Below are 55,427 nucleotides of genomic sequence, written 5' to 3' on the forward strand. Positions count from 1 at the left end.
GATGTGAATGCAGAAGGACCGGCACAATGAACGTCCTATCATTCGTGAGAACCGATTTCTCCTCGCCCGTCTTCGCCGCCTGGCGCGAGGCGGCGGGCGACGACTGGACGGCCTATATCGACCATGAATTCGTAAGAAGGCTCGGCGACGGCTCATTGCCGCGCGCCTCATTCATTCATTACCTCATCCAGGACTATGTGTTCCTGCGCCATTTCGCCCGTGCCTGGGCGCTCGCCGTGGTCAAGGCCAACAGCCGCGAGGAAATGCGCATCGCGGCCTTGACGGTGGACGCGCTGGTCAATCATGAGCTGCCGCTGCATGTCGGCATCTGCGCAGAGGAAGGCATAACGGAAGACGCGCTTTTCGCGGCGGAAGAAGCGCCGGAGAACCTCGCTTACACCCGTTTCGTGCTCGATGCCGGCCATTCCGGCGATTTCCTTGACCTGATGGCGGTGCTCGCGCCCTGCGTGATGGGCTATGGCGAGATCGGCACGCGGCTTGCCGCCTCCGCGGCGGCCGACACGCCCTATCGCCAGTGGATCGACACCTATGGCGGGCCTGACTATCAGGAAGTCTGCCACAGGGTCGGCCGGCTGATCGAGCAGGCGGCGCAGGACCGGCTCGGCGCAATCCCGCAGAAGAACCAGCGCTGGCGGCATCTCAGCCAGCAGTTCCGCACGGCCACGAAGCTTGAAGCCGCCTTCTGGCAGATGGGACTGCGCGGACATGCATGAAGCGCCGCCCGGGCTTCTGTTGCAGGGCGATTTCCATCATGCCGGGCAGCCGCTTTTCCGGGACATCCATCTCGGGATCGAGGCAGGCCGATGGACCTGCCTCGTCGGCCCGTCCGGCGTCGGCAAATCGACGCTGCTGCGGCTGATCGCCGGTCTCGATACCGGGGGCGAATTTTCGGGGAGCGTGGCCGCAGGCGACGAAAAGCCGATTGCCGCGCGCGTCGCCTATATGGCGCAGACCGATCTCCTGGCACCGTGGCTCGATGTCTATGAGAATGTCGTCCTCGGTGCGCGGCTGCGCGGCGAGACGCCGGACCGGGCACGGGCCGAACGGCTTATCGCCCGTGTCGGCCTCGTGCCGCATCGCCACAAGCGCCCGGCGAGCCTTTCCGGCGGCATGCGGCAGCGCGCAGCCCTTGCCCGCATGCTGATGGAGGACCGGCCGATCGCACTGCTCGACGAGCCTTTCGCGGCGCTCGATGCCCGCACCCGCAGCGAGATGCAGGAACTCGCCCATGAAACGCTGGAGGGTCGCACGGTCGTGCTGGTGACGCATGATCCGGCGGAGGCCGTGCGGCTCGCCGATCGCATCATCATCGTCAGCGCCGCCGGACTCAGCCACTATGACGGGCTTGAAGGCCACCCGCTGCGCGCTGCCGATGCGCCTGAAACGCTCGCCATGCAGTCCGATCTGCTTCGCCGGCTGCGGGGGCTGCCGCAATGAAGGGCCGCTTCATCGACGGATTGCTTTCGGCCTGTGCGGCGCTGGCGCTATGGCAGGCGGTCGTCTGGCTGACCGGCGTTCCCTCCTTCATCCTGCCCGGCCCGGCCGACGTGCTCACCGCGCTGATCAACAATCGCGCACTGATCGCGGAAAATGCCGGCACCACCATCATCGAAGTGCTGATCGGGCTGGTGCTCGGCGCGGCAATCGGCGGCGCCACAGCGCTGCATCTGATGATCTCGCCCATGGCGCGGCGGCTGCTCCTGCCGCTGATGGTGTTCAGCCAGGCGATCCCGATCTTCGCGCTGGCGCCGATCCTGACGCTGTGGCTCGGCTACGGTATCGCGTCGAAGATCGCGGTGACGGTGCTGATGATCTTCTTCCCCGTGGTTTCCACTTTCTATGATGGGCTGCGGCGCACCGATCCGGGGCTGCTCGATCTCGCCCGGACCATGGGCGCGACGCCGACGAGCACGCTTCTGCGGCTGCGGCTTCCGGCGGCGCTGCCCGCCTTCGGCTCGGGCCTCCGGCTCGCCGCCGTCTACGCGCCGATCGGCGCCGTGGTCGGCGAATGGGTCGGCGCGTCGAAAGGTCTCGGCTATCTCATGCTTCTCGCCAATGGCCGGGCGAAGGTCGATCTGATGTTCGCCGCCCTCTTCGTGCTGGCGGCATTCACCGTCCTCCTGCATGCCGTCACGTCCGTGGCAGCGCGGCGCATGGCCAGTTGGTCGAAGGAGACTGACGAGAGTGGGAGTGCTTGAGCGAATTCAGGCAGTGCTATCTACCCCCTCTGGCCTGCCGGCCATCTCCCCCACAAGGGGGAGATTAGCTGTCTTTGACGGCGGCACATCACCTGCAACGTTGGTTATTAGCGAAAGCGGATATCTCAGCCAATCTCCCCCCTTGTGGGGGAGATGCCCGGCAGGGCAGAGGGGAGTGTTCGACCCAGCACACCCCTAAAAAGTATTCCTCCAAATCCCCTTCCATCCCCATGACAAGCTGACGCATCGGCAAAGCCAGCGGACGGCCTTGACAAGCCATGCCTGCAGGCATTCTATAGGCAATCCATTATTAAAGACGTATGTCTGATATACTGGACAACAACGATGGGAACATTCGCTACGCGAAAGGGATGATGTCATGACCAGCAATTCAATCATTGCGGCGGCGATCGCCGCGTTTGCCGTGCTGCCGATCACGGCGCAGGCTCAGGAGACGAAAAGCAAGCTCGACGAAGTGCTCGCCCGCGGGCATCTCGTCATGGGAACCGGCAGCACCAATGCGCCGTGGCATTTCAAGAGCGTCGACGACAAGCTGCAGGGCTTCGACATCGATATGGGCCGCATCGTCGCCAAGGCGCTGTTCGGCGATCCGGACAAGATCGAGTTCGTCAACCAGTCCTCGGATGCGCGCATCCCCAACATCACCACCAACAAGGTGGATATCACCTGCCAGTTCATGACCGTCACCGGCGAGCGGGCGCAACAGATCGCCTTCACCATCCCCTATTACCGGGAGGGCGTCGGGCTGATGCTGAAGGCGGATAGCCAATATGCCGATTACAACGCGCTGAAGGAGGCCGGCTCGTCCGTGACTATCTCGGTGCTGCAGAACGTCTATGCCGAGGACATGGTGCATGCCGCCCTGCCGGAGGCCAAGGTCGACCAATATGATTCGGTGGATCTCATCTATCAGGCGCTGGAATCGGGCCGCTCCGATGCGGCGGCCACCGACCAGTCGTCACTCGCCTGGTATATGACGCAGAACCCGGGGCGCTACAAGGACGGCGGCTATGGCTGGAATCCGCAGACCTATGCGTGTGGCGTCAAGCGTGGCGACCAGGACTGGCTGAACTTTGTCAACACCGCCCTGCACGAGGCGATGACGGGCGTCGAATTCGACTTCTACGCCAAGTCGTTCAAAACCTGGTTCGGCAAGGATCTGACGCCGCCGCAAATCGGCTTTCCCGTGGAATATAAGTAAGCCGGCTCGAGAGGCGGTTCCGGCAAAGCCCTAAGCCGCCTTTCAGCGCCTTCTGCACATGGCGGACAGACCATGAACTATACGTTGAATTTCTCTGCGGTCTGGCGCAGCTTCGACCTGCTCCTGGAAGGGCTGGCGCTGAGCCTGGCGCTTGCCTTCGCCGCGATCGCGATCGGCTGCGTGGTCGGCCTTATCACCGCCTTCGGGCTGATCTCAAAGAACGGCTTCCTGCGCCGACCGGCCGGCATCTACGTCACCATCATCCGCAACACGCCGATCCTCGTCCTCATCCTCTTCACCTATTTCGCGCTGCCGCAAATGGGCGTGCGGCTCGGCAAGATCGAGAGCTTCATCTTCACGCTCGCCATCTATTCCGGCGCGTATCTCGCCGAAGTATTCCGCGGCGGGCTCCTGGCCATTCCGCCGGGCTTGCGCGAGGCGGGCCTCGCCATCGGCCTGACGAATATGCAGATCCGCACCTCGATCATCACACCGCTGATGCTGCGCAACGTGCTGCCGTCGCTCGGCAGCACCATCATCTCGCTCTTCAAGGATACGTCGCTCGCCGCGGCGATCGCCGTGCCCGAACTCACCTTCGAGGCGCGCAAGATCAATGTGGAGACGTTCCGCGTCATCGAGACATGGATCGTCGCCAGCTGTCTTTATGTCGCCACCTGCTCGATCCTCGCCGCGCTGATGCGCGCGGTCGAGCGCCGGCTGGCCATTGTGAGGTGACCCCCCATGGATATCATGCACTTCCTCGACATCATATGGCTGGCGCGGATGCCGATCCTGAAAGGCCTCGGCGTCACCATCTCGATTTCCCTTCTGGCGATCTGCGCCGGCACGGTGCTCGGCGTATTCGTCGGCCTGGCGCTGACCTACGGCATCCGGCCGCTGCGCTGGATCGTGCGCGGCTATACGGATTTCATCCGCGGCACGCCGGTCCTCGTGCTGGTACTGGCGAGCTATTACGTGCTGAGCACCGTCGGGCTCCAACTCGGGCCGTTCCAGGCGGGCGTGCTGGCGCTTGCGGTCTTCTGCTCGTCGCATGTCGGCGAGATCGTGCGCGGCGCGCTGCAGTCGATCCCGACGGGTCAGACGGAAGCCGCCAAGGCGATCGGCCTCACCTTCCCGCAGACATTCGCCTATGTGCTCGGGCCGCAGGCCCTGCGCCATGCGCTGCCGGCCTGGGTGAACACCGCGGCGGAGATGGTGAAAGCATCGACGCTTCTCTCCATCATCGGCGTCGCGGAACTCCTGCTGCGCACGCAGGAGCTGATCTCGCGCACCTTCATGAGCCTCGAATTCTATTTCTTCGCGGGCCTTCTCTATTTCATCATCAACTACGCCATCGAGCGTTTCGGCCGCTATGTCGAACGCAAGACCGCGGTTCCAACATGAGAGTTGACCAGGGATGACGAACAATCTTCTCGAAATCCGCGACCTGCACAAAAGCTATGGCGCGGTGGAGGTGCTGAAGGGCGTCGACTGCACCATGCAGCAGGGCGATGTCGTCAGCATCATCGGCTCCAGCGGCTCGGGCAAGACCACTATGCTTCGCTGCATCAACATGCTGGAGGAGTTCCAGGGCGGCACCATCCGCATCGACGGCCAGGCGATCGGCTATGACGTCGTCAACGGCCAGCGCCGCCGCAAGAGCGAAAGGGAAATCGCCCGGCAGCGGGCGCTGACCGGCATGGCGTTCCAGCAGTTCAATCTGTTTCCGCATATGACGGCGGTCGCCAATGTCATGCTCGGACTCGTCAAGGTGAAGAAGATGAGCCGCGACGAGGCGCGCACGCTTGCCGAGACCTGGCTCGACCGGGTGGGCCTGCGCGAGCGGGCGGAGCATTATCCGGGCCAGCTCTCGGGCGGGCAGCAGCAGCGCGTCGCCATCGCCCGCGCGATCGCCATGAACCCGAAGCTGATGCTCTTCGACGAGGTGACGTCGGCGCTCGATCCCGAGCTCGTCAACGAAGTGCTGCAGGTCATCAAGTCGCTGGCGCAGGACGGCATGAGCATGCTGCTCGTCACCCATGAGATGCGGTTCGCCTATGAGGTGTCGAACCGCGTGATTTTCATGAACCAGGGGCGCATCGGCGAGGAAGGCAATCCGCGCGAAATGTTCCACAAGCCGCAGACGGAACGCCTCGCGGAATTCCTGAAATCATCCACTTTCAACTGAAAACACGGAGAATGATATCGTGACCATCAAGCGTTATGGCGCCGGCGAGACCGGAGCAGGCAAGCAGGCCCTCCCCTTTGCCCGCGCGGTCGAGGCCAATGGCTGGCTCTATGTTTCGGGCCAGGTGGCCATGGAGAATGGCGAGATCATCGGCGGCGGCATCATCGCCGAGACGCGCAAGGCGATCGAAAACATGATCGCCATCCTGCACGAAGCCGGTTATGGCGTTGAAGATGTGGTAAGGATCGGCGTCTGGCTCGACGATCCGCGCGATTTCTGGACATTCAACGGCGTCTATGCGGAATATTTCGGCGAGAACCCACCGGCCCGCGCTTGTGTCCAGTCGCGGATGATGGTCGACTGCAAGGTGGAAGTGGATTGCGTGGCCTACAAGGCCAGATAGAAGATATCGGAACGGCTGACATGGACGATATGACGGTGGATACGATCAATCGCAGGGCAAGAGGGCTCGACCGCGCGTTCGAGATCCTCGATTTCCTGCGGCACCGCCGTCAGCCGATGCGGCCAAACGAGATCGCGCAGCATATCGGCGCGCCGCGCTCCTCCGTCTATGAGCTGGTCAATCTCCTGATGCGACAGGGCGTGCTCGAATATCAGGGCGAGGACGGGCGGGTGTTTCTCGGCCGAAAGCTCTATTTCCTCGGCACCGCCTATGCCGAGCAGTTCGACCTGATGCGTGAATGCGACCGGCTCCTCACCAAGATCACCGAGGAGACCCGCGAGACGGCGCAGATGTGCCTGCTCGAGGGCAACAAATATACCGTCGCGCTGATGCGCGAGGGCATCCGGCCGTTTCGCATCTCGTCGAATATCGGCGAACCAGTGCCGATCCCGTGGACGGCTTCGGGCCGCCTCCTCGTTTCGCATATGAGCGATGCCGAAATCCTCGATTTCATCCCCAAGGAGGATTTCCGCCTGCCCGACGGCAGCCGGATCGACCCCGCGCAATTCATCGCACAGGTGAGAGAGGCGGCGGAGGTCGGCCATTTCACCTTCAACAGCACCATCGAGACCTTCACCCACTGCTTCGCCGTGCCCGTCTACCAGAGCGACAGGACCTGCGTCGCCACGCTCTGCCTGGTGACGCCGAAAGAGGATGGGCTGAAGAACCACGCGGAATATCTGAAGAGCTTGAAGGCGGCGGCCGAAGATCTCTCCGCCACGCTCGGCTTTGCCGGCGCCGAGCGCATGGAGCGGCCGCGCAAGCGGCTTTAGGGGATTATTTTTAAATTGAACGCTGGCGGGACAAATACCCCCCTCTGTCCGGCCGGACATCTCCCCCTCAAGGGGGGGAGATTGGCTGGCATTGGTGACGGCACTTAGTGTTTGTCAGAACTAGCTTGAAGCGGCGTCCGTCTGGTCGTCATTCTCGGCCTTGTCCCGAGAATGACGGCGGGATAATCGGCCGTTCAGGCTCACGTATGGTGTGCCTGCTTCAGGCTCGCCGGCGCGCCGCCATTCTGACGATGCCGGAGAATTGCTTTATTTCGTCTGCAGCGATACGGCCGGCGCACCATCCGGCGCCTGCGCCGCCAGCCACTCGTTGACGATTTGCACATCCTCGTCTCCGAGGAGATGCCCCGTCGCGACGGTGCGGGCATCGACGCGCGCACCGTTGGAACGCAGAAGCGCCGACAAGGCCGGGGCATAGGGCGCGTAGATCTCGTCCTGCGCGCCGGCGATGGTCAGCACATTGGCCTTCGACAGGCTGGCGGCGGGCGTGTCGTCGAGCACGGGCATCGGACGCATCAGCACCGCGCGCTTGACCAGATCGGGGTGCAGCAGCATCGTCGCGGCGAGAAGATTGGCGCCATTGGAATAACCGACGAAGGTGGCGCGCCTCAAATCGATGTCGTGGCTGTCGGCGAGCTTCGTCAGGAAAACGACAAAGGCGTCCGCTTCGGCGCGCACATCCTTCTGGTCGAACTTCACCGGCGTGATGCTGCGATACCACCGCGTGCGGCCTTCCTGAAGCACGCGTCCGCGCACGCCGAGGAGCACGGCATTCGGCCATATCCTGGTGGCAAGCGGCACGAGGCTCGTCTCGTCGCCGCCCGAGCCATGCAGGAGAACCACCGTCTTGCCCGTCGGGTTTTCAGGACGGTAGAAACGATAGAGAAACTGCTGATTGCGGATGATCTTCTGGCCCTCGACCGGCTCGGCCGTTTCGTTCTTCTTCATCGTCACACCTTCGCCGAGCCTGACACCGGCAGAGCCTTTCTTCCCGCCCGAAGCTTCATTGGCGGCCATTTGGGTCGATGCAGGCTGCACCGTTTCAGACGCGACCGAAGGCGAGGAGAAAGCCAGAAAAACAAGGGCAGATAACGCGCCGGTAATATAATTCTTCACCATAAGCCAATCCTGCCAGCAAGAAGTTAACCAAGCTTTAGAACTCAACCCCACATTCGAGCTTTCGGGCAGATGATTGCGACCTTGCAGGTGGCCCGCCCAGACTCGATCACGCAATATGATCTGACGTAATATAGCGTAACGTAACACTGCGTGTATTTCGAGCGTGCGTGTGTTTGCGACGGCTTTTTTAGAAAGGGCTGATGCATGTTTGCCACAAGGGGGCTATGCTCTCTGCGGCGTTTGACCCAACCCTGGATCCAAGCATTTGGCCTCATGGATGGCTTCACAGTTTCGTGAAGCTGAAACTTCCGGATGCGGGCGTTCCGTTTCTAAGCAGGAAGCGTTAACCGTTCTGACACGGTCGAATTTGGAGAAAACACCCATGGCCTACCGCAGCCCATCCGTTCCATCCTCAGAGATCACCCCGAAAAGCGTGTATCTGCGTCGCCGGGAATTTCTCGCCGGCGCGGTAGCGGCCGGGCTGATCGGTGTTTCAGGGGCGCCAGTGGGGGCGGAGGCGCTCAAGGCGTCGCGCGGGCCTTATGCGACGGACGAAAAACTGACGTCCCTCGAGGACGTGACGACCTATAATAATTTCTACGAATTCGGCACCGGCAAGACCGATCCGGCTTCCAATTCCGGCAATTTCAAGCCGAAGCCCTGGCGGGTGAAAGTGGATGGTCTCGTCTCCAAGCCCACCGAATTCGACATCGACGAACTGATCGCCCAGATGCCGCTGGAGGAGCGCATCTACCGGATGCGCTGCGTCGAAGCCTGGTCGATGGTGATCCCATGGACCGGCTTTCAGCTTTCCGAACTGCTGAACAAGGTGGAGCCGCTCTCATCGGCCAAATATGTGGCCTTCGAGACCGTGGTCAGGCCAGACGAGATGCCGGGCCAGCAAGGGCTGTTCCAGCCGCTGGACTGGCCCTATGTCGAGGGGCTGCGGCTGGATGAAGCCATGCACCCGCTGACCATCCTGGCGGTCGGGCTCTATGGCGAGACGCTGCCCAACCAGAACGGCGCGCCGATCCGGCTGGTCGTGCCCTGGAAATACGGTTTCAAGGGGATCAAGTCGATCGTGCGCATCAGCCTCGTCGACAAGCAGCCGCCGACCTCATGGAACATGCAGAACGCGCGAGAATACGGCTTCTACGCCAACGTCAATCCGGAGGTCGATCATCCGCGCTGGAGCCAGGCGACGGAGCGCCGGATCGGCGAGGACGGCTTTTTCGGCTCCGGACGACGCAAGACCCTGCCCTTCAACGGCTATGGCGAGCAGGTGGCGTCGCTCTATTCCGGCATGGATCTGAAGGTTTATTACTGAAATGGCTCTCACGGACGTTGCCCGGCTCGCGAAACGGCGTGGCGATGCGCTGATATGGGCGCTCTACGGCGCGGGGCTGCTGCCGGCGCTGTGGTATTTCTATCTCGGCAGCACAGGCGGGCTCGGCGCGGACCCGGTCAAGACATTCGAGCGTCATCTGGGGCTCTGGACCCTGCGGTTCCTGATCCTGACGCTCACGGTTTCGCCGCTGCGCGAGATCTTCTCGATCAACCTCATACGCTACCGTCGGGCACTCGGGCTGCTCGCGTTCTATTACGGCGTCATGCATTTCAGCGCCTATATGATCCTCGACCAGGCGCTCGACCTCAACACCGTCATCGCCGACATCGTCAAACGTCCGTTCATCACCATCGGGATGGCGAGCCTCGCTCTCCTGATCCCGCTTGCGGTCACGTCCAATGCCTGGTCGATCAGGCGGCTCGGGCGCAACTGGATGAAGCTGCACCGCCTGATCTATGTGGCGGCCGCCGGCGGAGCGATCCATTTCATCCTGTCGGTGAAGAGTTGGCCGGCCGAACCGGTCATTTATGCCGCGATCGTGACGATCCTGCTGGCATGGAGGATCGTGCGCCCATCCTTCTTGAGATGGCGCCGATCGACGCAAACAAAAGCCCCACGCCCGGCACGCAGCGCTTCATAAAGCCTTAATTATCGAAGTGAATGCTGAAGCCCTGCTCGACCGCTTCGCGGCCGATCACTTCGGCCAGCCCCGAATCCGACAGGCCGCAACGCGGGAATTTCTTCCGCAGGCGCATCCTGATCTCCGACGTCGAGACGACGTCCTGCTCGGGACTTATCTCCTTGAGATAATCCTTGACCTCGTTGACTATCGCTTTCGAGGCATGCGTATGAACCGTAGCGCTCATGGTCGTCATCCTCCTGATAGTAAAATATTCGCACCTTTCGAGATAAGAGTCCAATAATGGATTTGCAAAAGGGGCAGGCCAGCGCAACTTCGATAGCAATCATTGCCGGAGCAACATGACGACCATATTCGCCTCGATACTGCGTTTCATCGGCCGCGTGCTATTCTTTCTTGTACTTGCCTGCTGTTTCATCTGGGGCGGCTTCGCGCTATGGTATCACTTGCCGCTCGGCGAAGGCGGGCGCATCGCCGTGCTCACCGTCTGGGGCGCATTCTCGCTTACCATGCTGATGGCCGAGTTCACGCAGAAACGACGGCAGTCACGGTTTGCCGCAGGCATTGCGATGCTCGCCCTGTTCGGCTGGTGGTCGATGATCAGACCATCGCTGACGCGTGACTGGGCACCCGATGTCGAACACACGGTGACGGCCAGGATCGACGGCAATCAGGCCACACTTTACAATGTGCGTGATTTCGACTGGCGCACGACCACCGATTTCACGCCGCACTGGAAAACCGAGACCTACGATCTCGACGGGATCGAAACCGTCGATCTCTTCCTGTCCTATTGGGCGGGCCCGGCAATTGCCCACACGCTCGTCAGCTTCGGCTTCGCCGACGGGCGGCATATCGTCTTCTCGGCGGAAATCCGCAAGACGCGCGACGAAGCGTTTTCGGAGATCGGCGGCTTCTTCAAGGAATTCGAGCTGGCGATGATCGCCGCCAAGGAAAGCGATATCATCCGCCTGCGCACCAATATCCGCGGGGAGCGCGTCTACCGCTATCCAATCAGGATCGATGCGGCGGCGGCCAAGGCGCTTTTCCTGCTCTATCTCGACACCGCCAACAGGCTGGCCAAGAAGGCCGAATTCTACAACACGGTCACTACCAATTGCACAACGGTGGTGTTCGATATGGCGCGCACACTCAATCCGGGCTTTCCCCTGGATTACCGGGTCCTGCTGTCAGGCTATCTGCCGGGATATCTCTATGATGAAGGGCTGATCGCCAATGGCGCACCACTTGCCGAGGTGGAACGGCAGGCTGCGATCGGATCGCGGGCGGACGGAGGACCGATCGGCTATTCCGTCCGCATCCGCGACGAGTGGGTGCCCACCTCCCAAACCCCTCCTTCGACAAGCTCACCATGAGGGGTTTGGGTTATCTGGCATCAGGCGCCGGTGCGAGGACCGGCAAACCGCTACGGATCAGTCGAGCGCGGCGGTGACGATGATCTCGACCTTGTATTCCGGGCCGGCGAGCTTGGCTTCGCCGGTGGCGCGGGCCGGCGTGTTGCCTGGATCGACCCATGCGTCCCAGACGGCGTTCATCTCGGCGAAATTGGCCATGTCGTCGAGCCAGATGATCGTCTGAAGCAGCTTCGACTTGCTGCTGCCGACTTCCGCCAGAAGCTCGTCGATGGTGGCGAGGATGGCCTTGGTCTGCGCGGTGACGCTCTCGCCCGGCGCGCCGACCTGTCCGGCGAGATAGACGGTGTTGCCATGAATGACGGCCTGGCTCATGCGCGGGCCGGGTTCGATGCGGCGGATGGTCATTGCAAACTCCTCTTCCTGATTTGGCCCGATCGGATCGAGCGGCGGCTCCTTAATAGCCGGACGCCGGCCGATGACAATGGCCCGATCAGGATGGAGGAGGTGTATCCACGGAAGTTGCGCAGCGCCCGCCCTGCGGAAAGGCCGGAAACCGGCCTTACAACCACCAGAAAACCGTCAGAATGAGAAGCCCCGCCTCGATGAGCACGAGAGCCGGAAGCTCCCTGCCGTGTAACAATTTTCTGCGGCGAACGCCGGCGACGGCATCGGAGGCAATGCCGTAATTGCCCGGCCGGCGGGTCCACATGATGGATTGAAGGGGTGCTCCGTCCTTCATTCGATTTCTCCCGAAATCATTCTGGGTAGAAACTGCCTAAGACGCTTGACTGAAACCAGGAGACACAAGGGACGCTATACGGAACCTTCGGGGGCAAGGGCCCCCACGGCCTGGCTCCGCCGAGCCAGGCCGTGGCAAGCGTTGCAGGAATGCACGCCGCATGGAGGGATGGGGAACCACACGGGGACCAGCGCCCTGCAAGCTTATCCGTCTGTTCGTGCCGCTCCTCGGGCGATGGAACGCCCTCGGAACTGCCGAACATTCAAAGATCGTTCCAGTGACTGGCTGCGAATCAACCTTTGATTGGTCGATTAACTCATTCTTAATTACGGTTGTAAAGCCTCATTTAGCAACTAAAAGAAGAAAAATACAACCTTTAGTTTGCAAAATTGAGCAGTTTCTTATAAACAGAATAAGTGCAGCCGGTGGTTTTCGGTGCATCCGAATTGACTTATCGCGGGGTTGCATCTATAAGCCGGCCCACGTTCGGACTTCATTGGCCAGACGGTAATGTTTGTTGCCTGAAAGCCAGCCGAGCCAGCTCCTGTCAAAAGCAGAATCAAGAAGGGCCGCACACCGCGGTATTAAATAAATGAAGCGCACCTATCAGCCGTCCAAGCTTGTCCGCAAGCGCCGTCATGGTTTCCGCTCCCGCATGGCTACGCCGGGCGGACGCAAAGTCATCGCAGCACGCCGCGCCCGCGGCCGCAAGCGGCTTTCCGCTTGAAGTCGCTCCGCGCGAACGGCGCGGTGACAAGATACCATGAATGAACAAAAGCCACTCCGCCTTCGCAAGAGAGCGGAGTTTTTGGCCGTAAGGAGCGGAGAAAAACGACGTGGGCCGTTCTTCCTGCTTGAAGTCAAAGGGCGCAGTGAAGCGGAATCCGCCGCTGCCAAGGCAGGCGACAGGCCGCGCGTCGGCATCACCGTCACCAAGAAGAACGGCAACGCGGTCATCCGCAACCGCATCCGCAGGCGCTTGAACGAAGCGGTGCGCACCCACGTCGCAGGTGACATGACGGATGCGACCGACTATGTGATCGTTGCACGCCGTGACGCGCTCGACGCGCCGTTCACCGAACTTGTCAGGGAACTCGCCAGGCGGGTTGCCAAGAAAGTTGAAAAGAAACGCTGATCCGGCCCGACCGGACCTGGGACCGTCAATGGAAAACAACCGCAATTTCTTCATCACCATTGCCCTGTCCATTCTGATCCTGACGCTGTGGCAGGTGTTCTACATGAACCCCAAGGTCGAGGCGCAGAAGGAGCAGGCTCGGATCGAGGCTCAACGCCAGGAACAGGCGCAGCAGCAGGCGCAAAGCCAGCCCGGAGCCGCGCCAAGTGGCGAAGGCCAGGCAAACATCCCATCGCCGGGCACGACCGGCCAGCAGGGCATCCCCGGCCAGACGGCGGACAGCGCAGCAGGCGGCGCGCTCAGCCGGGAGGCTGCGATCGCGCAGTCCGGCCGCGTCAAGATCGACACGCCGAGCCTCCGCGGCTCGATCAACCTGACCGGCGCGCGCCTCGACGACCTCTACCTCAAGGATTACCGCGAGACGATCAACGACAATTCGCCCAATATCGAGCTTCTGGCCCCGGCGCCGCTCAAGCAGGGCTATTTCGTCGAGCTCGGCTATGCCGGCAATGCCGAAACGGGCGCGGTGCCCAACGACAAAACGGTTTGGAAGGTCGAGGGCAACGACACGCTGACGCCTTCGACGCCGGTGACGCTGACCTACACCAATGACAAGGGCCTCACCTTCAAGCGCGTGATCTCGGTCGACAACGACTATATGTTCACGGTCAGCGACACGATCACCAACCCCTTAGGCGCGCCGGTTTCGCTTTCCTCCTATGGTCGCGTGACGCGCTTTTCGCCGCCGGAACATCCGAGTGCGACCTATGTCCTGCATGAGGGTCTGATCGGCGTCATCGGCGACGACGGCCTGCAGGAGATCACATATTCCAAGATCGAGGATGAAAAGGGCGTCTCGCCGCCGAAATCCGCCGGCGGCTGGCTCGGCATCACCGACAAATATTGGGCGGCGACGCTGATCCCGCCGCAGAACGAAACCTATCAGGCACGCTTCTCCTATTTCACCGATGGTCGGTCGCGCTTCCAGGCCGATTTCCTCGGCGATCCCGTCACCATCGCGCCGGGCCAGTCGACCACGATCGAGAACCACGTCTTCGCCGGCGCCAAGGAAGTGGCGCAGATCAACGCCTATGAGAAGAGCCTCGGCATCCGCCAGTTCGAACTCCTGATTGACTGGGGCTGGTTCTATTTCATCACCAAGCCGATGTTCTACCTCATCGACTGGCTCTATAAATTCTCCGGCAATTTCGGCGTGGCGATCCTGCTTGTCACCGTTCTCCTGAAGGCGCTGTTCTTCCCGCTCGCCAACAAATCCTACGCCTCGATGGCGCGGATGAAGATGGTGCAGCCGAAGATGCTGGAAATCCGCGAGAAATATGCGGATGACAAGGTCAAGCAGCAGCAGGCGATGATGGAGCTCTACAAGACCGAGAAGATCAACCCGCTGGCGGGCTGCTGGCCGGTGCTGGTGCAGATCCCGGTGTTCTTCGCGCTCTACAAGGTGCTCTACGTCACCATCGAAATGCGCCATGCGCCGTTCTTCGGCTGGATCCACGATCTCGCAGCACCGGATCCGACGTCGATCTTCAACCTGTTCGGCCTCCTGCCCTATGCGGTGCCGGCCTTCCTGATGATCGGCGTTTGGCCGATCATCATGGGCATCACCATGTTCCTGCAGATGCGCATGAACCCGACGCCGCCCGATCCAACGCAGGCCGCGATCTTCACCTGGATGCCCATCATCTTCACCTTCATGCTGGCGACATTCCCGGCGGGGCTGGTCATCTACTGGGCGTGGAACAACACGCTGTCGATCATCCAGCAGGGTGTCATCATGAAGCGGCAAGGCGCCAAGATCGAGCTTTGGGACAATCTGAAGGACCTCTTCAAATCAAAGCCAAAACCGGCGAAATAGCGCTGGAAAATTTGAGAAAAGCCCCCGCCAGGGGGCTTTTCTTGTTTCTGCGGCAAAATGCTTTATAAACCGCATCACCACAGAGGATGCTCCCCGATGCGCAACTAAATTCAGGTCTGCAATTCCACGTCTATGTGGCGGGTAGGCCGCTTTCCGTTCCCCCGAAAGCTTTTCCTTTGCCGGAGCCCACCATGCGAGCACCAGATCCTGATACCATCCATCCCATGCCCGGCCACACGCGCTGCGGCTTCCTGAAGAACCTCGTCACGCGGCCGACGATCATCGTCGGCGATTACAGCTACTACGACGATCCGGAGGGGCCGGAGCGCTTCGAGGAACATTGCGTCCTCTATCATTTCGATTTCATCGGCGACCGGCTGATCATCGGCAAATTCTGCGCGATCGCGGCGGGGGCGACCTTCATCATGAACGGCGCCAACCATCCACTCGACGGTTTCTCCACCTATCCGTTCGGCATTTTCGGCGGAGACTGGGCGGCGGCTTTCGACATGGAAAAGCTCGGCAGGACTGTTCGAGGCGATACCGTCGTCGGCAACGACGTCTGGATCGGCATGAATGCCACGATCATGCCGGGGGTGACGATCGGCGATGGCGCGATCATTGCGACCCGCTCGGTCGTCTCGCGCGACGTGCCGCCCTATGCCATCGTCGCCGGCAATCCGGCTCGCGTGGTAAGGATGCGCTTCGACGAAGCCGTCATTTCACGCCTCCTCGATATCGCCTGGTGGAACTGGCCGGTTGACAAGATCACCCGGAACATCGATGCCATCGGCGGACTGGACTTAACAAAACTGGAACAGGCGACGTGAGCGAAGCGGACAGGAAACGGGCGGAACTGATCGAGGCGGGGCGGATGCTGTTCGCCAAGGGGTGGATATTCATCCGCGGCGTGCCGGAGATGCGATTCCTGCCACCGGAGGGTCCGCCCGAGATCGCCTTTGCGGGGCGCTCAAATGTCGGCAAATCATCGCTGATCAATGCCATCGTCGGCCAGAAGGCCCTGGCGCGCACCTCGAACACGCCCGGCCGCACGCAGGAGCTCAACTATTTCGTGCCTGATGGATATTCGGGCGAGAAGGGCGACCTGCCGCCGCTGGCGCTGGTGGACATGCCGGGCTACGGCTTCGCGGAAGCGCCGAAGGCGCAAGTCGACGCGTGGACACGGCTCGTCTTCGATTATTTGCGCGGGCGCACGACGCTGAAGCGCGTCTATGTACTGATCGACGCGCGCCACGGCATCAAGAAAAACGACGCCGAGGTGCTGGACCTTCTCGACAAGGCAGCCGTCTCCTACCAGATCGTCTTGACCAAGATCGATAAGATCAAGGCCGCCGGCGTGCCACGCCTGATGGAGGAAACGGCAAAGGCGATCTCCAGGCGCGCGGCCGCCTTCCCGCAGATCATCGCGACCTCGTCCGAGAAGGGCGTGGGCCTCGATGAATTACGCGCCGCGATCGTGCTTTTGACGCGGGAGTGAGGGGCGGCTTTGGGGCGTTGATGCGGTAATCACCCCCTCTGCCCTGCCGGGCAGAGGGGGTATGAAGACGCTCCACTCCATCAATAAAATCCGCTAAATCGTCCGCACGACACCCGAGGCCATCACCGGGCCTGTGGCCTTGCCGGTCGGTGAGCCGCCCATCGGCTCGGCGGTGATGGAGAGCCGGACGCCGTCGCGCATCCTTGCGGCCATGGCGGGCTTTACCGGCATCTCGGTCGGGCCGTCGCGCTTCATCAGCCCCAGCGAAACCGGCTCGCCATTATCGGCGATCAGCCAGATCTCCAGCGAATGGTCGGCGGGCATCTCGCCCTCCATCATCTTCAGCCGCAGCATGTCCGTCCTGGGGTCGAAGACGGCCATCGTCTTATAGGGGCTGCCCGCAGCCTCCAGCGAGGCGACCATCGGACCGGATGATTGCCGCGGGAAAGGAATGAACTCGCGACCGGCGGCAACGGCCGCGAGAAGCAGCGAGGCCGCGGCGATCCCGCGCCAGAAGCCGAGGCTGGACCATAGCGACGGTGTCTGCAGCTGGCGCGCCTCGCCGAACAGACGGCGGTCGATATCCGATTTCAGCGCGGCCGGCGGCTCCACCGGCTGATAATCGTCCGAAAAGCAGTCGAAATGCTTCTGCCAGCGGGTGACGTGAACCGCGAACGCCTTCTCCGTCTCGATACGGCGGCCTGCCGCCAGACGTTCCTGATGCGCCAGAACGCCGAGCACATATTCGGCGGCGACGAGATCGTCGCCTTCCGGCATGTTTTCCTGTTCTTCGGGTTCGCTCGTCATCTCTGCAGGCATTCTCTCAGCTTGATGAGGCTGCGGCGCAGCCAGGTGCGCATTGTGTTCAGGGGCACGCCGTGCCGCTTCGCCAGTTCCTCGTAACTCTCTCCATTCATATAGGCGCCGCGCACCGCATCCGCCCGTGGGGGATCGAGTTCCTCCAGGCAACGGTCGATCCGGCGCGCCTCGCTCGCCGCCAATGCGTTGCGCTCGGGTCCGGGCGAGGGCTCGGCGATCTCGCCGGCTTCCTCGATATCATCCACGGGGCGGCGGGCGCGCAACAGGTCGATCGCGTGGTTCCTGGCAATCGCCACCAGCCATGAAATCGGGCTCGAATCCGTGACTGCGAAACGGTCCGCCCTGTTCCAGATCTTCACGTAGACATCCTGAAGCGCATCTTCCGCCTCGCCGCGATCCTTTAAGACACGCAGGCAGACGCCAAAAAGTTTCGCGCTGGTAGCACGATAAAGCGCGTCGAAAGCCGCCCGGTCGCGCATGGCCACGCGGGAAATCAGCTTGGACAGATCGTCAGGCGCCGTCTCCAGGATTTGCCTCCCTTGATGCATAACGATACCGCGCGCGGGGCGAAGCACAACAACAATCGCGCAAACTCCGCCGATGATGGCGGTGGAAATCCAAAATATTGCGATTGCCCGGCCCGCCCTTCAATCAGATGTTTCCCCCGGCGGCAACATGCGCTATGAGACCGCGCAACTTTCCTCAATCGCCCACTCTTCCTGCGGAGCCCGCGATCCCCATGCCCAACAACTCAGAAAATCCGGCAATCCAGGCTCAGCTTCTCTCCGCCGCCCTGCCCTTCATGCAGCGCTACGAGAACAAGACGGTGGTGGTCAAATATGGCGGCCACGCCATGGGCAATCCGGAGCTGGGGAAGGCCTTTGCACGCGACATCGCGCTCCTGAAGCAATCGGGCATCAACCCGATCGTCGTGCATGGCGGCGGGCCGCAGATCGCGGCGATGCTCGCCAAGCTCGGCATCGAATCCCGCTTCGAGGGCGGCCTGCGCGTCACCGACGAGAAGACGGTCGAGGTAGTCGAGATGGTGCTTGCCGGCTCGATCAACAAGGAGATCGTCGCTCTGATCAACGCCGAGGGCGAATGGGCGATCGGCCTGTGCGGCAAGGACGGCAACATGGTCTTCGCCGAGAAGGCCAAGAAGACGGTGATCGATCCCGATTCCAATATCGAGAAGGTGCTCGATCTCGGCTTCGTCGGCGAGCCGGTCGAGGTGGACCGCACGCTGCTCGACCTTTTGGCGCGCTCGGAGATGATCCCGGTCATCGCGCCGGTGGCGCCGGGGCGCGACGGCCACACCTATAACATCAACGCCGATACCTTCGCCGGCGCGATCGCCGGGGCGCTCGCCGCCTCGCGCCTCCTGTTCCTGACCGACGTGCCAGGCGTGCTCGACAAGAACAAGGAGCTGATCAAGGAGCTCTCCGTTGCCGATGCGCAGGCGCTCATCAAGGACGGCACGATCTCCGGCGGCATGATCCCCAAGGTCGAAACTTGCATCGACGCCATCAAGCGCGGCGTCGAGGGCGTGGTGATCCTCAACGGCAAGACCCCGCATTCGGTGCTGCTCGAACTCTTCACCGAGCATGGCGCCGGCACGCTGATCGTTCCGTAAGGCGAGCGGGACGTCTGGTTTTCGCCGCGATTCATGGCATAACATTATCCATGATCAACACGCCCCCTCCCCAAGCATTCACCCATATCACCGACTGGGTTTTCGATCTCGACAATACGCTCTACCCGCACGCGTCGAACCTGTTCTCGCAGATCGACGTGAAGATGACGAGCTATGTCGCGCAGCTCCTGCAATTGCCGCGCGAGGAAGCGCGCAAGGTGCAGAAGCAGTTCTACAAGGAATACGGCACCACGCTGAAAGGGCTGATGGAGCGCTACCAGATCGATACCGACGATTTCCTGGAGAAGGTGCACGACATCGACTATTCCTGGCTCGCGCCCGATCCGGCGCTGGGGGCGGCGATCCGGCAGCTTCCGGGGCGCAAATTCATCTTCACCAACGGCAATCGGGGACATGCCGAACGCTCGGCGCGGCAATTGGGCATCCTCGACCATTTCGACGACATCTTCGATATCGTCGCGGCGGATCTGACGCCGAAGCCGGCGCGCGAGACCTATGACAAGTTCCTCGGCCTGCACCGCGTCGACAGCCAGCACGCAGTCATGTTCGAGGACCTGGCGCGCAACCTCGTCGTGCCAAAGGCGCTCGGCATGAAGACGGTGCTGATCGTGCCCAAAAATTTCGAACCAACCTTCTCGGAAATCTGGGAAAGCGACCCCGAATATACGGACCAGGTGGATTACGTCACCGACAATCTAGCGGAATTCCTGGAAAGCATCCTGCAGGGAAGGGCCGCATAGTTGCAGGCCGAAAAGCGGTTCACATCGGTCGAAGCGCGCATCGACGCGGCCGCCCATGCGCTTCTCGACCGCATGCCGCGTCACGGGTTTTCGAGCGCACTGGTCGAGTTTCTGGTGTTCGGGCTCAAACAGGCCTGGGCATGCCTTTTCGGCGGGGCGATGCTCGGCCTCATCATCGCGACGAAGTTCATCTGGAGCGATGCCGGCGGCATGCCGCTAGCGCGCTACGATTTCCTGTTCATCGCGGCGCTGGTCATCCAGCTCGGCATGCTGATCTTCAAGCTCGAAACCATTGCGGAAGCCAAGGTCATCCTGATCTTCCATGTCGTCGGCACCGTGATGGAGATCTTCAAGACCCATGCCGGCTCATGGATATACCCTGAATACAATCTGTTGCGCATCGGCGGCGTGCCGCTCTTCTCGGGCTTCATGTATGCGGCGGTCGGCTCCTATATGGCGCGCATCAACCGCATCTTCGACATCCGCCTCAACCGCTACCCGCCCTTCGCCGCCACCGCGCTGCTGGCAGCGGCGATCTACGCCAATTTCTTCGCCCATCATTATCTGCCGGATGTGCGGCTGGCGCTCTTCGCCTTCACCGCCCTCCTTTACTGGCCGACGATGATGCACTATCGCGTCTTCCGCTTTCGCCACCGCATGCCGCTGCTCCTGGCCTTCCTGCTGGTGGCGCTGTTCATCTGGCTCGCCGAGAATATCGGCACCTGGTCGCGGGCGTGGCTCTATCCCGGCCAGGCGGCGCACTGGGCGCCGGTTTCGCTGTCGAAGCTCGGCTCCTGGTATCTCCTGATGATTATTTCCGTCGTGCTGGTGACATGGGTGCATCCGCCACGACCGCTCGAAGACGGGACCGAAGCGGGTAGGCGCGATCAGAGCTCATAGAACGTCCTGATCTTGTCCCATGCCTCCTCGGCGGTATCGACGAAGGTGAGAAGCTCGACATCGGCGGGCGAGATCGTGCCCTGCTCGGCCAGATATTCGATATTGATCGCCTTCGTCCAGAAATCCTTGCCGAACATCAGCAGCGGCACGCGCTCCATGCGGCCGGTCTGGATCAGCGTCATCGTCTCGAAGAGCTCATCCATGGTGCCGAAGCCGCCGGGAAAGACCGCGAAAGCCTTGGCGCGCATCAGGAAATGCATCTTGCGGATGGCGAAATAGTGGAAGTTGAAGCAGAGATCCGGCGTCACATACTGGTTGGGCGCCTGCTCGTGCGGCAGGACGATGTTGAGGCCGATGGTCGGCGCACCGACATCGGTGGCGCCGCGATTGCCCGCCTCCATGACGCCCGGGCCGCCGCCGGTGACGATGACGAATTCGCGGTAATAGGTGGAGGCGGAATATTGCGAGCACAGGCGGGCGAATTTGCGCGCCTCCTCGTAATAGCGCGAATTCGCTTCGAGGTTCTTCTTCTGCGTCTCGTTCTTGGCGGCCCACGCCGCACCGCCCGGCTCCGGAATACGGGCGCCGCCGAAGAGAACGACGGTCGATTTTATGCCCCGGTCCTCGAAGATCATCTCCGGTTTCAGAAGCTCGAGCTGCAGCCGCACCGGGCGCAGTTCGCGGCGGGTGAGAAAGTCCTGGTCGGTGAAGGCAAGCTTGTAGGCGGGCGCGCGGGTCTGCGGCGTATCGGGCACCGTCTCCGCGTGCCTGATGTCCTCGCCTGAATGGGGGAATGGCGTCCAGCCGTTCTTTTCCATCGGATCCATGCTTTTTCCTACTCCATTGCCATTCCATCGGCCGGCCTGCCGTTGGCCGCGCCGCTTTCGAGACACACAGGACCGCTCCCGCGATTGACCCTTCTGCCGCCTTCGCTTATCAGCCTTAGGCCGTTTCTACATAAGCGCGGCCGCCGGTCCGGAACAGGGAGTTTAGCCGGCGGATCGTCAACAGCCCGTTAGGAGCCATTTCCCGATGTCCAAGCCAGATCTCGCCAGCCTCGAAAAGATCATCGACAAGGCCTTCGACGAACGCGACGGTATCAACACGCATACCCGCGGCGAAGTCCGCGACGCCGTCGAACATGCGTTGACCGCGCTCGATCGCGGCGAAGCCCGTGTCGCAGAAAAAGGCGCTGACGGCAACTGGCATGTCCACCAGTGGCTGAAGAAAGCCGTGCTCCTGTCGTTTCGCCTCAACCCGATGGAGATCATCAAGGGCGGTCCGGGTCAATCCGTGTGGTGGGACAAGGTTCCTTCGAAATTCGATGGCTGGAGCGCCCATGAATTCGAGAAGGCCGGCTTCCGCGCCGTGCCGAGTTGCGTGGTGCGCCGCTCGGCCTATATCGCCCCCAACGCCATCCTGATGCCCTCCTTCGTCAATCTCGGCGCCTATGTCGACGAGGGCACGATGGTCGACACCTGGGCGACGGTGGGCTCCTGCGCGCAGATCGGCAAGAACGTTCACCTTTCCGGCGGCGTCGGCATCGGCGGCGTGCTTGAGCCGATGCAGGCCGGACCGACGATCATCGAGGACAATTGCTTCATCGGCGCGCGCTCGGAAGTGGTGGAAGGCTGCATCGTGCGCGAAGGCGCCGTCCTCGGCATGGGCGTCTTCATCGGCAAATCAACGAAGATTGTCGACCGCGCCACGGGCGAAGTCTTCTACGGCGAGGTGCCGCCCTATTCCGTCGTTGTCGCCGGCACCATGCCGGGCAAGAACCTGCCCGATGGCGAACCCGGCCCGAGCCTCTATTGCGCCGTGATCGTCAAGCGCGTCGACGAGAAGACGCGTTCGAAGACCTCGATCAACGAATTGCTGCGGGATTGATTTCAACGTTTCATCTTTGAGGGGATGTCGGAGCTATTCCACCCCCCTCTGGCCTGCCGGCCATCTCCCCCGCGACAACAAGAAAGCGGCGAAGCCGAGCTTCGCCGCTTTTCGGTACCAGTCCCGAGACGGTCAGGGGACAGCCGGACTGGAGAACGGCCTGCCTGCCCGCCTCAGATCTTACTCGCCGTTTGCCGGAGAGGCATCGCCGAAGCGGTGCGCGGCCGGATTGGTGGCGTTGACTGTCGTCTCCGGCGCTTTCCGCTGCTGGATGCTCGCGGTCGGCGTATAGTCGACGCGGCTATGTGCGGAAGGCGTATGGTCGTTGGCATAGAGGTCGGCGGGGATGCCGAAATTCGGGTTTTCGGCAAAGGCGGCGCCAGCGCTCAGAGCGAGGGCGGCGGCAGCAAGAACGATCTTTTTCATTTTCTTCTTCCTTTCGTATCACCCCATTGGATGGCGGGTCGCTTTCAAGCGTTGCCCGCCATCCGCCGGGGAGATAGGCATTATCGGTATGGATTACTGCTGGTTGGCAGGCGACGCATCACCGAAACGGTTTGCGGCCGGATTGGTCTGATCGACGACGGACTTGCCGATCGAAGCCGGAGCGGCATAGTCGACCTTCTGCGCGGCGACAGGCGTGCTGTCATTCGCATAGAGATCAGCGGGCGTACCGACATTCGGGTTTTCGGCGAAGGCAGCGCCGGCGCTCAGAGCGAGGGCAGCAGCGGCAAGAGCGATCTTCTTCATGTTCTATCTCCTTGAACTTTCCCGGAACGGCTGGTGTTGTGGGAGGGATCGCCGTCCCGATGCGGCTCAGATGGGAGACGACGGCCGGGAATGCCAATAACGAAAATGTTCAAAAGCTCACGGATTTGTGTTCTTGAAATTCCGCTACCGGCTTACTATTCGGGAAAATAATTATTTAAAATCAGTATTTTACTGCTTTTTTACATTCTCACGGGATCGTTACCCGGCTACCATTGTTCGGATGATATGAACAGTGTGTTCTAATGGAGCGTTCAATAATCGAGAACGATGGGCTTGATGCCCCATTTTCATGACAGCCGGATGACAGCCATCCCCGGATTCCCCCGGGAATGGCCCATTTGGGATAAAGCCTTTAGAACTTTACCTGAAGCTTGGCGTTAAAGCCGTTCTGCTTGACCTCACCGCCGAACTGCCCCTCATAGGAAACACCCAGCGTGGCGGCATTGGTCAGATCAATGTCGAAACCGGCCTCGATAATCGCCGCATCCTCGGCAATCGGTGCGCCGGCAACCGTGAAGGCATCGGATCCGGCGAAGGCCTGGGTGGCGAGCGGCGTCGTGTCACCGAACCCATGCCGCCAGCCGGCCATTCCGCGAGCCGTGGCCTGCATTCCGCCAAGCATGAAACCGGTCGAGGCGCGCAGGCCCAGCGTGGTGAAGGTGACATCGGTCGTGTTGCTGTCGCCCGACAGGGCCGCTGCCCCGCCTTCTTCGTCAAATCCGTCCGCGTGCAGGCTCACATGGGCCAGATTGGCGAAGGGCTCGAAGGAAACCCCTGATGTATCGATGCGGTAGCCGAACTCACCGAACGCCTGGAACGTGCCGGCATCATATTCGCCTTTCAGGCTGTCGGCCAGGCCGGGAATGGCGACGGAACGGCTGGTCTCGATATTGTGCCAGCTATAGGCTAGGCCGGAGCGGAAGCCGAGCTGGCCCCATTGCGTGCCGCCATAAAGGCCCAGATGATAATTGTCGCTGGAGCCGGAAGCATTACGGCCATCCGCATCGAACGACAGCCGTCCATAGCCCGCCATGACGCCGAGCCGCCAGGTGTCGGCGACCACCGTATCGACGCCCATCAGGAAACCGCCCGTGGAGGTGTCGAGACCGGCAGCATTGCTGTCACCATCGAAACTGCCCCAGGAGCCGAAGGCATGGCCCCACGCGGCGAGGCCCTGCGTCTGATCGCCCGCGATGGGCTTGATCCCGTCCGGCCCATAGGCGAGCACCGGCATCGCCGCCGCGCCGACCCCGTCGAAGGCCGCGCGGAGGCGGTTCGCCGCGGCATCGCGGACGAAGCGGCTGTCCTCGATCAACGCCGATTTGACCGAGGCATGGATTTCGCCCGAGAGCTGATCGAAGCTGTCGCGGATGAGATCGCCATCGTCCGGGAGTTGAGCAACGGCGCTATAGACCGGGCTTTTCCCATCAAACCCGATGCTCTCGATGCCGTTCGCCGCGGCGATCTGGTTGCGCGTGCGCGCGGCGGAGGCGAAGCTGCGATCGTTACGGCTGAGTTGGAGAGCGACCGTGCCCTGCCCGTAGTCGTAACGGAGTTCCGGCGTCAAGAAGGCGAAATCGGAGGTCACGCCTTCGAACGCGCCGTTGAGCGTGCCCGCCGACAGGATCGTGTAGGTCGAGGCGAGATGATAATTGCCATTGGCGCCGATATGCGCGACCGAGCCGCCCTTGAGGTCGGCCGTGCCGGTGACCTGGACGAGGTCGCTTTCGATGCCTTCGGGATTGACCTCGACCTGATAGATCGAGCCTTTCTCGAAGGTAAGCCCGCCATCGACTTTCAGCGTACCTATGCTTGCGCCCGGCGCCAGCGTGCCGCCCGCGGCGACCGTCGTCGTGCCGACGGTACCGTTGCCCCCGAGCGTGCCGCCCGTGACGTCAATGAAGCCGCCAAGACGGCCATCGACCCGAAGCGTGCCGGCGGCGATATTGGTGGTGCCGGCAAATGCCGAGCCGTCACCGGTGAAGCGAACCACACCCTCACCGCGCTTCTCGAATAGGCCGGTGCCGGAAATGCTGTTGGCAAGGCTGCTTTCAACGAGCGTGTTCAGCACCAGCTGACCAGCCGCATCGATCTGGATCGCGCCGGTGCCGAAGGCATTGCCATTGGTGCCAACCAGCATGCCATTGCTCACGACCGTGCCGCCGGAATAGGTGTTGAGCCCGGTCAGCATCAGCGTACCGGTTCCCTGCTTGGTCAGCTTGCCGGTTCCGCCGATATCGTTGCGCCAGGCGTCGAAGGCGTTAAAGCCGTCGAGGCTCTTGTCCATATTGACGGTGACATCCTGCCAGAATGCGCCATAGCCATCGGCTGCCGCGAAGAGGTTGAGGCGGCCATAGCCTTCCGGATCGTCCATGGCCGGCAAACCGGACGGCAGGGCAGTGGTGGCCAGCACCGCGCGGCGCTGGTCAGCCGTCAGATAGGGCATACGGGTTTCCAGCAGGACTTCCGCACCCTTCGGCACATAAGCCGGCTTATCCGTTGCCCCAATGGGCGCAAAACCATAGGTCATGCGCGCGGCGACATAGGCCGCATTGGCTTCGCGGCTTGCGAAACGGTCCACCGACAGATCAGCCGCATGGGCTGCGACATAGAGATCAGTGGCCGTCGTTGAATTCGTTTCCTTTTTCAGCCAGGCCTGGGTCTGCTCATAGGCTTGGGCCTTGAGGACCTGAGCACTCGCCTGATTGAGGTTGTACACCACCGCCGCAGTGCCCAGCATACGACCGCCGATCACATCGAGCGGCGAGTGCATGCCGGCGAGGATGCGGCTATCGCCCATCACCACGGCGCGTGTGATGAGTTCCTGGAACCGTTGCGGCACGAGATAGGCCATCGTCAATGCATTGCGCCAGGCTTCGGCGGTATGGCCGCTCGGGAAGCCGCCATCGGTGACCGGCGTACTGCTCTTGGCTGGCTCCAGCGTGGGCACAACCTGTACATCGCTCGACCAGCGCCACGGACGGGCATATTTGAAATAACGTTTTGCCGGCTCGGTCGAGGCATCCGCGCCGACGAGGCCCAGAAGATCGACAGCAAGTCCAAGATCGGGATTGCCGTCGCTGCCGATGCCCCTGTTGTTACCCCCGTCATCATATTTGACGGTCGTGGCATCGGCCGGAACATCAAGGATGGTGGTGAATTGTTTGGTGCCCTTCACCCAGGCATCCTGAAGCGGCCCGAAACCATCCAGCATGCTGATCGCCTTGCTGCGCCGATCGTCGAGATAGGCTTCGGTCGCCTGCTGGGCGGTGCGATTGCGCGTGGCGTCGATCACATATTGGATGTTGTGATCGTGTACGGCCTGGTTGAGGATCCTGCCATCCGTGGCGCTGCCGGGAATGCCGTCCCAATCCGTCGTCGGAACCGCGGGAAACTCACCATTTGCGGGCGCCGAAGTGCCTGCGTCCACGAAAGGCGTGCGCGGCTCCCAGATATCCAGGAAGCCGCTGAGCAGCCTGACGGCGGCATTGGTTTCCTTGGTGGCATAACGCGCATCCCCCCGCTGGTTGGTTGCTCCGGTGTCCACATAGGCCGGAACATCCTTGTTGAGGTAAGCTTCCTGCGCCATGGCGATTGCCGGACAGGCGCTAAACAGCAGGCAAAGTGCTGTCGATACGCGAAATTTTTTAACCAGTGACAATGCAGCCCCCTTTGTGAACCAATTCACAGTCGAATGAGGCTGCCCGTTTAGTGATTGGATTTATATCTTATGTGACAATCATCTGAATTTTTGGATTCTTTCCGGGTATTTCTCGGCTTTATGATCCGCCGAATCCAGCTTTCGAAAATCGCAATCCGCCCTCTCCCCGTCGGGGAAAGGAAGGCGGAACGGAGCGGTGGTCCACCGACCGGCGGACCGGTCCGCGAGGCGCTCTATGCGATCAATTCGACGCAATCTCGGCGGCGCGGCCGGCAATGCTGACCCAGCGGCCGGAATGGTTGGGCGCCTGCATCTTCACATAATGATAGCCGGTGCTTTCGACCGGCAGGACATCATTGCGCAGATTGTCGAGAACAAAATCGCCCTTGTTCGTCCTCACCGTGAGGATGATATGGGCCTCACCGCTGTTGCGGACCATGGTGATCAGCAATTGCGAAGCGCTGAAGCCGGAGGCGAGCAGCTTCGCCCGCTTCAGCAACACATAGTCCTCGCAATCGCCCATGCCCTTGGCCGGCATCGTCCAGTAATCGCGCTTGCCGTAGACTTCGAGATCCGATTTCGGCTTGACGGCTGCATTGACCGAGCGATTGACCCGCTCGATCGTCTTCCAGCGCGCACTGGTCAAAGCGATCGGCGGCAGAACGCGATGCGCCCCGCACTGGCCGCGGTTGCGCTGACAGAATTCCATGTGGCCGTAAGGAATGCTGGTCAAACCACCGGCGGAAAGCCGCTGCGCCGCTTCCGCAATACCCACTGAACCGGCGAGCACAGTCGCCACTGACGCCACGATCGCAAATCTGCGCATCGTTCGTTCCCCTTTACCGTTATCAGACGTGGCCCGTTTGCCGGGCTTCTTCGGCAATGTGCCGTTAACTAACGATGTCAGTCACAGCGAGGTCAAGTTAAATTTATATGTCGGTTCATATCTCGGTGATACGAACTAAGCGGTAAGCAGCCTTTTCCACGATCCGATTAAAATAGCTGGTGCAGCCCTCTTGCAACTCCTGTAATGACAATCAAGCCATGACATTGCCCATCGATCCCGTCGAAAATCTCGCCCTCCTCATCCGCTGCCCCTCGGTGACGCCGGCCGAAGGCGGGGCGCTGACCGCGCTCGCCAACATGCTGAAACCGCTTGGCTTTTCCATCGAGCGGCCGGTCTTCTCGGACAGCGGCACGCCCGATATCGAGAACCTCTATGCCAGGCTTTCGGGCAACGGGCCGCATCTGATGTTCGCGGGCCACACCGATGTCGTGCCGCCGGGCGACGAAAGCGCCTGGAAGCATCCGCCCTTCTCGGCCACCATCGACAATGGCGAAATCTACGGGCGCGGCGCCGTCGACATGAAAGGCGGCATCGCCTGCTTCGCCGCGGCGGTCGCGCGCCATGTGGCGGAGCACGGTCCGGTCAAAGGCAACATTTCCTTCCTCATCACCGGCGACGAGGAGGGGCCGGCGATCAACGGGACGGTGAAGCTGCTCGAATGGGCAAAAGCCAAGGGCGAGCACTGGGATGCGGCTGTGGTCGGCGAGCCGACCAATCCGGAACGGCTCGGCGACATGATCAAGATCGGCCGGCGCGGCTCGGTGTCCGGCACCCTTGTCGTGCATGGCGTGCAGGGGCACGCCGCCTATCCGCATCTTGCCGAAAATCCGGTGCGCGGGCTTGTCACGCTGGTCGAGGCGCTGCTCGATCCGGCTCTCGACCAGGGCACCAAGGATTTCCAGCCGAGCAATCTAGAGGTGACGACCATCGACGTCGGCAATCCGGCGACCAACGTCATCCCGGCGAAGGCGACGGCGGCCTTCAACATCCGATTCAACGACAGCTGGACGGAGGAGACGATCATGGCGGAAATCCATAATCGTCTCGACCGGGCGGCGGCTATCACCAAGCTGCGGCCGGGCCGCGAGACGGCGATCAATTACGAGCTTCTCTGGCGCGACCGGCCAAGCCCGGTTTTTCTCACCCGCGACGAGAAGCTGATCGGCACGCTCAGCGCCTCGATCGAGGCCGTGACGGGGCGAAAGCCGCAGCTTTCCACCTCCGGCGGCACGTCGGATGCCCGTTTCATCAAGGATTACTGCCCGGTGGTGGAGTTCGGGCTGGTGGGGCAGACCATGCACATGGTCGACGAACGTGCCGCATTGCCCGATCTGGAAATGCTGACCAGAATCTATCAACGTTTCCTGGCGGATTTTTTTGGGTAGCGCTTCCATGCCAACGCTCGACGACATCCATCGCTATCTCTACGGAAGCTGGCGCATGATGCGCGGGCGGCCGGATGGTCTCATCCATCTCGACATATCGGCCGAGGGGTTCTGGCAGTCGTTTTACGCGATGGTGGTGGCCATCCCGCCGCTCTTCGCCGGGTGGGTCGCCTATGCGGCGGATCTCGCCCGGGGCGACGACGAGGCGGCGCTGCGGCTCAGCATCGTCATCCGCACCGCGATGGTGGACATGATCTCCTGGGTGCTGCCGATCGTCGCCATCGGCCTTCTCGCCAGGCGCATCGGCATCTCCCGTCGCTTCGCGCCCTATGTGATCGCATCCAACTGGGGGACGGCGCTGATCGCCTGGCTGTTCGTTCCCGCAACGCTGCTGCGGCTGTTCTTTCCCGCGCCGCAGGAGATCATGGCGCTGGTCTCGATCATCCTGTTCGGCCTGTCGATCGTCTTTTCCTACCGGCTGACGCAGGTGGCGCTGCAAAGGCCGCACACATTCGCGCTGCCCTTCTACGTCGTGCTCTTCATCGGATCGATCTTCATCACGCTGATGCTGCAGCACCTGCTCGGCATCGATTATCCCGGCCCGTCCGACAGCACGTTGCTGCGTCGGTGAATACCACACCGTCATCCTCCGGCTTGTCCCGAGGATGACGGAGGGGGCGTTAAAACGGCTCGTAATCGACCCCGATCAGGTACAGCCCGTAGGGCGGCGCGACCTGCCCGCAGGCCGCGCGGTCGCGTGCTTCGAGCGCGGCAACGAGATCATCCGCCTTCCAGCGGCCGACGCCGACTTCCATCAGGCTGCCGGCGAGCGAGCGCACCTGATTGTGCAGGAAGGAACGGGCCGAGGCGCGGATCTCGACGAGCTCGCCCCTGCGCGTGACATCCAGCCGGTCCAGCGTCTTGACCGGGCTTTTCGCCTGGCATTGCGAGGCGCGGAAGGTGGTGAAATCATGCTGGCCGAGGAGCCGCTGCGCGGCCGCATGCATCGCCTCGACATCGAGCGGCTTCGACACCCACCAGGCGCGGTTCGCCTCAACGGCTATGGGCGGGCGGCGGTTGACGATGCGGTAGAGATAATGGCGCGCAGTGGCGGAGAACCGTGCATCGAAACTGTCCGGCACGCGCTCGACATTCAAGATCACCACCCGCTCATCGGCCATTACCAGATGGGCGTTCAGCGCATCGCGCACCTTGGCGGCGCCCCAGTCCTTCGTCAGGTCCACATGGGCAACCTGCGCCAGCGCATGAACGCCGGCATCAGTGCGCCCCGCTGCTCCCAGCGTGACGTTCTCGCCGCAAAACTTGCGGATCGCCTGCTCGATCGCCGCCTGGACGGTATGGCCATTTTCCTGGCGCTGCCAGCCGGCATAGGGCGTGCCATCATATTCGATGGTAAGCTTGTAGCGGGGCATGTTAGTGCCATTCTAGGGGAAGCGTTGCGCCAGCACCCCCCTCTGGCCTGCCGGCCATCTCCGCCACACGGGAGGAGATTGGCTGACATGGCCCATGGCGCTCATTCTGCAACGTCTGGAGTTGGTGCGGTAGGTCTATGAAAGCGTAATCTCCCCCCTTGAGGGGGAGATGGCCGGCAGGCCAGAGGGGGGTGACAGATCGTAAAGCCGCGCGCATCAGAAAACCCGCGTCACCGGCGCTCCACGCAGAAACTCAGCAGCGGGAAGCGGCTTTCCGCCGGCCTTCTGCAACAGCGTGAGCTTTACTGCGCCCTCGCCGCAGGCGACTGTCAGACCGTCGCCCGTAAGGAGCGCGCCGGGCGTTCCCTGCCCTTCTGCCAACGTGGATTTCAGCAGCTTGACCCGCTCAGGTTTGCCTGCCCCGCCCTTAAGCTCCCTACGGTCGCTGGCGGGGACATGGTTTTCTGCCCCGCCTTTAAGCTCCCTACGGTCGCTGGCGGGGGCCCCGATCTCCATCTCGCACCACGCTCCCGGAAAGGGCGACAATCCGCGAATGCGGTTGTGGATGTCGCGCGCATTGCCCGTCCAGTCGATGCGGGTTTCCGTCTTGTCGATCTTGGCGGCGTAAGTCACGCCTTCCTCCGGCTGCGGCGTCAGCGTCAGGCTGTCACGCTCGAGCGCGGCCATGGCGCGCACCATCAGGTCGGCGCCTGCCATACTCAGGCGGTCGTGCAGCTCGCCTGCGGTCATGTCGGGCGCGATCGCTACTTTCTCGGCCATGGCGACCGGTCCGGTGTCTAGCCCTTCATCCATCTTCATGACCATCATGCCGGTCTCGCGGTCGCCCGCCATGATCGCGCGCTGGATGGGCGCTGCGCCGCGCCAGCGCGGCAGGAGCGAGGCGTGGCCGTTATAGCAGCCGAGCCTGGTGCCTTCGAGGATCGGGCGCGGCAGCAGCAGCCCATAGGCGACGACCACCGCCACATCGGCCTGCAATGCACGGAACGCCTCCTGCTGCTCGGCGCTCTTCAGGCTCTTCGGCGTGCGCACCTCGATGCCGAATTCTTCCGCCTTTTGATGCACCGGCGATTTCGTCAGCTCCAAGCCACGGCGCCCGGCCGGACGGGGCGGCTGCGAATAGACGGCGGCGATCTCATGGCCCTGGCCGATGAGCGCGGCCAGCACCGGCACGGAAAATTCCGGCGTGCCCATGAAGATGACGCGGAGCGACATGATGCGCCCCTAGACCGCGAGCCGGCTCGGCGGACGGTCCTTGGCGAGCTTCTTGAACCTCTTGACCACCATGTCGCGCTTGAGCTTCGAGATGTGATCGATGAAGAGCACGCCGTTCAGATGATCGATCTCATGCTGCAGGCAGGTGGCCATCAGCCCTTCGGCGGCGATTTCCTGGGGCTTGCCTTCCCGGTCGAGATAGGTGACGCGCACGCTCGCAGGCCGCTCGACCTCGGCATAATAATCGGGGATCGACAGGCAGCCTTCCTCATAGGCGCTGCGCTCCTCGGAAGAGGCGACGATCTGCGGGTTGATGAAGACATGCGGCGCCTTCTCCTCGTCCTCCTTGGAGAGGTCGATGACCAGCATACGCAGGGGCTCGCCCACTTGGATGGCGGCAAGGCCGATGCCCGGCGCGGCATACATCGTCTCCAGCATGTCGTCGGCAAAGGCGCGCAACTGATCGTCGACGCGCTCCACCGGCTTCGACAGCTGGCGCAGGAGGGGATCGGGAAGGATGACAAGCGGCTTGATAGACATGGCTTTCACCTAATCGCTCGGGGGCCGAGCGTCAATGGACCGAAATCGTTCCCATAAAAAATGTTCCTGTTTTGATCTCACATTGGCGGCGCGAATCGGATAGGCTGCAATCATGGACACGAATACCCTTCTCGCAGCCCCGCTGTTCCAGCTCGGCGTGCACACGGTTTCCGTCGGCGGAGCATTGCTTCTCGGCGCGGGCATCGTCGTGCTTTTCGCGTTTATTTTCCTCGCCGCGGCATGGCGATCGGCCCGCGCGCGCGCCATTGCCGAGGTGCAGGCGGCGGAGCGCGCCCGGGATGCCGAAATGCGCATGGCCGACATTCTCAAAAGCCAGGCCGAGATGCAGGGCCGGATGCAGACCATGGCCGAGGTCTTCGGCGCCAGGCAGGCGGAGCTTAACCAGTCGATCCGCGAGCGGCTGGACGGCATGACAAGCCGCATCGGCGAGACGATGACCGAGCAGAGCAAGTCGACGCACGAGAACCTCGCCAAGCTGCAGGAGCGGCTGGCGGTGATCGATACGGCGCAGAACAACATCCAGGCGCTGGCCGGCCAGGTGGTGCAATTGCAGGCGATCCTCGCCAACAAGCAGACGCGCGGCGCCTTCGGCCAGTCGCGCATGGAGGCGATCATCGCCGATGGCCTGCCGCAGGGCGCTTATGAATTCCAGGCGACGCTTTCGAACAGCAACCGGCCGGACTGCCTGGTGCGCATGCCCAACGGCATGCCGTCGCTGGTGATCGACGCCAAATTTCCGCTGGAAGCCTGGAGCGCCATCCGCGACGCCGAGCTGCCTGAGGCGAAGAAGGCGGCAATCGCCCAGTTCCGCAGGGATATCGAGGTGCATATCCGCGACATTTCGACGAAATACCTGATCCAAGGCGAGACGCAGGACACCGCCTTCCTGTTCGTGCCGTCGGAATCGATCTTCGCCGAGATCCACGAGAATTTCGAAGGGCTGGTGCAAAAAGCGCACCGGGCGCGCATCGTCATCGTCTCGCCCTCGCTCCTGATGCTGTCGATCCAGATGATCCAGGCCGTCCTGAAGGATGCGCGGATGCGCGAGCAGGCGCATCTGATCCAGGGCGAGGTGATCCGGCTGATGGAGGACGTCTCGCGCCTCGACGATCGGGTGCGCAAATTGCAGACCCATTTCATGCAGGCCAACAAGGACATTGACGACATCCTTGTCTCCTCGGGGAAGGTGACGAAGCGCGGCGAGAAGATCGAGGCGCTGGAATTCGGCGAACAGCCGGCAGCGGCCGGTGACGCGCCCGTGGCGGCGCAGACCGCCCGCGGCGAAGCGAAGATCGCCGACAGCAAACCCTCCGACAACAAGGTCGGCCAATTGCGGCTGCGCGTCGTCGAGGAGGAGTAGGCTGGCCAAGCCAGTGGCGGCAGGGGCCGGCCTTGCTTGGCTGGCGGTTCCTATTTTTCCGCGGTGTGGCCGTCGGAATGGCCAAGATCGCGCTCCGGCCAGACGATATTGCGCACAAGCTGCTTCAAGACTTTCGCCTCGGGAAAGCCGCCGTCGCGCTTGCGCTCCCAGATCAGCTTGTCGCCGAGCCGGATTTCGAAAATCCCGCCGGTGCCGGGGATGAGCGCCACTTCGCCCAGATCCTGGCCGAAGGTGGAAAGCAGCTCCTGCGCCATCCAGGCAGCGCGGAGCAACCAGCTGCACTGTGTGCAATAGGTGATGGTGATGCGTGGTTTGTCGGTCATGTATCGGGTGTTAGCACATTGCGCCGGCAAGGGAAGAGGGACTCTTTTCCGCTGCCCGTAAGCTCCTCGCCTGACGGCACCTCGCTGGCAGCGGAGGATCGTTACCACGCCCGCTCTCGCGTCTGGTCATTGAGAAGAACACCCCGAACCGGGAATGGGAAGACGGGCGGTCATGCGAACGCTCGATCTTTGGTTTGTTTGACTGCGGTCACAGGATCGCCCGTCCGGCGATTTTCGTCTCCGCCCCTTCCAATCACGGAAAAAGCCGGCGGCATCTCGTGCAGGTCTGTCACCCCTGCACCCGATATCCGCCGCTCTCCCCGCTTCGACGCCTGTTTCCGGCGCCACCGGTCGTAGTGCCGGCGAGGAGCGCTTGGGCGGAGCCTCCCCAGCCCCACCGTTCGGCAGCGATGAACCGGAGGCGCCGGTCCTTCCCCGCAAAACGCCGTCCCGAGCCGCGTTCCCAAGGGAAGAACTGCGGTAAGGATAAAGGGAGAGTGGGATCTGCGGGATAAGTTTTTGGAAGGAGGGCTGCGGTCGCTCGCTTTGCCGCCTATTGCGCCATCTGCTCTTCCTGCTCCCGCGTCAAAGGCTTGATCTCGGGTGGCAGCGGCTCAACCGCCGGATAAAGCGCGGTCGGCCTTACCGGCCGGGGTGAGGCGCAGGCGGAGAGAGCGGCAACGAGAATCAGTGCGGAGAGGAGTTTCATTGCCGTGGCGGTAGGAGAACTGTGCGGCGCAATCATGGCGCTATCTGCCGAACTTCCAACGCCACATCTATTAGATATTGGATTGAAGTGCCTCTGTATTTATCCATAGTAGACTGGTGATTCAATTGGGGGCGCTTATGGCCGTTTCACTTCCATATTTGGCAAGCAACAAAAACGTTCCAACTGTTTTTGAGCGGATTAAAGGAGCGAAAATTCCAGACAAATTTACACATAGTTTCTTGACGACCACAATTGGCCTCAAGGGTACAAATGACAGACAGCTAATCCCTCTCCTACGCAATATGGGGTTTATCGACCAGTCAGGAACCCCTTTGCCGCCGTATAATTTGCTCAAAGGGCACAATCCTGCCGCAGCCATAGCTGCGGGAATGCGTCGCGCTTACGCTCCTCTCTTCGATGCAGATCAAGAAGCGCAAAAGCTTCCATCGGATCGCCTCAAAGGTCTGATTTCACAAGTCGGCGGGGTTGACGCAGATGCTACCAGCAGAATTGCGGCTACATTCACTTCGCTCGCTAAATTGGCTGACTTCGATTCCGAGGCCGCTGTGCCAAGCAGTCCCGAGAGAGCTACCTCAGCTGACGCGCTGAACAATGCCAGCACTGACGAAAATAAGCCGAATTCAAAAGGCCTTCGAACAGAATTTCACTACAACATTCAAATTCATCTTCCAGCTAACGGCAACGAGGAGACATATTTGAATATATTTAATGCTATTCGAAAGACATTCCAATGAACGTTGATACTAAAGCCGCCCTGTTCATTATGTTGGGGAAAGCTGCGACGCGTTCTCTCGATAAAATAGACGACGTTGTTCCGTCTGATTCACTTCACCTATCGCCTTCTTACGACCTCGCTCCACTTGTTCCAGAGGTGGTCAGACGTTCGACTGAAGCAGCGGTAGCATATCGCCTATTCTTCGTATTCGAAACCTATTTACGTGAATTAATTACTGAAGTTCTTTCTGAGAATGGCAAAGGGAGTTGGTGGGATAAGGTTCCTGCAGACATACAAACTGAGGTCACCAAACTTGAAGAAACGGAGGAAATAAAAAGTTGGATGGCCCTTGGGTCTCGGGACAAATCAGCGCTTATGACCCTTCCTCAGTTACTGAGGATTATAGATGTAAATTGGAAGGGTGCGTTCGATGAAGTGATTCGAGACAAAGGCTTGGTTCAAGAAGCTAGATTGATCGGCCATTTACGCAATACAATTTGCCACATGAGCGCAATTTCAGAAGAAGAGATTGCCCGCATACGCCAAACAATGCGCGACTGGTTCAGGGTGGTGGCACCTTGACCAACGCATCAGATAAGAGAATTGCGCTCGGAACAGTATCGCGTCGCGATTAAATGCGAAGCTAGCTTCGAGTTATTCGTGAAGATTTCTGTGCCGCTGATGGATAGCAAGCTACCTCTGGCTGCCGCCGTCTGGTCTTAGCCCGAATTTTCAATAATTTCCTCAACTATCCCCCATCTTCAGCGCCTGGATGAACGCCTCCTGCGGGATCTCCACCTTGCCGAACTGGCGCATCTTCTTCTTGCCTTCCTTCTGCTTTTCCAGAAGCTTGCGCTTGCGGGTGACGTCGCCGCCGTAGCATTTGGCGGTCACGTCCTTGCGGAGCGCCGAGATGGTCTCGCGGGCGACGATGCGGCCGCCGATGGCGGCCTGGATGGGGATCTTGAACATGTGCTGCGGGATCAGCTCCTTCAGCTTCTCGCAGAGCACGCGGCCGCGCTTCTCCGCCGCCGAGCGGTGGACCAGCATGGAGAGCGCGTCGACCGGCTCGTCATTGACGAGGATCGACATCTTGACGAGATCGCCTTCGCGGTAGTCCGACAGATTGTAGTCGAAGGAGGCGTAGCCCTTGGAGATCGACTTCAGGCGGTCATAGAAATCGAACACCACTTCGTTGAGCGGCAGGTCATAGGTGACCATGGCGCGCGGGCCGACATAGGAGAGATCGACCTGGATGCCGCGCCGCTCCTGGCAGAGTTTCAGGATGGAGCCGAGATAATCGTCCGGCGTCAGAACCGTGGCGCGGATCCACGGCTCCTCGATGGCCGATATCTTGACCACGTCAGGCATGTCGGCGGGGTTGTGCAGCTCCTTCACCGTGCCGTCGGTCATCTTCATGCGATAGACGACGGATGGCGCGGTGGCGATGAGGTCTAGATTGAACTCGCGCTCCAGCCGCTCCTGGATGATCTCCAGATGCAGGAGGCCGAGGAAGCCGCAGCGGAAGCCGAAGCCGAGCGCGGCGGAGGTCTCCATCTCGAAGGAGAAGGAGGCGTCGTTCAAGCGCAGCTTGCCCATGGCGGCGCGCAAATCTTCGAAATCCGCGGCATCAACCGGGAAGAGACCGCAGAAGACGACGGGCTGCGCCGGCTTGAAGCCCGACAGCATATGCTCTGTCGGTCGCCGGTCCTCGGTGATGGTGTCGCCGACGCGGGTGTCGGCCACTTCCTTGATGGAAGCGGTGATGAAGCCCAATTCGCCGGGGCCGAGTTCGTTGACGTTGACCATCTTCGGCGTGAAGACGCCGGTGCGCTCCACCGGATATTTCGCGCCCGTGCCCATCATGCGGATGGTCTGGCCCTTCTTCAGCACGCCGTCGATGACGCGCACCAGCACGATGACGCCGAGATAGGCATCATACCAGCTGTCGACCAGCATGGCCTTCAGAGGCGCGCTGCGGTCGCCCTCGCGCGGCGGCGGCAGCTTCTCGACGATCGCCTCCAGCACATTCTCGACGCCGAGGCCGGTCTTGGCGGAGATCATCACCGCTTCGGAAGCGTCGATGCCGATGACTTCCTCGATCTGCTGCTGGACGCGCTCGGGCTCGGCGGCGGGCAGATCGACTTTATTGAGGACGACGACGAGCTCGTGATTGTTGTCGATCGCCTGATAGACATTGGCGAGCGTCTGCGCCTCAACGCCCTGGGAGGCGTCGACGACCAGCAGCGAGCCCTCGCAGGCGGCGAGCGAGCGGGAGACCTCATAGGCGAAGTCGACATGGCCGGGGGTGTCGATCAGGTTCAGCACATAGTCCTCGCCGTTCTTCGCCTTGTAGTGGAGGCGGACGGTCTGGGCCTTGATGGTGATGCCGCGCTCGCGCTCGATATCCATCGAGTCGAGCACCTGATCCTTCATCTCGCGCGTATCCAGCCCGCCGGTCATCTGGATGAGGCGGTCGGCAAGGGTGGATTTCCCGTGGTCGATATGGGCGACGATGGAAAAATTGCGGATATGGTCCAATGGTGTGCTCATGCGCGCGATTTAGCAGGCGGGCGCGAAAAGGCAAAGAGGATATATTGATATTCAGGATGCCCTTGCGCGCGCGGAATGCCCCCTGCATCATCATGCCTCTTTCCGCCCGCGCAAAAACCCATTACACCACCGGCAAAACATAAGTTTGCAGGAGATTGCCATGGCCGTCGAGAAAACGGGGATTCTCAACAAACCGAAGCTCGTCACCGTGTTCGGCGGTTCGGGCTTCGTCGGCCGCCATGTGGTGGCGGCGCTCGCCCAGCGCGGATACCGGGTGCGCGTCGCGGTGCGCCGGCCGACGCTGGCGCCCTATCTGCAGCCGCTCGGCAATATGGGCCAGATCCAGACCGTGCAGGCCAATCTGCGCTATCGCTGGTCGATCGACCGGGCGATCAAGGGCGCGGATCATGTGATCAACCTGGTCGGCATCCTCTATGAAGGCGGCGGCCAGCGCTTCAACGCGGTGCAGGCCTTCGGCGCGCGCGCGGTCGCGGAAGCCGCGCGGGCGGAGGGCATCCCGCTGACCCATATGTCGGCGATCGGCGCCGACCCGCATTCTGCTTCCGGCTATGCCCGCACCAAGGCCGAGGGGGAGAAGGCCGTGCACGAGGTGCTGCCCGACGCCATTATCCTGCGCCCGTCGATCATCTTCGGGCCGGAGGACGGCTTCTTCAACAAATTCGCCAATATGGCGCGCTTCTCGCCCTTCCTGCCGCTGATCGGCGGCGGTCACACGAAGTTCCAGCCGGTCTATGTCGGCGACGTGGCGGAAATCTTCGCGCGCACGGTGGACGGAACGGTCGAGCGCGGCAAGATCTATGAGCTCGGCGGCCCGGAGGTGATGAGCTTCCGCCGCTGCATGGAGGAGATGCTCGACGTGATCGACCGCAAGCGCACGCTGGTGCCGATCCCCTGGTTCGCGGCGCGGATCATCGGCGCGGTCGCCGGCCTGCTGCCGAAGCCGGTTATCACGCGCGACCAGGTCACGCAGCTGCAGCACGACAATGTGGTTTCGGACGAGGCGAAGAAAGATGGCCGCACGCTCGAGGGCATCGGCATTCGCCCGACGGCGACCGACGCCGTGCTGCCCAGCTATCTCTGGCGCTTCCGCGAACAGGGCCAGTTCACGAAGAAGGGTATGGCCTGAGGCCAGGCGCCGCATCTGAAATGAAGAAGGGGCCGCAAGGCCCCTTTTTGCTGCCCGGTCCGCTACGGCTCCGGGCGTTCGTCGCTAAGCGGACCGCTCCTCATCCCCAGACGAGCAGCGCCGCAAGGCCGGCAGCGCCGACGATCAGCCGCCACCAGGCGAAAAGCGCGAAGCCATGGCGCGAGACATAGTCCAGAAGATAGCGCACGACGAAGACGCCGGCGATGAAGGCCATGACGAAGCCGGTGAAGATAACCGTCGCATCATCGAAGCTCAGGATATGGCGGTTCTTGAAGAGGTCGTAGGCGAAGGCGCCGGCCATGGTGGGCATGGCGAGGAAGAAGGAGAACTCCGCCGCCGAGCGCTTGTCGGCGCCCATCAGAAGCGCGCCGACGATGGTCGAGCCCGAGCGCGATACGCCGGGGATCATCGCCAGGCACTGGACGAAGCCGATCTTCAGGCAGAGCGACAGGGGATAATCCATCACATCGTGATAGCGCGGCTTCAAGTCGAGGCGATCGACATAGAGCAGGATGAAGCCGCCAAGGATCAGCATGATGCAGACGAGCATCGGCGTTTCGAACAGCACGGACTTGATGAAGCCATGCGCCATCGCGCCAATGATGGCGGCTGGCAGGAAGGCGATGAGGATGCCGAGGACGAAGCGCCTGGTGCGCGGATCATGCGGCAGGGCAAGGAGCATCTTCCAGAGCTTGCCGAAATAGACGCTGAGGATTGCGAGGATGGCACCCAGCTGGATCAGCACCTCGAATGTCTTGCCTGTCGACTGAAACCCCAGGAAATGGCCGGCCAGGAGCAGGTGCCCCGTCGAGGAAACGGGGATGAACTCGGTCAAGCCTTCGAGCAGGCCCAGGATCAGGGCATCAAAGAGGGTCTTCATATCCATGCAGGGGGAACCTTCGCTGACAAGGGTTGCGATGGGAATGCGGCAGATTGGCAGCGGCGGAATTCGAGCCGCCAGGGATCGCTTGTTTCCCGCACCCGTTGCCCCTATAGGTTTGACCGACAGGGACTGGCCGGGAATCAGACAGCGGAAGGAATACGCCGCCGACCGACGAAATGCCAGCCCGGCTTTAACGCTCCAGCTCGAAAGACCTTATCGCGCTCGACCATGCTGACGCTTTTTCATCATCCCATGTCCACCGGCTCGCGCTATGCGCGGCTGATCCTCAACGAATACGGCGTCGAGGCCGAACTGATCGAGGAAAAGCCATGGGCGCGGCGCAAGGAGTTCCTGGCGCTCAACCCGGCGGGCACCTTGCCGGTATTGCTTGCGGAAAACGACGTGCCGATCGTCGGGCCGACGGTGATCGCCGAATATCTGGACGAGACGCGCGGCGCTTTGAAGCGCAACCGCCGGCTCCTGCCGGAAAGCCCGATCGAGCGCGCCGAGGTGCGCCGGCTGGTCGACTGGTTCCTCGGCAAGCTCGACAATGAGGTGACGCGCCATATCGCACGCGAACGCGTCTTCAAATTGCAGATGGCGGCGGAACAGGGAGGCAGCTCGCCGGATTCGACCGCCATCCGCGCCGCACGCAGCAATATCCGCCAGCACATGAAATATGTGGACTGGCTGGCGGCGACGCGCGACTGGCTGGGCGGCGCGCAGCCGAGCTATGCCGATATGGCGGCGGCGGCGGCGATCTCCATCCTCGATTATCTCGGCGAGATCGAATGGGCGGATCACCCGGCGGCGCGCGACTGGTACAGCCGCGTGAAATCCCGCCCCTCCTTCCGCCCGCTGCTTTCGGACCGGGTGCGCGGGCTTTCCCCGGTCGCACATTATGGCGATCTCGATTTTTAGAGGGGCAGTCGTTTGATGGAAGCGCTATCCACCCCCCTCTGTCCTGCCGGGCATCTCCCCCACATCTTTTCCTCATCCTCGGGCTTTACCCGAGGATGACGGTGGGAGGGAGTGGGAGATGCCCGGCAGGACAGAGGGGGGAAATCCCCCGCGAGCGCTTCCATATAATAAAGATGAAACGCTCCAATAACGAAAGGCTCAAGCGCTTCCTCGCCGAGGAGGCAAGGGCCGAAGGCTTTGACCTGATGGCGGTCACCACCCCGGATGCGATACCGCAGGCGGGCGAGCGGCTGCGCCAATATATCACCGACAAGCACCACGGCACGATGGAATGGATGGAGGAGACCGCCGAGCGGCGCGCGAGCCCGGGCGCGCTGTGGCCGGAGGTTCGCTCCGTCATCATGCTGGCGATGAACTATGGCCCGGAAGACGACCCGCTGGCGGTGCTGAATCGCAGAGACCGCGCCGCCATCTCCGTCTATGCGCAGAACCGCGACTATCACGACATCATCAAGGGCAAGCTCAAGCAGATCGCCGGCCGCTTCGCCGCGCGGGCCGGAAGCGACGTCAAGGTCTTCGTCGATACCGCGCCTGTCATGGAAAAGCCGCTCGCGGCGGCGGCCGGCATAGGCTGGCAAGGCAAGCACACCAATCTGGTGAGCCGCGAGTTCGGCTCATGGCTCTTCCTCGGCTCGATCTTCACCACCGCGGAAATTGCGCCCGACGAACCGGAGACGGATCATTGCGGCTCCTGCCGGGCCTGCCTCGACATCTGCCCGACGAATGCCTTTCCCGCGCCCTACCGGCTCGATGCCAGACGCTGCATCTCCTATCTCACCGTCGAGCACAAGGGGCCGATCGCGCATGAGTTCCGCAAGGCGCTGGGCAACCGCATCTATGGCTGCGACGATTGCCTTGCCGTCTGTCCCTGGAACAAATTCGCCGAAGAAGCGCATGAGGCGAAGCTTAGGGCGCGCGACGACCTGAAAGCGCCGAAACTTGAAGCGCTTCTTGCGCTGGACGACGCGGCCTTCCGCACCCTCTTTTCCGGTTCGCCGGTGAAGCGGATCGGGCGCGACCGCTTCCTGCGCAATGTGCTGATTGCGGCGGGTAACTCGGGCGATCAGAACCTGCTTTCACAGGTGGAGCAACTCCTTGACGACCCATCGCCGCTGGTGCGCGGCACCGCCGTCTGGGCGCTCGGCCAATTGGCAGAACCGCGAATTTTCAGAAAATTGCGCAAAGCACTGACGGCATCGGAAACAGATGATACGGTCCTCGCCGAATGGCGGATGGCGGAACGGCAAGATCCGGTGGGAGAGCGATAGAATGCATTTTTTCATCTTCGGCGCGGGCTATTGCGGGCAGGCCGCGGCGCGCGAAATCGGTGAAACCGCGGACCGGATCGCCGGAACGACCCGGAGCCTCGACCATTTCACCGCGCTCGCACGGGCCGGCATCGCTCCCTTCCTTTTCGACGGGGTATCGGCGCCTACCGAAATCGCCGAGGAACTGAGCCGGACGACACATCTCGTCATTTCCATCTCGCCTGCAGCGGGAGGCGATCCGGTTCTTGCGCTTTTCGGAGACATGCTGCGCGACACGGCCCCCGCGCTCGAATGGATCGGCTATCTCTCGACCGTCGGCGTCTATGGCGACCATGGCGGTGAATGGGTGGACGAGGAAACAGCGCCTAATCCCGTCGCGGCGCGCTCCATCGAGCGGCTGGCGGCTGAACGCAGCTGGCGGGACCTTGCCAACATCCACGGTGTGCCGCTGGCGATCCTGCGGCTTGCCGGCATTTACGGACCGGGGCGCAATCCGTTCGTCAATCTGCAGAACGGCACGGCGCGGCGGCTCGCCAAGGCGGGCCAAGTGTTCAACCGCATCCATGTGGACGATATCGCCGGGAGCCTGGCGCTTCTCGCATCGCGCAGCGTCGACGGCATCTACAATATCACCGATGACGAACCGGCCCCGCCGCAGGATGTGGTGGCCTGCGCGGCCGAAATCATGGGCGTCGAGCCGCCGGCGGAGATCCCGTTCGAGACAGCCGATCTCTCGCCGATGGCGCGTTCCTTCTATGGCGAGAACAAGCGGGTCTCCAACGCGAAGATCAAGAAACTCGGCTATCAGTTCCGCTACCCGACATACCGGCACGGCCTCACCGCGCTGTGGCGGGAGGGCAGCTGGCGGGGAAATAGGGGCTAGCCTCGGCTTCGCCTGTTTTCACCCCCTCCGGCACGGAAACTTGCCGCGAATCTCCGCCGCCATCATAATGCCATCGAGATCAGGACAGATTCGGGCAGATTTTTTCGAAAACTGCGTATTTCCGGGTCGTATTCCAGGCCCAAACGGGGGAAACCGCCGATGTCTGCAAAACGCCTCAGCCGCATCGGGCTCGCCGCCCTTCTCTGCGCGGCGACCGCACTGGAAGTGACAAGTGCCAGCCATGCGCTGGCCGATCAACCCGCGAAGCAGGCCTTCGGCGGCCAGAAACTGCCTGCCGTGGCCCAACCGGAATCGGTGGGTTTTTATTCCAAGGGCTGCCTTGCAGGGGGCATCGCCATTCCCGTGGACGGGCCGAACTGGCAGGTGATGCGCCTGTCGCGCAACCGGCGCTGGGGCCACCCCAGGATGATCGCGCTCCTCGAAAGGCTTTCGCGCGAGGCGGCGCAGGATGGATGGCCCGGCCTGCTCGTCGGCGATATCTCGCAGCCGCGCGGCGGGCCGATGCTGACGGGCCACGCCTCACACCAGATCGGCCTCGACGCCGATGTCTGGCTGACGCCGATGCCGAACCGCCGCCTCACGAGCGAAGAGCGCGAAAATGTCAGCGCCATCTCGATGCTGAAGGGGGATTCGCTTTATGTCGACCCCAATATCTGGACCCCCGCCCATGCGGCATTATTGAAGCGTGCGGCGGGCTATCCGGAAGTCGAGCGCATCTTCGTCCATCCCGGCATCAAGAAAAAGCTCTGCGACACCGTTACCGGCGATCGCGGCTGGATGGCCAAGGTCCGTCCCTACTGGGGTCATCATTATCATTTCCACATCCGCATGTCGTGCCAGCCGGGCTCGCCCGGCTGCAAGCCGCAGGAGCCGATCAACCGGAATGACGACGGCTGCGGCGCCGCGCTGGCCTGGTGGTTCACGGACGAGCCGTGGAAACCGGCCAAGCCCGCCAAGCCGGCGAAGCCGCCAAAACCCAAGAAGCCGATGATGCTGTCGGACCTGCCGCCGGCCTGCGCGCGCATATTGAACGAGCCGGCGCCCGCCTCCATCGCGGATGTGACGTTTGGTCTCGGCAACGCCGGCACCGCCGCGGCGGCGCTTCCCGATGCCGCTCCGGCTGTTCCGGCAGCGGCTTTCGCCGCGCCGACACCGCCCGCGAGCATTCCGCTGCCCGTTCCGCGGCCACGGAACTGACAGCCTCGATAAGCACGACAGGGGGTAAATCGCGATCGGCCCTTTTCAGGCGGGGATGGTTTCGCTATAGGCTTCAATCGATTTAGAAGCTTTCCGGATATGGATTTCTCATGCCGAAGCCATTACGCCTAGCCCTGATCGCGCATGACCAGAAGAAGGACGACATGGTCGCCTTCGCCCGCGCCCATGAAAGCCGGCTGTCGCGATACGAGATCGTCTCGACCGGCACCACCGGCGGGCTCGTGCAGGAGGCCTGTCCCTCGCTTTCCGTCAGGCGGGTCAAGAGCGGGCCGCTCGGCGGCGACCAGCAGATCGGCGCGATGATCGCCGAGGGCGAGGTCCAGGCGATGATCTTCTTCATCGATCCGCTGTCGCCGATGCCGCATGATGTGGACGTCAAGGCGCTAACGCGGCTCGGCAGCGTCTATGACATACCGATGGCACTCAACCGTGCTACGGCCGAAATGCTGGTTGAGAAGCTGGCAGATGAAAAATAGGGAAATTCCGGCAAGAACACGAACTGATCATCCGGAGCAGAACGGGAAATGACAATGATCTCCAGCATCGATACCGAAAGCCTCCTGCATTTCCCGGTTCTTGTCGGTGATATCGGCGGCACCAATGCACGCTTCGCCATCCTCGTCGATTCCTATGCCGAGCCGAAGCAGTTCCCGATCCTGCAAACGGCGGACTATGCGACGATCGACGATGCCATCCAGAGCGCCGTCCTCGACCATACCTCGATCCAGCCCCGCTCGGCGGTGCTGGCGATCGCCGGACCGGTGGACGGCGACGAGATCGACCTGACCAACTGCCCCTGGGTGGTGAAGCCGAAGCAGATGATGGAGACGCTGGGGCTGGAAGACATCACCGTCCTCAACGATTTTGAGGCACAGGCGCTGGCCGTCGCCTCGCTGGAAAGCGAATATCTGGAAAAGATCGGCGGCGGCGAGAGCGAGCCGAACGGCAGCCGCGTCGTGCTCGGACCGGGCACGGGGCTGGGCGTCGCCGGGCTGATCCGCACCCGCCAGACCTGGGTGCCGGTGCCGGGCGAAGGCGGGCATGTCGATCTCGGCCCGCGGACGGAGCGCGATTTCGAGATATTTCCGCATCTGGAACGCATCAAGGGACGCATCTCGGCCGAGCAGCTCCTGTGCGGGCGTGGCCTGCAGAACATCTACCGCGCCGTCTGCAAGGCGAACGGCGTCGAACCGGCGCTGGAAACGCCGGCCGAGATCACCGGCGCGGCGCTGGACGGCTCGTCCAGGGAAGCCAAGGAGACGCTGGAACTCTTCGTCGTCTATCTCGGGCGGCTTGCGGGCGATTTCGCCCTCACCTTCATGGCCCATGGCGGGATCTATCTCGCCGGCGGCATCGTGCAGCGCATCATCCCCGCGCTGCAGGACGCCTCGTTCCGCGAGGCATTCGAGGACAAGGCGCCGCATGAGGAGATCATGAAGACTATCCCGGTCTATGTCATCACCCACCCGCTGGCCGCCTTGAGTGGGCTTTCGGCCTATGCCCGCACGCCGATGCGCTTCGGCGTGCCGACCGAAGGCCGGCGCTGGCGCAAAGAGGGGTGAGAGAAGGGCCGGATGCCGTTTAGCTGAATACCCTCATCCGACCGTACGTTCCGCGCGGTGGGATGAGGGGGAATTCCCGCCTGGGATAGGCAAGGCGGCGCAATCGGGCTATAGGGACGCTCAGAAAAACATTTCAAGCCGCATGATCTTATCCAAAAGTCCGCAACTTTCGGGATCATGCTCTGGGACTATCCTGACCGTGAGCATAGGCAAGGCCAAGAAGAAGAAAATCGACCCTTCCGAGGCGACTCGCATCATTCGGCGTATGATGTCGGAGAATTTGCGCGAATATAAGCAGAACTACATCGTCGCGGTTGCGGCCTCGCTGGTGGTCGGCGCATCGAATGGCGTGCTCGCCTATCTGATGAAGCCGATGATCGACAAGATCTTCTACGAGCAGCAGCTCGGCTGGGTCTGGATCATCTGCGGTGCGATCCTCGGCGTGTTCATCCTGCGCGGGCTTTCGGGCTATATACAGGCGGTGGAGCTTGCCAAGATAGGCAACAATCTGGTGGCGCGCTACCAAAAGCGCATGTTCAACCATCTGATGAAACTCGGGCTCAATTTCTACAACGATACGCGCTCCGGCCATCTCGCGGCGCAGATCAATCAGAATGTTTCGGGCATACGCGATCTGCTCAACATGACGATCTCGTCGATCGCCCGCGACATGATCTCCCTCGTCGGCCTCATCGGCACGATGTTCTACATGGACCCGGTTCTCTCCGCCGTGGTTTTTCTGATCGGGCCGCCGCTCATCCTGGCCGTCGCCTATATCTCACGCCGCATCCGCTCGGTGACGCGCGAGGTGGTGCATCTGAACTCGCATCTCCTGGGCGCGATGCAGGAATCCGTGCAGGGGATCGCCATCGTCAAAGCCTTCACCATGGAGGACCAGCTGCGCGCCAAGATCGGTAAGTTGATCGGACAGGCGGAAGGGCGCAGCAACAAGATCGCCAAGGTTTCCGAGCGCATCACGCCCATTTCCGAAATCCTCGCTGGCTTCGCGGTGGCGGGCGTTCTCGCCTATGGCGGCTATCGCGCGCTTCTGACCCAGCAGCCGCCCGGCGCGATGTTCGCCTTCATCACGGCGCTGCTTCTCGCCTATGATCCGGCGCGCCGCCTCGCCCGCCTGCAGGTCGGGCTGGAGCGCTCGCTGGTCAATGCGCGCATGATCTATGAAATCCTCGATATCGAGCCGAAGCAGAGCGACAGGACCGACGCCGTGCCGCTCCATGTCGAGAAGGGCGAAATCCGCTTCGAGGACGTTCATTTCTCCTATTCCGATGTCGCGCCCGTGCTCCACGGCGTCAACTTCGTCGCGGCAGCCGGCAAGACGACCGCGATCATCGGCGCATCGGGTGCCGGCAAATCGACGCTGATCGCGCTGGTGCAGCGATTCTACGATCTGGAGAAGGGGCGCATCCTGATCGACGGTCAGGATATCGCGGGGGTGACCAACCAGTCGCTGCGCCAGTCGATCGCCTATGTCTCGCAGCAGCCCTATCTCTTCGAGGGCACGATCGCCGACAATATCCGCTACGGGCGGCCCGATGCCACGATGGAGGAGATTGTCGCCGCGGCGGAGCTCGCCCATGCGCATGAGTTCATCCTGCAGCAGCCGGAAGGCTATGACACGCCCGTCGGCGAAAACGGCGTGACGCTCTCCGGCGGGCAGCGCCAGCGCCTCTCGATCGCCCGCGCCATCGTGCGCAACGCGCCGATCCTGCTTCTCGACGAGGCGACCTCGGCGCTCGACAATGAATCGGAAAAGCGCGTGCAGCAGGCGCTCGACAGCATCATGCAGGGGCGTACCACCATAGTCATCGCGCATCGCCTTTCGACCATCGTCAATGCCGATCATATCGTCGTGATGGAGGCGGGGCGCGTCGTCGAGGAAGGCCGCCACGAGACGCTGATCGCCGATCCGAACAGCATCTATACCCGTTTCCACAAGCTGCAGGGCGGCGCCGACTGGCAGGTGGTGGACGACCTCATTGTGGACGAGATAGGGGAAACAGGCGAAAAGGCTTCGAAAGCCCCAACCAAACAGCGCGGAAAAGCGGGAAGCAAGGCATGAGCGAAGTGGAAACCCCGACATCGGATATGAGGCTGGTGGTGGTCGGCGCCGGCGGGCGCATGGGCCAGACGCTGATCCGCACCATCCAGGGCGTCGACGGTGCGCAGCTCGCCGGCGCGATCGAGCGTCCCGGCTCGCCGCTCATCGGCCGCGATGCGGGCGAAGTGGCGGGGGTCGGCACGCTCGGCGTCACGATCACCGACGATCCCCTGCCCGTCTTCGCGGCCGCAGAAGGCGTGCTCGACTTTACCTCGCCGGCCGCGACAGTCGAATTCGCCATGCTTTCGGCGCAGGCGCGCATTGTCCATGTCATCGGCACCACGGGCTGCTCGCCCGAAGACGACGAGAAGATCCGCGCCGCGGCGCGCCATGCGATCATCGTCAAATCGGGCAATATGAGCCTCGGCGTCAACCTTCTCTCGGTCCTGGTGGAGAAGGCTGCGAAGGCGCTGGGTCCCGACGATTTCGATATCGAAATCCTGGAAATGCACCATAAGCACAAGGTCGACGCGCCTTCCGGCACGGCGCTTCTCCTCGGCGAGGCGGCGGCAACAGGGCGCGGCATCGACCTGGCGGAAGAGAGCGTGCGGGTGCGCGACGGCCATACCGGGCCGCGCGAGAACGGCACGATCGGCTTCGCCACCTTGCGCGGCGGCTCGGTCATCGGCGACCACTCGGTCATCCTCGCCGGCACGGGCGAGCGCATCACGCTTTCGCACCACGCAGAGGACCGCACCATCTTCGCGCGCGGCGCGGTGAAGGCCGCAGTCTGGGCGCGCGGGCGCAAGCCGGGGCTTTATTCGATGCACGATGTGCTTGGTCTTGATGATTAGGGCGCTTCGTGTTTGGTCGGCAGCGCGAGGCACCCCCCTCTGTCCTGCCGGACATCTCCCCCTCAAGGGGGAGATTACGCCTTCATCAACGCTCGGCGCCAATCGCAAACGTCGGACAATGGAGGCAGAGCGTCGTGTCAGCCAATCTCCCCCCTTGAGGGGGGAGATGCCCGGTAGGGCAGAGGGGGGTACTGTCCCGCCCTCATTAAACATTTTCAGTATCTTAGATCATGGAGCATCATAACATGTCCCGCACCCTCGTCCTCGTCCGCCACGGCCAGAGCGAATGGAATCTCAAGAACCTTTTTACGGGATGGCGTGATCCGGGCCTGACCGAGCTCGGCCATGCGGAAGCCAAGGACGCCGGCAAGCGGCTGAAGGCGGCGGGCATCAAATTCGACATCGCCTTCACCTCCTTGCTTTCGCGCGCCCAGACCACCTGCCAGCACATCCTCGACGAGGTCGGCCAGCCGGATCTTGAGACCATCCGCGACCAGGCACTGAACGAGCGCGATTATGGCGAGCTCGCCGGGCTCAACAAGGACGACGCGCGGGCGAAATGGGGCAAGGAGCAGGTGCATATCTGGCGCCGCTCCTATGACGTGCCGCCGCCCGGCGGCGAGAGCCTGCGCGACACCGGTGCCCGCGTCTGGCCCTATTACATGCACGACGTGCAGCCGCATGTGCTGCGCGGCGAGACGGTGCTGATCGCCGCCCACGGCAATTCGCTGCGCGCGCTGATCATGGCGCTGGAGGGGCTTTCGGGCGAGGAGATCCTGGAGCGCGAAGTGGGCACCGGCATTCCGATCATCTACAAGCTCAACGCTGATTCCACCATCGCCTCGAAAGAGGTGCTGCAGGGATAAGGGTTTATCGGGGCGGTCTGATTTCCACGGAATATCAGACCGCTCCAGTCCTTGCTCACCCAGTGCGTTCTGCACCACGAAGGCGGATAACAGAAGCATTCTCGCTCCCTTGCCGTGGATCCTCGGGTCAAGCCCGAGGATGACGAATTGGAGGAACGGGATCGGGTAATGTTCTGCTGCTGCGCCTGCCATTTCCCAATGCGTCACCCGCGACACTTGCCCTCGTACGGTCGTCATCCTCGGGCTTGACCCGAGGATCCACGGCACAGGGGCAGGGACGCTGCCGTCGGCCACTTCAGGCTCCAGAAATCATATATGTGGATGCAGCCGCCACCGCCATGACAGGCGTGAAGCAGGTCTTCCTTTCATCCAATCGCGCGAAAAAACCGGCCTGTCGAGGGGACGTTAAGCGAAGCCAGCAAAAAAGCTGACAAATCCTCCCGAACCCGATTGACAGAGTGCGGTCCGCCCCTTACATGGGACCCCGCTGCCCAGATGGCGGAATTGGTAGACGCGCACGGTTCAGGTCCGTGTGCCGCGAGGCGTGGAGGTTCGAGTCCTCTTCTGGGCACCATTCCCTTTTCATTCAGGTCTCGCGGCCGGCTGAAAAATCATCAAAAAGGCCCGCTTATGCGGGCTTTTTTGCGTTTGGCGGATGCGCTTTTGCAGAAGTGCCCGCCTGCCCTCCGCTTCATCATCGGGGAACCTTTTGCCGGCGCCGGGAGTTCTCCCGAACCGATTTTCACCGGTAGGGGGCACCATGTCGTTCGATTTTTTCCTCTTCGTCCTCATCGGATTTTGCGCACAGATCGTTGACGGCGCTCTCGGCATGGCGTTCGGCGTGCTGTCTACGACCAGCCTTCTCGCCATAGGGATTCCGCCGGCGACGGCAAGCGCCATGACGCATGTGACTGAGGTGTTCACCACCGCCGCCTCCGGCATCTCTCACGTCTATCATCGCAATGTGAACTGGCATTTCGTGGCGTGGCTGGCGCCGGCGGGCATCATCGGCGGCGTGATCGGCGCCTATCTCCTGACGCGGATCGACGGCAAGGCGATCGAGCCCATTGTCTCGGCCTATCTGGCGGCGATCGGCCTCTATATCCTGTTCAAGGCGTTCCGGCCGCTCTGGCCGCGCGACGTGCGCGACTGGATCATCCCCTATGTGGGCTTCGGCGGCGGCATTCTTGACGCGGCGGGCGGTGGCGGCTGGGGGCCGATCGTGACGACCTCGCTCGTCGGGCGCGGCCATGATCTGAAGAAGGTGATCGGCTCCACCAATCTGACCGAATTCCTGGTGACGCTGTCGATCTCCATCACCTTCGTGCTGACGCTCGGATGGTCGGAATTGAACGCGGCGATCGGGCTGATCATCGGCGGCGTCATCGCCGCGCCCTTCGGCGCCTATGTGGTCCACCGTGTGCCGGTGCGCCCACTGATGGTGGCGGTGGCGATCATCATCATCGCCACATCGGCCATCCGGATTTTCTGACGCTTCGAACCGCAAAACTTGCGCCACCCAGCCGTAAGAGATTATTCTGGACAGCGCTGCCGTGGCCAACCCGAGCCTGCCGGCGGCGCTGGAGCCGTTTTGCGGAGGACGGAAAAGGGAAGCCTTGGTGCGAAGAAAGCCTAGAGACAGGAAGCTCTCCGCAAGCATTCTGACGGCCATCAGGAACCGGCCCGGCCACAGGCCGCTCGCCGCCAACCGGGGCGTGGGTGATACCGTCATTGCCTCCTATAACGTGCATAAATGCGTCGGCGTCGACAAGCAGTTCGACCCGGAGCGCACCGCGCGGGTCATCACCGAGCTCGATGCGGACGTGATCGCCATCCAGGAGGCGGACAAGCGGTTCGGCCAGCGCTCGGGCCTGCTCGACCTCGACTGGCTGGAGCGGACAAGCGGGCTGGTGCCGGTGCCGATCAACGCCATGTCGCCCACCGGCCATGGCTGGCACGGCAATCTGATCCTCATGCGCAAGGGCACCGTGCGCAACGTGCGCCAGTTGCGGCTGCCGGGCGTCGAGCCGCGGGGCGCGCTGGTCGTCGACTTCGATTTTACCGGCGGAAAATTGCGCATCATCGCGGCGCATCTGGGCCTGCTCAGGCGCTCGCGCGAGCAGCAGGCGGAGACGATCATGGCCGCCTTCGAGGCCGAGGAAACACGGCCGACGCTCTTGATCGGCGATCTCAACGAATGGCGCGTCGGCAAGCGCTCGTCGCTCGCCTCGCTCAGGCCGATTTTCGACCCCTCCTCGGGCGCGGTGCCGAGCTTTCCCTCGCGCTTTCCGGTGCTGGCGCTCGACCGGGTGCTCGGCCATCCGCACGACCTGGTTACGGCGGTCGAGGTGCACGATACGCCGCTCGCCCGCATCGCCTCCGATCACCTGCCGATCAAGGCGCATATCGATCTGGCGGCCGTACTTGCCGGCGAGACAGAAGTCCTGCCGTCATTCTCGGGCTTGTCCCGAGAATCCGCCATAAGATCAAGATAAGCGATCGCCGTCATGACAGATCAGCCTGCGGTAGATTCTCGGGACAAGCCCGAGAATGACGACCGGACGGGCATCGCTTCAGGCTCGTTCCGACAAACTCTAGAGATAGGGTGAACCAAGCCATATGATGCGCTCGAGGAGGCGCCGCGGAAACGGGCGGGCGCGCAGGTCCTTAAGGAGCACCGGCCTGGCGCTCTGCATCACGGCGCGGATGCGCGCATCGAGCTCTTCGGCGATCCCCTTGTCGAACAATTCGACATCCACCTCGAAATTCAGCCGCAGCGAACGCGGGTCGAGGTTCGACGAGCCGACATAGGCCCAGGTGTCGTCCACCACCATCAGCTTGGAATGGTTGAAATGGCCGCTGGCACGCCAGATGCGGCAACCATCCTTCAGGAGTTGGTCGAACTGCGCCGTCATGGCGTGGTCGACCAGCGTCAGATTGTTGACCCCCGGCACGAGGATATCGACGGCGACGCCGCGCCGCGCCGCGGTGACCAGGGCGCTGATCAATTCGCGATCGGGGAGGAAATAGGGCGACATGATGCGGATATGGTCTCTCGCGACGGAGAACGCCCCCATCATCATGCGGTGATTGGTCTCGAGGCTCTTGTCCGGCCCCGACGGCACCACGCGCGCCAAAACGCCGGTGCCGGGATCGGCTTCGGGTTCAACCACGGCCCATGGTTCGCCGGCCAGCATCTCGCCGGTGGCGAAGCGCCAATCCTCGAGCGCGGTATGGAAGAGATCGGCGACGATGGGGCCCGTGACGCGGAAATGCGTGTCGCCGGAGACGCCATCGCCGGCGGCTTCGGCGGCAAACCCGGCGCGGATATTCATGCCGCCGGTGAAGGCCACGCCGCCATCGATGACGAGGATCTTGCGGTGGGTGCGCAGGTTTGCATAGGGCAGCCTGAGCCCCATGATGATATTGCCGTTGAAGACATCGACCGGCACGCCGCCCTTCTGCAGGTAGCCGACGATGCTGGGGATGGAATAGCGCGCGCCGACGGCATCGATCAGCACGCGCACCTCGACGCCGCGCCTGACCGCATCCACCAGCGCATCGGCGAAGCGGACGCCGATCACGTCCTTGTCGAAAATATAGGTCTCGAGCAGGATGCTGCGCTCCGCACCCTTGATGGCGGCGAGCATGGCGGCATAGGCCTCATCGCCGGTCTCCAGCATGTCGATCGTATTGCCGGAGGTGAGCTTGCAGCGGCTGACGCGGTCGCCCAATATCTTCATCGCGGCGAAGGTGTCGCCGAAATCCCGCTCCACCGTCTCGCCCGTCACGTCATATTCGGCAAGGTGATGCCGCTCCACCGCCGTCATGCCGGCGCGCTGCATGCTGAGCGTCGACCGGCGGATCAAGTTGATGCCCGCCACCGCATAGATCAGCGCGCCGAGGATAGGCGACAGCACGATGACGCCGACCCAGCCGATCGCCGCGCGCACCTCCTCTTTGGTCATCGTCGCATGGATGGCGGCGACCGTGCCCATGACGATCGAGATGACGGCAAGGATCTGCGCCCAATGGGTGGAAATGGTTTCGAGCATGACCCTGACTTTATCCGCGAAATCAATGACTTTGGAAAGAGGAGGACGAAGCGGGAATGATGAAAGCAGCAACCATGTGTCGACAGCCTCTCTGGCATGTATTGAAAACGCATGTATACTGCCGATACCAACAATATTTTTCAGGAGAAACTAAATGCCGACGGCACCGAAGCAGGTTTCCCAAGTAAATATACCGGCAGAACTGAGAAGCAAATGGGGCTGGTTCGTCGGCATCGGCGTCCTGCTGCTCATCCTCGGCGGCATCGCGCTCGGCAATCTCCTCATCGCCACCGTGGCCTCGGTCTATTTCATCGGCATGCTGATGCTGATCGCAGGCATTGTCGAGATCGTCCATTCCTTCGGCGTCAAGGACTGGAAAAGCTTCCTGTTCTGGGCGCTGAGCGGGCTGCTCTATGCCGCCGCAGGCGTGGTCGCCTTCATCAACCCCATCCTCGCCTCGGCGGTGCTGACCTTCCTGCTCGCCGTGGCGTTGACCGCCACCGGCCTCATCCGCATCTGGGCGGGCTTCCAGAGCAAGCCCGCCAAGGGCTGGGGCTGGATCGTGGCGGCGGGCGTGCTGACGGCGCTGGCGGGCATCGTCATCGCGCTCGGCTGGCCGGTCAACAGCCTGTGGATCCTCGGCGCGTTCCTGGCAATCGACCTGATCTTCCAGGGCTGGTCGTTCATCGCCTTCGGCCTCGGCATCAGGACGTTCGGTGACGGGGCTGCGCCTTCCGCTCCGGCCAAGGCGAGCTGAACGCAGGGCAGTGCAGGCCCCTTCATCCGGCCCTTCGGGCCACCTTCTCCCGGCTGGGGAGAAGAGGGCACTAGCTGTGCCGTCGCGCCACCTCTCCCCTCGGGAGAGGTGATGAGCGAAGCGAACCAGCGAGGGGACGCTCATATACGCAAGACAGCGTCGCGCAATTGATGGTCGACGGGCGGCTCAAGGGCTGGTAGAAGCCCGCAACCCCGTTATCTCGACCGAGTTCCGAAACGAGCCTTCTTCATGCCCGCAGCCGACCATCCCGTTTCCAAACGCCGCACCTTCGCGATCATCGCCCACCCGGACGCGGGCAAGACGACGCTGACGGAAAAGCTCCTGCTCTTCGGCGGTGCGATCCAGCTTGCGGGCGAGGTGAAGGCGAAGAAGGACCGCATCCAGACCCGTTCGGACTGGATGAAGATCGAGCGCGAACGCGGCATCTCGGTCGTCACCTCGGTGATGACCTTCGAATACAAGGACTGCGTCTTCAACCTGCTCGACACGCCGGGCCACGAGGATTTCGCCGACGACACCTATCGCACGCTGACGGCGGTCGACAGTGCGGTGATGGTCATCGACGCGGCCAAGGGCATCGAGCCGCGCACGCTGAAGCTCTTCGAAGTCTGCCGGATGCGCGAC

60 protein-coding genes and 1 tRNA gene (2 of these 61 cut by a window edge) are annotated in these 55,427 nt (G+C 62.1%); 42 read left to right on the forward strand and 19 right to left on the reverse strand.

Annotated features, from left to right (window positions below):
* From ATN84_RS03165 to ATN84_RS03210, 10 genes are all read left to right on the forward strand, one after another.
* On the forward strand, positions 1-30 hold the end of the coding sequence (locus ATN84_RS03165; protein WP_068880051.1) for an ABC transporter substrate-binding protein. Its footprint begins 918 nt before the window's first position; the window shows 30 of its 948 coding nt (coding positions 919-948); the start codon falls outside the window, past its left edge; the stop codon is at positions 28-30.
* On the forward strand, positions 27-734 hold the full coding sequence (tenA, locus tag ATN84_RS03170) for a thiaminase II (protein WP_068880052.1): 708 nt from the start codon (positions 27-29) through the stop codon (positions 732-734). Before ATN84_RS03165 ends, tenA begins: the two co-directional genes overlap by 4 nt.
* Positions 727-1,458 (forward strand): ABC transporter ATP-binding protein, encoded by a 732-nt coding sequence (locus ATN84_RS03175; protein ID WP_068880053.1) that lies wholly within the window; start codon positions 727-729, stop codon positions 1,456-1,458. The genes tenA and ATN84_RS03175 overlap by 8 nt, the downstream gene beginning before the upstream one ends.
* A complete protein-coding gene (locus tag ATN84_RS03180; RefSeq protein WP_068880054.1) occupies positions 1,455-2,219 on the forward strand; it encodes an ABC transporter permease in 765 nt (254 codons plus the stop codon). The genes ATN84_RS03175 and ATN84_RS03180 overlap by 4 nt, the downstream gene beginning before the upstream one ends.
* Positions 2,220-2,598: 379 nt before the next feature.
* Complete coding sequence (locus ATN84_RS03185) at positions 2,599-3,441, forward strand: transporter substrate-binding protein (RefSeq protein ID WP_068880055.1); 843 nt, start codon at positions 2,599-2,601, stop codon at positions 3,439-3,441.
* Positions 3,442-3,513: 72 nt separating this feature from the next.
* A complete protein-coding gene (locus ATN84_RS03190; protein WP_068880056.1) occupies positions 3,514-4,176 on the forward strand; it encodes an amino acid ABC transporter permease in 663 nt (220 codons plus the stop codon).
* A 6-nt stretch (positions 4,177-4,182) separates the two neighbouring features.
* Positions 4,183-4,845 (forward strand): amino acid ABC transporter permease, encoded by a 663-nt coding sequence (locus ATN84_RS03195; RefSeq protein ID WP_068880057.1) that lies wholly within the window; start codon positions 4,183-4,185, stop codon positions 4,843-4,845.
* A 13-nt stretch (positions 4,846-4,858) separates the two neighbouring features.
* Positions 4,859-5,629 (forward strand): amino acid ABC transporter ATP-binding protein, encoded by a 771-nt coding sequence (locus ATN84_RS03200; RefSeq protein ID WP_068880058.1) that lies wholly within the window; start codon positions 4,859-4,861, stop codon positions 5,627-5,629.
* A 19-nt stretch (positions 5,630-5,648) separates the two neighbouring features.
* Positions 5,649-6,032, forward strand: coding sequence for a RidA family protein (locus ATN84_RS03205; protein ID WP_068880059.1), 384 nt, complete (start codon positions 5,649-5,651; stop codon positions 6,030-6,032).
* Positions 6,033-6,052: 20 nt separating this feature from the next.
* A complete protein-coding gene (locus ATN84_RS03210; protein ID WP_068880060.1) occupies positions 6,053-6,865 on the forward strand; it encodes an IclR family transcriptional regulator in 813 nt (270 codons plus the stop codon).
* Positions 6,866-7,132: 267 nt separating this feature from the next.
* Here ATN84_RS03210 and ATN84_RS03215 read toward each other — a convergent pair whose 3' ends face one another.
* Positions 7,133-8,002, reverse strand: coding sequence for an alpha/beta hydrolase (locus ATN84_RS03215; protein ID WP_068880061.1), 870 nt, complete (start codon positions 8,000-8,002; stop codon positions 7,133-7,135).
* 382 nt (positions 8,003-8,384) lie between these two features.
* On the opposite strand from ATN84_RS03215, the gene msrP reads away from it, so the two are divergent.
* Together msrP and msrQ are read left to right on the forward strand one after the other, a co-directional pair.
* Positions 8,385-9,329: a protein-methionine-sulfoxide reductase catalytic subunit MsrP gene (msrP, locus tag ATN84_RS03220; RefSeq protein WP_068880062.1), complete on the forward strand. Its 945-nt coding sequence runs from the start codon at positions 8,385-8,387 to the stop codon at positions 9,327-9,329.
* A 1-nt stretch (position 9,330) separates the two neighbouring features.
* Positions 9,331-9,990, forward strand: a complete 660-nt coding sequence (gene msrQ, locus ATN84_RS03225; protein ID WP_068880063.1) for a protein-methionine-sulfoxide reductase heme-binding subunit MsrQ — start codon at positions 9,331-9,333, stop codon at positions 9,988-9,990.
* Positions 9,991-9,994: 4 nt separating this feature from the next.
* On the opposite strand, the gene ATN84_RS03230 is transcribed toward msrQ, so the two are convergent.
* A complete protein-coding gene (locus ATN84_RS03230) occupies positions 9,995-10,216 on the reverse strand; it encodes a hypothetical protein (protein ID WP_068880064.1) in 222 nt (73 codons plus the stop codon).
* A gap of 115 nt (positions 10,217-10,331) precedes the next feature.
* Here ATN84_RS03230 and ATN84_RS03235 point away from each other — a divergent pair, with 115 nt between their 5' ends.
* On the forward strand, positions 10,332-11,366 hold the full coding sequence (locus ATN84_RS03235; protein ID WP_068880065.1) for an Lnb N-terminal periplasmic domain-containing protein: 1,035 nt from the start codon (positions 10,332-10,334) through the stop codon (positions 11,364-11,366).
* 57 nt (positions 11,367-11,423) lie between these two features.
* Here the strand turns inward: ATN84_RS03235 and ATN84_RS03240 are convergent, their stop codons facing one another.
* Together ATN84_RS03240 and ATN84_RS03245 are read right to left on the reverse strand one after the other, a co-directional pair.
* Positions 11,424-11,771 carry a RidA family protein gene (locus ATN84_RS03240; RefSeq protein WP_068880066.1) on the reverse strand — a complete coding sequence of 116 codons (348 nt, stop codon included), beginning with the start codon at positions 11,769-11,771 and terminating at the stop codon, positions 11,424-11,426.
* A 154-nt stretch (positions 11,772-11,925) separates the two neighbouring features.
* On the reverse strand, positions 11,926-12,105 hold the full coding sequence (locus ATN84_RS03245) for a hypothetical protein (RefSeq protein ID WP_068880067.1): 180 nt from the start codon (positions 12,103-12,105) through the stop codon (positions 11,926-11,928).
* 592 nt (positions 12,106-12,697) lie between these two features.
* Here ATN84_RS03245 and rpmH point away from each other — a divergent pair.
* The 5 genes from rpmH to yihA all read left to right on the forward strand — a co-directional run bounded on the left by rpmH (position 12,698) and on the right by yihA (position 16,614).
* Complete coding sequence (rpmH, locus tag ATN84_RS03250) at positions 12,698-12,832, forward strand: 50S ribosomal protein L34 (RefSeq protein WP_068880068.1); 135 nt, start codon at positions 12,698-12,700, stop codon at positions 12,830-12,832.
* A 36-nt stretch (positions 12,833-12,868) separates the two neighbouring features.
* Positions 12,869-13,240 (forward strand): ribonuclease P protein component, encoded by a 372-nt coding sequence (gene rnpA, locus ATN84_RS03255; RefSeq protein ID WP_068880069.1) that lies wholly within the window; start codon positions 12,869-12,871, stop codon positions 13,238-13,240.
* A gap of 28 nt (positions 13,241-13,268) precedes the next feature.
* Positions 13,269-15,116, forward strand: a complete 1,848-nt coding sequence (gene yidC / locus ATN84_RS03260) for a membrane protein insertase YidC (RefSeq protein WP_068880070.1) — start codon at positions 13,269-13,271, stop codon at positions 15,114-15,116.
* Positions 15,117-15,307: 191 nt separating this feature from the next.
* Positions 15,308-15,946, forward strand: coding sequence for a CatB-related O-acetyltransferase (locus tag ATN84_RS03265; RefSeq protein ID WP_068880071.1), 639 nt, complete (start codon positions 15,308-15,310; stop codon positions 15,944-15,946).
* Positions 15,947-15,990: 44 nt separating this feature from the next.
* Positions 15,991-16,614, forward strand: coding sequence for a ribosome biogenesis GTP-binding protein YihA/YsxC (gene yihA / locus ATN84_RS03270; RefSeq protein ID WP_068880853.1), 624 nt, complete (start codon positions 15,991-15,993; stop codon positions 16,612-16,614).
* 93 nt (positions 16,615-16,707) lie between these two features.
* On the opposite strand, the gene ATN84_RS03275 is transcribed toward yihA, so the two are convergent.
* Positions 16,708-17,421 (reverse strand): anti-sigma factor, encoded by a 714-nt coding sequence (locus ATN84_RS03275; protein ID WP_068880072.1) that lies wholly within the window; start codon positions 17,419-17,421, stop codon positions 16,708-16,710.
* Positions 17,418-17,981, reverse strand: coding sequence for a sigma-70 family RNA polymerase sigma factor (locus tag ATN84_RS03280; RefSeq protein ID WP_068880854.1), 564 nt, complete (start codon positions 17,979-17,981; stop codon positions 17,418-17,420). The genes ATN84_RS03275 and ATN84_RS03280 overlap by 4 nt, the downstream gene beginning before the upstream one ends.
* Before the next feature lie 191 nt (positions 17,982-18,172).
* Here ATN84_RS03280 and argB point away from each other — a divergent pair, with 191 nt between their 5' ends.
* Genes argB through ATN84_RS03295 form a run of 3 tightly spaced genes read left to right on the forward strand, consistent with a single transcriptional unit; the run spans position 18,173 to position 20,727 of the window.
* Entirely contained in the window at positions 18,173-19,066 is an 894-nt protein-coding gene (gene argB / locus ATN84_RS03285) for an acetylglutamate kinase (RefSeq protein ID WP_068880073.1), read from the forward strand.
* 50 nt (positions 19,067-19,116) lie between these two features.
* Complete coding sequence (locus ATN84_RS03290; protein WP_068880074.1) at positions 19,117-19,827, forward strand: pyrimidine 5'-nucleotidase; 711 nt, start codon at positions 19,117-19,119, stop codon at positions 19,825-19,827.
* Positions 19,828-20,727, forward strand: coding sequence for a DUF817 domain-containing protein (locus ATN84_RS03295; protein WP_068880075.1), 900 nt, complete (start codon positions 19,828-19,830; stop codon positions 20,725-20,727).
* Here ATN84_RS03295 and ATN84_RS03300 read toward each other — a convergent pair.
* Positions 20,715-21,554, reverse strand: a complete 840-nt coding sequence (locus ATN84_RS03300) for an LOG family protein (RefSeq protein WP_201026304.1) — start codon at positions 21,552-21,554, stop codon at positions 20,715-20,717. The two genes, ATN84_RS03295 and ATN84_RS03300, sit on opposite strands and share 13 nt — an antisense overlap.
* Positions 21,555-21,759: 205 nt before the next feature.
* Here ATN84_RS03300 and dapD point away from each other — a divergent pair, with 205 nt between their 5' ends.
* On the forward strand, positions 21,760-22,614 hold the full coding sequence (dapD, locus tag ATN84_RS03305) for a 2,3,4,5-tetrahydropyridine-2,6-dicarboxylate N-succinyltransferase (RefSeq protein WP_068880076.1): 855 nt from the start codon (positions 21,760-21,762) through the stop codon (positions 22,612-22,614).
* A 180-nt stretch (positions 22,615-22,794) separates the two neighbouring features.
* On the opposite strand, the gene ATN84_RS03310 is transcribed toward dapD, so the two are convergent.
* From ATN84_RS03310 to ATN84_RS03325, 4 genes are all read right to left on the reverse strand, one after another.
* Positions 22,795-23,040 carry a hypothetical protein gene (locus tag ATN84_RS03310; RefSeq protein ID WP_068880077.1) on the reverse strand — a complete coding sequence of 82 codons (246 nt, stop codon included), beginning with the start codon at positions 23,038-23,040 and terminating at the stop codon, positions 22,795-22,797.
* 93 nt (positions 23,041-23,133) lie between these two features.
* Positions 23,134-23,364 carry a hypothetical protein gene (locus ATN84_RS03315; RefSeq protein ID WP_068880078.1) on the reverse strand — a complete coding sequence of 77 codons (231 nt, stop codon included), beginning with the start codon at positions 23,362-23,364 and terminating at the stop codon, positions 23,134-23,136.
* Positions 23,365-23,737: 373 nt separating this feature from the next.
* Positions 23,738-27,046 carry an autotransporter domain-containing protein gene (locus ATN84_RS27990; RefSeq protein ID WP_082766070.1) on the reverse strand — a complete coding sequence of 1,103 codons (3,309 nt, stop codon included), beginning with the start codon at positions 27,044-27,046 and terminating at the stop codon, positions 23,738-23,740.
* A gap of 241 nt (positions 27,047-27,287) precedes the next feature.
* Positions 27,288-27,872: a transglutaminase-like cysteine peptidase gene (locus ATN84_RS03325; RefSeq protein WP_068880080.1), complete on the reverse strand. Its 585-nt coding sequence runs from the start codon at positions 27,870-27,872 to the stop codon at positions 27,288-27,290.
* Between the two features lie 218 nt (positions 27,873-28,090).
* Here ATN84_RS03325 and dapE point away from each other — a divergent pair, with 218 nt between their 5' ends.
* Together dapE and ATN84_RS03335 are read left to right on the forward strand one after the other, a co-directional pair.
* Complete coding sequence (dapE, locus tag ATN84_RS03330; protein WP_068880081.1) at positions 28,091-29,278, forward strand: succinyl-diaminopimelate desuccinylase; 1,188 nt, start codon at positions 28,091-28,093, stop codon at positions 29,276-29,278.
* A gap of 7 nt (positions 29,279-29,285) precedes the next feature.
* A complete protein-coding gene (locus ATN84_RS03335) occupies positions 29,286-29,909 on the forward strand; it encodes a hypothetical protein (RefSeq protein WP_068880082.1) in 624 nt (207 codons plus the stop codon).
* A gap of 49 nt (positions 29,910-29,958) precedes the next feature.
* On the opposite strand, the gene truA is transcribed toward ATN84_RS03335, so the two are convergent.
* The 3 genes from truA to def form a co-directional block, all read right to left on the reverse strand.
* The gene (gene truA / locus ATN84_RS03340; RefSeq protein ID WP_068880083.1) at positions 29,959-30,711 is read right to left on the reverse strand and encodes a tRNA pseudouridine(38-40) synthase TruA; all 753 of its coding nucleotides are present in this window, start codon (positions 30,709-30,711) and stop codon (positions 29,959-29,961) included.
* Between the two features lie 216 nt (positions 30,712-30,927).
* On the reverse strand, positions 30,928-31,944 hold the full coding sequence (fmt, locus tag ATN84_RS03345) for a methionyl-tRNA formyltransferase (RefSeq protein WP_068880084.1): 1,017 nt from the start codon (positions 31,942-31,944) through the stop codon (positions 30,928-30,930).
* Between the two features lie 9 nt (positions 31,945-31,953).
* Complete coding sequence (gene def / locus ATN84_RS03350) at positions 31,954-32,484, reverse strand: peptide deformylase (protein ID WP_068880085.1); 531 nt, start codon at positions 32,482-32,484, stop codon at positions 31,954-31,956.
* Between the two features lie 112 nt (positions 32,485-32,596).
* On the opposite strand from def, the gene ATN84_RS03355 reads away from it, so the two are divergent.
* Complete coding sequence (locus tag ATN84_RS03355) at positions 32,597-33,865, forward strand: DNA recombination protein RmuC (protein WP_068880086.1); 1,269 nt, start codon at positions 32,597-32,599, stop codon at positions 33,863-33,865.
* A gap of 50 nt (positions 33,866-33,915) precedes the next feature.
* Here the strand turns inward: ATN84_RS03355 and ATN84_RS03360 are convergent, their stop codons facing one another.
* Both ATN84_RS03360 and ATN84_RS03365 read right to left on the reverse strand, forming a co-directional pair.
* Positions 33,916-34,209 (reverse strand): Rdx family protein, encoded by a 294-nt coding sequence (locus ATN84_RS03360; protein WP_068880087.1) that lies wholly within the window; start codon positions 34,207-34,209, stop codon positions 33,916-33,918.
* A gap of 553 nt (positions 34,210-34,762) precedes the next feature.
* The gene (locus tag ATN84_RS03365; protein ID WP_068880088.1) at positions 34,763-34,954 is read right to left on the reverse strand and encodes a hypothetical protein; all 192 of its coding nucleotides are present in this window, start codon (positions 34,952-34,954) and stop codon (positions 34,763-34,765) included.
* A gap of 101 nt (positions 34,955-35,055) precedes the next feature.
* Here ATN84_RS03365 and ATN84_RS26600 point away from each other — a divergent pair, with 101 nt between their 5' ends.
* Both ATN84_RS26600 and ATN84_RS03370 read left to right on the forward strand, forming a co-directional pair.
* Entirely contained in the window at positions 35,056-35,673 is a 618-nt protein-coding gene (locus ATN84_RS26600; protein WP_153020076.1) for a DUF5343 domain-containing protein, read from the forward strand.
* Complete coding sequence (locus ATN84_RS03370) at positions 35,670-36,236, forward strand: Swt1 family HEPN domain-containing protein (protein WP_068880089.1); 567 nt, start codon at positions 35,670-35,672, stop codon at positions 36,234-36,236. The genes ATN84_RS26600 and ATN84_RS03370 overlap by 4 nt, the downstream gene beginning before the upstream one ends.
* Positions 36,237-36,398: 162 nt before the next feature.
* Here ATN84_RS03370 and lepA read toward each other — a convergent pair whose 3' ends face one another.
* The gene (gene lepA, locus ATN84_RS03375; protein ID WP_068880090.1) at positions 36,399-38,207 is read right to left on the reverse strand and encodes a translation elongation factor 4; all 1,809 of its coding nucleotides are present in this window, start codon (positions 38,205-38,207) and stop codon (positions 36,399-36,401) included.
* A gap of 160 nt (positions 38,208-38,367) precedes the next feature.
* Here lepA and ATN84_RS03380 point away from each other — a divergent pair, with 160 nt between their 5' ends.
* Positions 38,368-39,354, forward strand: coding sequence for a complex I NDUFA9 subunit family protein (locus ATN84_RS03380; protein ID WP_068880091.1), 987 nt, complete (start codon positions 38,368-38,370; stop codon positions 39,352-39,354).
* Between the two features lie 100 nt (positions 39,355-39,454).
* Here ATN84_RS03380 and ATN84_RS03385 read toward each other — a convergent pair whose 3' ends face one another.
* Positions 39,455-40,261 (reverse strand): undecaprenyl-diphosphate phosphatase, encoded by an 807-nt coding sequence (locus ATN84_RS03385; RefSeq protein ID WP_068880092.1) that lies wholly within the window; start codon positions 40,259-40,261, stop codon positions 39,455-39,457.
* 225 nt (positions 40,262-40,486) lie between these two features.
* Between ATN84_RS03385 and ATN84_RS03390 the strand changes: the two genes are divergently transcribed.
* The 12 genes from ATN84_RS03390 to ATN84_RS03450 all read left to right on the forward strand — a co-directional run bounded on the left by ATN84_RS03390 (position 40,487) and on the right by ATN84_RS03450 (position 52,465).
* Positions 40,487-41,179, forward strand: coding sequence for a glutathione S-transferase family protein (locus ATN84_RS03390; RefSeq protein WP_068880093.1), 693 nt, complete (start codon positions 40,487-40,489; stop codon positions 41,177-41,179).
* 173 nt (positions 41,180-41,352) lie between these two features.
* A complete protein-coding gene (gene queG, locus ATN84_RS03395; protein WP_068880094.1) occupies positions 41,353-42,507 on the forward strand; it encodes a tRNA epoxyqueuosine(34) reductase QueG in 1,155 nt (384 codons plus the stop codon).
* 1 nt (position 42,508) lies between these two features.
* The gene (locus tag ATN84_RS03400; protein ID WP_068880095.1) at positions 42,509-43,390 is read left to right on the forward strand and encodes an SDR family oxidoreductase; all 882 of its coding nucleotides are present in this window, start codon (positions 42,509-42,511) and stop codon (positions 43,388-43,390) included.
* Positions 43,391-43,549: 159 nt separating this feature from the next.
* Positions 43,550-44,608, forward strand: coding sequence for a penicillin-insensitive murein endopeptidase (gene mepA, locus ATN84_RS03405; RefSeq protein ID WP_068880096.1), 1,059 nt, complete (start codon positions 43,550-43,552; stop codon positions 44,606-44,608).
* Between the two features lie 110 nt (positions 44,609-44,718).
* Positions 44,719-45,105, forward strand: coding sequence for a methylglyoxal synthase (locus ATN84_RS03410; RefSeq protein WP_068880097.1), 387 nt, complete (start codon positions 44,719-44,721; stop codon positions 45,103-45,105).
* A gap of 54 nt (positions 45,106-45,159) precedes the next feature.
* A complete protein-coding gene (locus tag ATN84_RS03415) occupies positions 45,160-46,191 on the forward strand; it encodes a glucokinase (protein ID WP_068880098.1) in 1,032 nt (343 codons plus the stop codon).
* A gap of 193 nt (positions 46,192-46,384) precedes the next feature.
* A complete protein-coding gene (locus ATN84_RS03420) occupies positions 46,385-48,271 on the forward strand; it encodes an ABC transporter ATP-binding protein (protein ID WP_483140688.1) in 1,887 nt (628 codons plus the stop codon).
* The gene (dapB, locus tag ATN84_RS03425; protein ID WP_068880100.1) at positions 48,268-49,104 is read left to right on the forward strand and encodes a 4-hydroxy-tetrahydrodipicolinate reductase; all 837 of its coding nucleotides are present in this window, start codon (positions 48,268-48,270) and stop codon (positions 49,102-49,104) included. The genes ATN84_RS03420 and dapB overlap by 4 nt, the downstream gene beginning before the upstream one ends.
* 245 nt (positions 49,105-49,349) lie before the next feature.
* Positions 49,350-49,970, forward strand: coding sequence for a 2,3-bisphosphoglycerate-dependent phosphoglycerate mutase (locus ATN84_RS03430; RefSeq protein WP_068880101.1), 621 nt, complete (start codon positions 49,350-49,352; stop codon positions 49,968-49,970).
* Between the two features lie 489 nt (positions 49,971-50,459).
* A tRNA-Leu gene (locus tag ATN84_RS03435) sits at positions 50,460-50,544 on the forward strand.
* 186 nt (positions 50,545-50,730) lie between these two features.
* Positions 50,731-51,462, forward strand: a complete 732-nt coding sequence (locus tag ATN84_RS03445; RefSeq protein ID WP_068880103.1) for a sulfite exporter TauE/SafE family protein — start codon at positions 50,731-50,733, stop codon at positions 51,460-51,462.
* Positions 51,463-51,589: 127 nt separating this feature from the next.
* Positions 51,590-52,465 carry an endonuclease/exonuclease/phosphatase family protein gene (locus ATN84_RS03450; protein WP_068880856.1) on the forward strand — a complete coding sequence of 292 codons (876 nt, stop codon included), beginning with the start codon at positions 51,590-51,592 and terminating at the stop codon, positions 52,463-52,465.
* 99 nt (positions 52,466-52,564) lie between these two features.
* On the opposite strand, the gene cls is transcribed toward ATN84_RS03450, so the two are convergent.
* On the reverse strand, positions 52,565-54,025 hold the full coding sequence (cls, locus tag ATN84_RS03455; RefSeq protein ID WP_068880104.1) for a cardiolipin synthase: 1,461 nt from the start codon (positions 54,023-54,025) through the stop codon (positions 52,565-52,567).
* Positions 54,026-54,179: 154 nt separating this feature from the next.
* On the opposite strand from cls, the gene ATN84_RS03460 reads away from it, so the two are divergent.
* Both ATN84_RS03460 and ATN84_RS03465 read left to right on the forward strand, forming a co-directional pair.
* A complete protein-coding gene (locus ATN84_RS03460; protein ID WP_068880105.1) occupies positions 54,180-54,782 on the forward strand; it encodes an HdeD family acid-resistance protein in 603 nt (200 codons plus the stop codon).
* A gap of 249 nt (positions 54,783-55,031) precedes the next feature.
* On the forward strand, positions 55,032-55,427 hold the start of the coding sequence (locus ATN84_RS03465) for a peptide chain release factor 3 (protein WP_068880106.1). The gene runs 1,188 nt beyond the window's last position; 396 of the gene's 1,584 nt are visible here — the first part of the coding sequence; the start codon lies at positions 55,032-55,034; its stop codon lies off the right edge, out of view.

It is taken from the genome of Paramesorhizobium deserti, from assembly GCF_001558695.1.
Taxonomy (GTDB): Bacteria; Pseudomonadota; Alphaproteobacteria; order Rhizobiales; family Rhizobiaceae; genus Paramesorhizobium; species Paramesorhizobium deserti.

Bases quoted from the DNA above. Each gene is read 5' to 3' on its own strand.
- tenA (WP_068880052.1), top strand. From the start codon at position 27: ATGAACGTCCTATCATTCGTGAGAACCGATTTCTCCTCGCCCGTCTTC.
- ATN84_RS03175 (WP_068880053.1), top strand. From the start codon at position 727: ATGCATGAAGCGCCGCCCGGGCTTCTGTTGCAGGGCGATTTCCATCAT.
- ATN84_RS03180 (WP_068880054.1), top strand. From the start codon at position 1,455: ATGAAGGGCCGCTTCATCGACGGATTGCTTTCGGCCTGTGCGGCGCTG.
- ATN84_RS03185 (WP_068880055.1), top strand. From the start codon at position 2,599: ATGACCAGCAATTCAATCATTGCGGCGGCGATCGCCGCGTTTGCCGTG.
- ATN84_RS03190 (WP_068880056.1), top strand. From the start codon at position 3,514: ATGAACTATACGTTGAATTTCTCTGCGGTCTGGCGCAGCTTCGACCTG.
- ATN84_RS03195 (WP_068880057.1), top strand. From the start codon at position 4,183: ATGGATATCATGCACTTCCTCGACATCATATGGCTGGCGCGGATGCCG.
- ATN84_RS03200 (WP_068880058.1), top strand. From the start codon at position 4,859: ATGACGAACAATCTTCTCGAAATCCGCGACCTGCACAAAAGCTATGGC.
- ATN84_RS03210 (WP_068880060.1), top strand. From the start codon at position 6,053: ATGGACGATATGACGGTGGATACGATCAATCGCAGGGCAAGAGGGCTC.
- ATN84_RS03215 (WP_068880061.1), bottom strand. From the start codon at position 8,002: ATGGTGAAGAATTATATTACCGGCGCGTTATCTGCCCTTGTTTTTCTG.
- msrP (WP_068880062.1), top strand. From the start codon at position 8,385: ATGGCCTACCGCAGCCCATCCGTTCCATCCTCAGAGATCACCCCGAAA.
- msrQ (WP_068880063.1), top strand. From the start codon at position 9,331: ATGGCTCTCACGGACGTTGCCCGGCTCGCGAAACGGCGTGGCGATGCG.
- ATN84_RS03230 (WP_068880064.1), bottom strand. From the start codon at position 10,216: ATGAGCGCTACGGTTCATACGCATGCCTCGAAAGCGATAGTCAACGAG.
- ATN84_RS03235 (WP_068880065.1), top strand. From the start codon at position 10,332: ATGACGACCATATTCGCCTCGATACTGCGTTTCATCGGCCGCGTGCTA.
- ATN84_RS03240 (WP_068880066.1), bottom strand. From the start codon at position 11,771: ATGACCATCCGCCGCATCGAACCCGGCCCGCGCATGAGCCAGGCCGTC.
- ATN84_RS03245 (WP_068880067.1), bottom strand. From the start codon at position 12,105: ATGAAGGACGGAGCACCCCTTCAATCCATCATGTGGACCCGCCGGCCG.
- rpmH (WP_068880068.1), top strand. From the start codon at position 12,698: ATGAAGCGCACCTATCAGCCGTCCAAGCTTGTCCGCAAGCGCCGTCAT.
- rnpA (WP_068880069.1), top strand. From the start codon at position 12,869: ATGAATGAACAAAAGCCACTCCGCCTTCGCAAGAGAGCGGAGTTTTTG.
- yidC (WP_068880070.1), top strand. From the start codon at position 13,269: ATGGAAAACAACCGCAATTTCTTCATCACCATTGCCCTGTCCATTCTG.
- ATN84_RS03265 (WP_068880071.1), top strand. From the start codon at position 15,308: ATGCGAGCACCAGATCCTGATACCATCCATCCCATGCCCGGCCACACG.
- yihA (WP_068880853.1), top strand. From the start codon at position 15,991: ATGCTGTTCGCCAAGGGGTGGATATTCATCCGCGGCGTGCCGGAGATG.
- ATN84_RS03275 (WP_068880072.1), bottom strand. From the start codon at position 17,421: ATGACGAGCGAACCCGAAGAACAGGAAAACATGCCGGAAGGCGACGAT.
- ATN84_RS03280 (WP_068880854.1), bottom strand. From the start codon at position 17,981: ATGCATCAAGGGAGGCAAATCCTGGAGACGGCGCCTGACGATCTGTCC.
- argB (WP_068880073.1), top strand. From the start codon at position 18,173: ATGCCCAACAACTCAGAAAATCCGGCAATCCAGGCTCAGCTTCTCTCC.
- ATN84_RS03290 (WP_068880074.1), top strand. From the start codon at position 19,117: ATGATCAACACGCCCCCTCCCCAAGCATTCACCCATATCACCGACTGG.
- ATN84_RS03300 (WP_201026304.1), bottom strand. From the start codon at position 21,554: ATGGATCCGATGGAAAAGAACGGCTGGACGCCATTCCCCCATTCAGGC.
- dapD (WP_068880076.1), top strand. From the start codon at position 21,760: ATGTCCAAGCCAGATCTCGCCAGCCTCGAAAAGATCATCGACAAGGCC.
- ATN84_RS03310 (WP_068880077.1), bottom strand. From the start codon at position 23,040: ATGAAAAAGATCGTTCTTGCTGCCGCCGCCCTCGCTCTGAGCGCTGGC.
- ATN84_RS03315 (WP_068880078.1), bottom strand. From the start codon at position 23,364: ATGAAGAAGATCGCTCTTGCCGCTGCTGCCCTCGCTCTGAGCGCCGGC.
- ATN84_RS03325 (WP_068880080.1), bottom strand. From the start codon at position 27,872: ATGCGCAGATTTGCGATCGTGGCGTCAGTGGCGACTGTGCTCGCCGGT.
- dapE (WP_068880081.1), top strand. From the start codon at position 28,091: ATGACATTGCCCATCGATCCCGTCGAAAATCTCGCCCTCCTCATCCGC.
- ATN84_RS03335 (WP_068880082.1), top strand. From the start codon at position 29,286: ATGCCAACGCTCGACGACATCCATCGCTATCTCTACGGAAGCTGGCGC.
- truA (WP_068880083.1), bottom strand. From the start codon at position 30,711: ATGCCCCGCTACAAGCTTACCATCGAATATGATGGCACGCCCTATGCC.
- fmt (WP_068880084.1), bottom strand. From the start codon at position 31,944: ATGTCGCTCCGCGTCATCTTCATGGGCACGCCGGAATTTTCCGTGCCG.
- def (WP_068880085.1), bottom strand. From the start codon at position 32,484: ATGTCTATCAAGCCGCTTGTCATCCTTCCCGATCCCCTCCTGCGCCAG.
- ATN84_RS03355 (WP_068880086.1), top strand. From the start codon at position 32,597: ATGGACACGAATACCCTTCTCGCAGCCCCGCTGTTCCAGCTCGGCGTG.
- ATN84_RS03360 (WP_068880087.1), bottom strand. From the start codon at position 34,209: ATGACCGACAAACCACGCATCACCATCACCTATTGCACACAGTGCAGC.
- ATN84_RS03365 (WP_068880088.1), bottom strand. From the start codon at position 34,954: ATGATTGCGCCGCACAGTTCTCCTACCGCCACGGCAATGAAACTCCTC.
- ATN84_RS26600 (WP_153020076.1), top strand. From the start codon at position 35,056: ATGGCCGTTTCACTTCCATATTTGGCAAGCAACAAAAACGTTCCAACT.
- ATN84_RS03370 (WP_068880089.1), top strand. From the start codon at position 35,670: ATGAACGTTGATACTAAAGCCGCCCTGTTCATTATGTTGGGGAAAGCT.
- lepA (WP_068880090.1), bottom strand. From the start codon at position 38,207: ATGAGCACACCATTGGACCATATCCGCAATTTTTCCATCGTCGCCCAT.
- ATN84_RS03380 (WP_068880091.1), top strand. From the start codon at position 38,368: ATGGCCGTCGAGAAAACGGGGATTCTCAACAAACCGAAGCTCGTCACC.
- ATN84_RS03385 (WP_068880092.1), bottom strand. From the start codon at position 40,261: ATGGATATGAAGACCCTCTTTGATGCCCTGATCCTGGGCCTGCTCGAA.
- ATN84_RS03390 (WP_068880093.1), top strand. From the start codon at position 40,487: ATGCTGACGCTTTTTCATCATCCCATGTCCACCGGCTCGCGCTATGCG.
- queG (WP_068880094.1), top strand. From the start codon at position 41,353: ATGAAACGCTCCAATAACGAAAGGCTCAAGCGCTTCCTCGCCGAGGAG.
- ATN84_RS03400 (WP_068880095.1), top strand. From the start codon at position 42,509: ATGCATTTTTTCATCTTCGGCGCGGGCTATTGCGGGCAGGCCGCGGCG.
- mepA (WP_068880096.1), top strand. From the start codon at position 43,550: ATGTCTGCAAAACGCCTCAGCCGCATCGGGCTCGCCGCCCTTCTCTGC.
- ATN84_RS03410 (WP_068880097.1), top strand. From the start codon at position 44,719: ATGCCGAAGCCATTACGCCTAGCCCTGATCGCGCATGACCAGAAGAAG.
- ATN84_RS03415 (WP_068880098.1), top strand. From the start codon at position 45,160: ATGATCTCCAGCATCGATACCGAAAGCCTCCTGCATTTCCCGGTTCTT.
- dapB (WP_068880100.1), top strand. From the start codon at position 48,268: ATGAGCGAAGTGGAAACCCCGACATCGGATATGAGGCTGGTGGTGGTC.
- ATN84_RS03430 (WP_068880101.1), top strand. From the start codon at position 49,350: ATGTCCCGCACCCTCGTCCTCGTCCGCCACGGCCAGAGCGAATGGAAT.
- ATN84_RS03445 (WP_068880103.1), top strand. From the start codon at position 50,731: ATGTCGTTCGATTTTTTCCTCTTCGTCCTCATCGGATTTTGCGCACAG.
- cls (WP_068880104.1), bottom strand. From the start codon at position 54,025: ATGCTCGAAACCATTTCCACCCATTGGGCGCAGATCCTTGCCGTCATC.
- ATN84_RS03460 (WP_068880105.1), top strand. From the start codon at position 54,180: ATGCCGACGGCACCGAAGCAGGTTTCCCAAGTAAATATACCGGCAGAA.